The organism is Leptolyngbya sp. CALU 1928 (assembly GCF_056784215.1).
The window spans coordinates 1-57,671 of the sequence record NZ_JBXBCE010000003.1 but is presented as its reverse complement, the minus strand read 5'-3'; the positions used below and the strand labels follow the sequence as shown (position 1 = coordinate 57,671).

The window sequence follows — 57,671 nt, the reverse complement described above, 5'->3', positions numbered from 1 at the left end:
CACGTTATCGGTGAAACCCTTAAACGCACCACTCCAGACTGTAATTTGCAAGATTTTCAATTGATTCAGCAACTCATTGGTCGTATTACTGACCCAACTGGACAGTCTCCCAAAGATTACGCTGGGTTTATTGCCGATCCACTCTCGATTTGGATCGAGAGTACGTTTGGAGTAAAAGCTGAGTCTGGCAGTTCTCGATTAGTACGTGCTCAACCCCGTAGTTTAACGGGTAAAGGCGGTGCTGCATGGGAGTTGAGCCAGCTAACTGGGCTGGCGCTTGAGCCGTGTGTAGATGCCCTCCAAGAAGGACTGTTAGGGGGATATCAGTGTCCCAATCCAGAAACGGGCTATTCGCCTTTCGCTTTCCGCTTACACCAGTTCATTAGTAAAGGAGATACCATATACGGCTCCTTAGAGCCAGAAGCAGAGCGGCATCTTACTCTGCAAGCGCAGCAGTATGTTCCTGGAGATCGTGATCGAGTCCTGCTACCCCTTGTTTTTTGCCGAGAGTGTGGGCAGGAGTATTACTCTGTCCGAAAAACCCATGATTCTGACTCTGACCAATGGAAGCTAGAACCGCGAAGCTTGAACGATGTGCTGAATGACATGACGAGCGAGTCTGGCTTCTTCCACATCAGTACAAATCATCCCTGGTCTGATGAGATTCAGACCTTGATCGACAAACTACCTGATGACTGGCTAGAAGAACACCCGACCAAAGGTACACTCATTCGGAAAAATCGCCTACCAGATTTGCCTCAACCTATTCGTCTAAAGCACGACGGTTTTATTGGAAAAGAGGGATTGGCGGGGCACTACCTGAAAGCGCCCTTTCGATTTTGTCTGAATTGTGGAGTGTCTTACGGTGCTAGACAAGCATCGGATTTTGGTAAATTAACCTCGCTCGGTTCTGAAGGACGTAGCACTGCAACAACCATCCTCAGCTTGTCTACTATTCTGAGTTTGAAGCAAACTAGCCTTGAAGACACTGCCAAAAAGCTACTCAGTTTCACTGATAATCGGCAGGATGCTTCCCTACAAGCAGGACATTTCAACGATTTTATTGAGGTTGGATTACTACGATCAGCCCTTTATAAAGCCGTTGATGCAGCAGGTGCTGATGGACTGCGCCACGAAGAAATTACCCAAAAAGTTTTTGATGCTCTCAGTTTGCCGTTGCCCCTATACGCCAGTGATGCTTCCGTCCGCTTTCAAGCCTTAGCGGACACGCAACGGGCATTGCGAAATGTGTTGGGTTATCGTCTCTATTTAGACTTGAGACGAGGATGGCGTATCACCTCTCCTAATTTGGAGCAGTGTGGCTTGTTAGAAATCCAATACTTATCTCTTTGTGAGGTCTGCGAGGCAGAAGATGTATGGCAGAACTGTCATCCCACCCTGGCAATGGCTCGACCCGAAACACGAGTGAAAGTTGCAAAAGTTTTACTCGATTATATGCGGCGTGAGCTTGCGATTAAGGTTGACTACTTGAATGAGCTTTGTCAAGACCAGATTCAACAGCAAAGTTCACAAAAACTCATTGCTCCTTGGGCGATCGATGAGAACGAGCGAATGGAGCATGCCTCTATCTTGCTGCCCAGATCTAGGGGTAAAGATGACTATCGTGGCTATGTTTATCTTTCTGCTCGGGGTGGCTTTGGACAGTATCTTCGACGACGAGGCACCTTTGAAGCATTCCAGGAACGTATCAAACTAACAGATACCGAAGTCATCATCCAAGATTTATTGAAGGGTTTAAAAGAAGCAGGGCTTGTCGAGATTGTGCTGGAACCGCGTAACGAAAGCGATGTACCAGGTTATCAACTTCCTGCCTCTGCCTTACTTTGGTTAACCGGAGACGGCTCTAAAGTTTTCCATGACCCAATTCGCGTTCCCCAACAACCTGAAATTGGCAGTAAGCCAAATCCGTTTTTTCTCCATTTCTACCGCACGATTGCGGCAACAGCTCAAGGGCTAGAAGCACGGGAGCATACCGCTCAGGTACCAGCTGATGAGCGAGAAAGGCGGGAGGAAGACTTCCGGAAAGGAGCGTTACCTCTACTCTATTGCTCACCCACAATGGAGCTGGGGGTTGATATTGCGGATCTTAATGTGGTCAACCTCCGTAACATGCCGCCGACCCCTGCTAATTACGCTCAGCGTAGTGGTCGTGCTGGACGTGGCGGTCAGCCCGCGCTGGTTTTTTCCTACTGCTCTACCGGCAGCTCCCACGATCAATACTTCTTTAAGCGACCTGAGAAAATGGTTACAGGAGCAGTCACGCCGCCAAGACTGGACTTGGGCAACGAAGATTTGATCCGAGCACACATCCATGCTATTTGGTTAGCGGAAGCGAAGTTGAGCCTGGGAACCACGTTGAAGGATTTGCTGGACGTTATGGGTGAGAATCCAAGTCTGACGCTGGTAGATTCGGTTCAAGCTGTTCTTCAGGATAATCAGCCAAGACAGCGGACAAGGGCTCGCTCTAATCGTATTTTGGCTACCATTCAAACCGAGTTGCAAACGACCGATTGGTACAGCGATCGCTGGTTAGATGACGTACTCATTCATATTGCTCAGGAGTTTGATCGAGCGTGCGATCGTTGGCGAGATCTGTATAAAGCTGCCCTCGCTCAGTTCCAACTTCAGAACCAAGTGATCCAGGATGCTTCCCGTAGTGCGAATGACAAGGAACAGGCGAAACGGTTACGGCGAGAGGCAGAAGCCCAACTGCAACTGTTAACTGAAACCAATAACTTTGTTCAATCTGACTTCTACAGCTACCGTTATTTTGCTAGTGAAGGCTTTCTCCCTGGATACAATTTCCCTCGTCTTCCCCTATCTGCATTCATTCCAGCCCGCCGAGGACGAAAAGGACGGGAGGAATATTTGTCTCGTCCCCGGTTCCTAGCTATTTCAGAATTTGGACCACGCGCGATCGTCTACCACGAGGGCTCCAAATACCTGATCAATCGAGTGATTCTGCCAGTTTCCGATACGGACGAACCCATCACCACGGGGCAAGTAAAACAATGCCCAAGCTGTGGTTATCTCCATCCGGTTGCCGAACCGGACACCCTTAACAACTGCGAACGCTGCAACACTGAACTCAATGGCTCACTGCGATCGCTAATTCAGCTGCAAAATGTGACAGCTAAGCGACGCGATAAGATTAACAGTGATGAGGAAGAACGCGTTCGACTCGGTTACGAGATTCGGACAGGCGTTCGGTTCCCAGAGCGTGGTGGTCAACCATCTTACCGAGTTGCCACTGTAGAACAAGCTGGAGCAACTCTAGCAAAACTCACCTATGCACAGGGCGCAGACCTTTGGCGCATTAATTTGGGTTGGGCAAGGCGGAAAGACAAAAATCAATATGGCTTTGTTTTAGATACTGAGCGGGGGTATTGGGCAAAGAACGAACAAGCTGTAGACGATACCGACGCTGACTCCATGTCTGCTCGAACGACACGAGTTATTCCGTTCGTCAAAGATCATCGAAACTGCCTGCTACTAGAACCGGCTTCTCGCCTTTCGATCGAAGTCATGGCATCATTGCAAGCTGCACTCAAACAAGCTATTCAAGTGCAGTATCAGCTCGAAGATAATGAGCTTGCTGCCGAACCACTCCCTTCTCGTGATAGCCGTCGCCTCATTCTATTCTACGAATCAGCAGAGGGTGGTGCAGGCGTATTGAAACGGCTTTTAGACGATCCTCAAGGATTGGCTGAAGTCGCCAAAACGGCTTTGGAGCTTTGTCACTTTGACCCTCAGACCGGAGATGATCGTCACCGCGCACTACAGTCTCAAGAGGATTGTGAAGCTGCCTGTTACGACTGCCTCATGAACTACAGTAATCAACGGGACCATGGGTTGCTCGATCGCAAGGAGTTGCGGAATCTACTTCTACAACTAGCTCAAACTCAAGTCATTGCGGCTCCTGCTGCTAAACCCCGTTCCGAACACTTGAAACAACTGATGCAGCAAGCGGAATCAACTCTAGAGCAAGACTGGTTAGATTACCTGGAGATAAGGGGATTCCGTTTACCATCTAAGGCTCAAGCTTCTATTTCAGCATGTAAGACTCGCCCTGACTTCTTGTACGAAAGCGAGATGACAACTGTCTATATCGACGGTCCACACCATCTTTATCGCGATCGTGCTCAACGAGATCAAAACCAGACCGACTGCTTGGAGGATTTAGGGTATTCAGTCATTCGGTTTGGCTTGCAGTCGGATTGGGAAACAATTTTGCAGCAATACCCTCATGTCTTTGGCGTTGCTCAACCAACACTATTGGCTAATGTTGTTGATCAGGACACGCCCGGGGCACCGCTCGATTTAGATTTATTTGACCCTGTTTGGCATAGCTTCATCCAGGCTCTTGCTGAAGTTGAAGGGATTGAAATTGAAGCAGGGGGAGATGTCATGCAAGACGGGCAGGTTGTGGGTGATTTCATTGCAGAGGTGGCTCAAAATAGTGCCATTTTGAGGTTGGTAGATGCAAGCAGCCCAGGGGCATCTGTGGTTCAGCAGGCGCTCCAGGCTCAAGGGTATAAAGTACTATTACTTGATCAGAAGACAGCAAATCCAATCGCTATCCTCCAAGCTTTAGAGGAGGATAGCTAATGCCAATTGCTCTTAGCAATTCCCTTGCCAGTGCTGCCCGTAAGCTGAATGCCAATGAAGCACACCGAGTTTGGGCATTCCTCGATAAGTTCTGGGAAAACCCAGCCTACCCCAGCCTCAGCCTGGAACGGCTCACGAAGATTAAGAATGATAACTTATGGTCGGGCAGGATCAGTGATGACCTACGAGCCATCCTTCATAAAGAAGGCGATTTGTGGACTGTTTTGTATGTTGATCATCACGATGAAGCCTACAACTGGGCGAAGACCCGAACGATCGAGCGACACATCAAAACAGGAGCCTTGCAGATTGTAGTCGCTCCAGAAGTGGTAGCAACTATTGTGGGAGCCGACCCCACCCCTTCTAGTCAACCCTCACTCTTTGCCCAGTATCCAGATGATTACCTTCTCAGCCTCGGGGTACCGCCGACCTGGTTACCGACAATTCGGCAGATTCGCTCAAAAGATATTCTATTAAATGCCATCCTAGAGCTGCCAGAAGAGGTTGCAGAACGCTTGCTGGACTTAGCAGAAGGTGGATTTGTTACACCTCCCACGCCTTTAGCTGAGGATCAGCCCGCGATCGCCAGTCCTGATACGAAACGTCGATTTACGGTTCTTGACAGCAATCAGGATTTACTGAAACTACTGGATGCTCCCCTGGCAACCTGGATTGCTTTCCTGCACCCATCTCAGCAACAACTAGCGTCTGGCTCCTTCAAAGGTCCTGTGAAGGTGACTGGAGCTGCGGGAACAGGTAAAACCGTTGTGGGGTTGCATCGGGCAAGATACCTGGCTAGGCAAGGAAAGCGGGTTTTACTGACCAGCTTTGTCACGACCTTATGCCACAACCTGGAGCGTAATCTACAACTGCTCTGTACGCCAGAAGAGTTAGCTCATATTACTGTAACGACGGTGCATCGACAGGCAAGAGAGTTGCTTGGGCAAGCTGGCGAGGCTTGGGAAGTTGTTGATGACGATGCCATTAAAAAGCTGATTGAACGTTTTAATCAGCCAAGCTGTCCACTCAGTTCTACTTTCTTGGCTTTGGAATGGGAGAGCGTGATTCAGGCGCAGGGCATTACGAGTTGGGAGTCATATCGTACCGCCAGCCGTACTGGTAGAGGGCAACCATTAACAGTAAAGGATCGTAAGCAGGTTTGGTTGGTTTTCGAGCAGGTGCTTAAAGCTCTTTATGTGCAACGAGAGACGGATTGGTCGGGGATCTGCCATCGTGCTGTCGAACTACTCAACACTGGCAGAGTTCAAAGTCCTTTCGATACTGTGATCGTAGATGAGCTACAGGATTTAGGTCCCCAGGAGATTAAGCTTCTGGCGGCTCTTGCAGGGGAAGGAACTGATCGCCTGATGTTGCTGGGTGATGCAGGACAGCGGATTTTTGCAGGACGGACTAGCTTGAAAAGTCTAGGGATTGATGTGCGAGGGCGATCGCATATTCTCCGCATCAACTATCGCACCACTGAGCAAATCCGTAGTTTTGCTGACCAGCTTGTGGGCGATCAACGCGATGACCTGGATGGAGAACCAGAAGAGCGAAAGAGTACGATCAGCCTGCTACGAGGACCAGAGCCAACTCTTCATGGATTCAAAACTCAGCCTCAACAACTTCAATTCATCAATGATCAGATCCAGAAGCTTTTGCAGCAAGGATTAGCACTGGATGAAATTGCTATCTTTGCTCGTACGAATGATGCGCTCAAACCTGTTGAATCCACTCTGGAGGCGGCAAGACTAGCTTGTCAGCGGTTGAATCGTGACACAGAGCCACAAGCAAACGCCATTAATCTCGGCACCATGCACCGGGCAAAGGGGTTGGAGTTCAAAGCGGTGTTTGTCGTTAACCTGGTGGATGATCAGATGCCATTAATTCATTTGGTTAACCAGATGCCAGATCAGCTATCGCGGGAAGCAGCCCTTGAACGCGAAAAGCAATTGCTCTACGTTAGCGTGACACGGGCAAGGGATGAGGTTTTTGCAACCTGGGTGGGTCAACCGAGTCGCTTCTTGGAAGCGGTGCTGACGGCTCCTATGCAAGCCAAAGTATGAAGTAGGAGAAGAATCGATGACTTTTGCGGTTGGTTCATTGGTCAAGGCACGTGATCGCGAGTGGGTAGTTCTTCCTGAATCTACTGATGAGATGCTTATTCTGCGCCCTTTAGGGGGCACTGAAGATGAAGTTACAGGTATCTATATTCCCTTGGAGACTGTTGAACCAGCCCAGTTCGATCTACCTGATCCGACCCAACCTGGCGATAATCGGTCTTGTCGGTTACTGCGAGATGCGGTGAGGTTGGGTTTCCGTTCTAGCGCTGGTCCCTTTCGTTCCTTTGCCAAAATTGCAGTTGAACCCCGCCCCTATCAGCTTGTGCCTCTGTTGATGGCACTGAAGCTAGATCCAGTCAGGGTCTTGATTGCTGATGACGTGGGGATTGGAAAGACGGTTGAAGCCTGTCTGATCGCACGGGAATTGTTGGACAGGGGAGAGGTAGAACGCTTAGCCATTCTTTGCCCGCCCCATCTGGCAGAGCAGTGGCAACGAGAATTACTGGAGAAATTCCATCTTGAAGCCGAGTTAGTACTCTCCAGTACAGCGACTCGTTTGGAGCGCCATTGTCGTTTGGGGCAATCGCTATTTGACCTCTACCCCTATGTGATTGTCTCAACAGATTTCATTAAGTCTGAGCATCGACGGGAGGAGTTTCTACGAACATGCCCAGAACTGGTGATTGTGGACGAGGCTCATACTTGCGCTTATGCTGGAGAAGGACGAGGGGGACGACATCAAAGGCACCAATTGATTGCTGGTCTTGCGGCTGACCCCGATCGCCATCTACTTCTGGTGACCGCGACTCCACACAGTGGGAAGGAAGAAGCGTTCCGCTCGCTCTTGCGACTTGTGAATCCGGCTTTTAAAGATCTACCCGACGATCTGACTGGAAAGGAAAATGAGCAGTACCGCCGTCAAATTGCGGCTCATCTGGTTCAACGGCGACGTGGGGATATCCAAACCTACCTGGACGCAGATACCCCATTTCCCATGCGGGAAGATAAGGAGGCGACATATACCCTCTCGCCAGACTATAAAAAGCTGTTTGAAAAAGTTCTGAAGTATGCCCGTGAAATCGTTCAAGATCCGGCAGAGGGCAATCGCTATCGACAGCGAGTACGGTGGTGGTCTGCTCTGGCATTACTACGTTCTCTGGCTTCCAGCCCGGCAGCAGCCGTCGCAACCCTAAGAAATCGGGCAGACACCGCAGACACCGACACCCCAGAAGCCGCTGATGAGATCGGTCGCCGTACTGTGCTGGACCTAATGGACGACGAAGCAGCCGAAGGAGTAGATGTGCTGCCGGGGAGCGATATCGGAGAGGTGGCAACGGATGAGCAGAAGAACCGCGATCGCTTGCTGCGAATGGCGCGGGAAGCTGAAGGTTTGCAGGGAAAGAAGGATGCCAAGCTCCAAAAGACAATCGATTTGGTGAAGACTTTTCTCCAAGACGGCTTTCAGCCCATCGTTTTCTGTCGATTTATTCAAACGGCAGAATATGTAGCGGAGCATCTGAGAAACGCGCTTAAAGGGGTGGAAGTGGCAGCAGTAACCGGTAGCCTGCCCCCCAAAGAACGGGAGGCACGAGTGCTGCAACTGGCAACAGCCCCTAAGCGAGTGCTGGTCTGTACGGATTGTCTGAGTGAAGGCATTAACCTTCAAGAAGACTTTAATGCTGTGCTGCATTATGACTTGTCTTGGAACCCTACTCGTCATGAACAACGAGAAGGACGGGTCGATCGCTATGGGCAACCCAACGATAAAGTGCGAGTTTTGACCTATTACGGCACAGATAACCAGATAGACGGCATTGTGTTGGATGTTTTGATTAGGAAACACCGGACGATTCGCAGTTCCCTTGGCATTTCTGTCCCTGTTCCTGTTGATACCGATCAGTTGGTGGAAGCCATCTTTGAGGGTTTGTTGCTGCGGGAGCAATCGCATAGCGAGGCAGCACAGTTGACATTATTTGATGACAGCTTCTACAAGCCGCAAAAAGACCAACTCTTCCAGCAGTGGGAAGCTGCCCAAGATCGAGAAAAGCGATCGCGCACCATGTTTGCTCAAGAAACGATCAAAGTTGAGGAGGTCGCTCAGGAGCTACGAGCGGTTCGCTCGGCAATTGGCTCAGGAGTGGATGTCGAGGCTTTTACTCAAGAGGCATTGCAAATCTATGGTGGAACGGTTCAAAAGGAGCGCAAAGGCATAACGTTCAGTCTGACAGAGGTGCCCAAAGCCCTACGAGAAGTGATTGGTGGCTACGACCAGTTTCAGGCTCGCTTTGAGCTGCCTATTCAAGACCATCAACTGTACCTCAGCCGGACACACCCGATTGTAGAAGGGTTGGCAACTCATGTGATGGATACTGCTCTAGATCCACTTGGGGATGCAGTAGCCAGACGCTGTGGCGTGATTCGTACCTGTCAGGTGGAACGGCGCACCACATTATTGCTCACTCGGTTTCGTTACCATATCTTGATGAAGCGAGGTGAGACAGAACATCCATTACTCGCTGAGGATTGCCAACTACTCGCTTTCGCAGGCTCTCCTCAGAACGCTGAATGGTTGGACAGCTCAATCGCTGAGGAACTGCTGCAAGCTAGATCAGATACCAATATTGGCGCTGATCAGGCAAGGGACTTTCTACAAAAAGTGATTGCTAACTTCGATCAGCTCCGTCCTCATCTGGAGCAAGTAGCTGAGAGACGAGGGCAAGAACTCTTAGATGCTCATCGCCGAGTTCGGACTGCCGCTCGGATGAAAGGAGTCAGCTACCGAGTTGAACCGCAACTACCACCGGATGTTTTAGGGATTTTTATCTACCTGCCTTCACTCCTCTCCTAGTTTCTTCAGTAACAGGCGATTGTCATGCGCTTTCTTTTCATTGATCTACCGATAGTTCTACTTAAAGTTGGCTTCTACTTCCTTATTTTCTCCACGCCGATTTTGGGAGTATGGCTGGCATCATCCCTGGTTGCGTATATCAATGGTCCGGTCTGGCTCACCGTTTTTTCAGGAATTCTGCTATTTCCGCTGATTCCAATTGTTTGGGATTTGTGCGGATATAAAAAACGTAAGGCTTCTAGAACTTTGTCGTGGGGCGATCGCATCACCCTACGGACTCTCATCCTCAACTTTCTGTTTATTGCCTGCCTGCTGGCACTTCGCCCCCAAACTTCATTTCTAGCCCTCTCAACTCGTGGCGATTGGATGCTAGATGGTCGTCAGGGAACAGCCGTTGAAGTTACACGAAGGAGCTTATTCTATCTAGCTAATCAATTGGAATGGCTTTATTTATCGTTCCACCAAAACCCATTTGAGCAGTACGCAGATTCGACACTCGTTCCACCACAACCTTCTACAACTCAAACTTCAACACCAATTCCCAAGCCCTCACAACGAGCTAGCCAGTGGCCGTGGGAGGGCGTTGGCATACATCCTGCTGTTGCAAACATGCCAGCTAGTGTAGAAACGAGTATTGAATCTGTAGCCCAGTACATCGTCCAGCAAGAAAAAGACCCTGTACAAAGGATCAAGGCTCTACATGACTATGTTGCAGACCACATTGCCTATGATGCCCCTGCCTATTTTGCTGGGCAGTACCCTCCTCAAGATGCAGCAACCGTTTTTCAACGGCGAACAGCGGTTTGTGCTGGCTATGCCAAATTACTGGAGGCTTTAGGAAAAGCGGCAGGTGAGGAAATTATTTATGTTGTAGGTGATTCCCGCAGTCAAACCAGTGACTTGAATGGTCAAGGGCACGCCTGGAATGCAGCAAAAGTGAATGGGGATTGGTATTTGATTGATGCCACCTGGGATAGCGGGTATGTCGATCGCTCAGGTTTTACTAAGCAGTACAAGACAAGCTATCTGTTTCCACCACCTAATGTAATGGCAATCAGCCATTTCCCAGACGATTCAGCATGGCAGTTATTACAAATCCCTTTAACCCGTGGCGAATTTCTGAGACAGCCCATGCTTAGACCTCAGTTTTTTGCGGATGGGTTAAAGCTTGTCTTTCCAACTCGATCGCAAACGGACGTGCAGGGTGATGCATTGCTACAAATCGAGAACCCACGCCAGAAGTGGTTAATAGCAAGCTACAGCTCTAAAGGAGGCGGGCAATCTCAAAATTGCCTGGGGCAACCTATTCGAGGCAACCAAATTTCTTGTTCTTTACCAGGTTCAGGTACCTATGAGGTGAGTCTATTTAGTGGGGATGATCAGGCTGGACGTTATGGCTATGTTGGGCAAGTTGAGTTCAACAAAAGCTGATAGGTTGATTAGCTAGGAGTAGAGCATGAGACTAAGGGAAGCCTATATCTTCACTACAGTTCGCACGGAAGGAGCAATTCTTCCGGCAGATTTGCTGCAGCGGCTCGTGAGCAGAGACAAAGACCTGGATGGACTCAGCCCTGCATCTTATCATTTGCTAGAAGGAGAAAAGCTCAATGAGGCAATTAACCGTTCCTGGACGCGGCTGCGCGGAGCATGGGTTAGTTTCAAGGTGGCTCTCGAAAGTTTGCCTGCTAGCGACTTGGGAACCAGTGTCACGCGCGATCGCTTCCTTCTCCCATTATTTCAGGAACTTGGGTATGGGCGGCTTGCAGTGACAAGGGCGATCGCGGTCGAGGGCAAAAACTACCCAATTTCTCATAGCTACCAACACACTCCGATCCATTTAGTGAGTTGGCAAGTGGATTTGGACAAACGCACTGCCGGAGCAGCAGGCGCGTCACGGAGTAGCCCTCACAGCCTGGTACAAGAATTACTCAATCGTTCGGATGCTCACCTCTGGGCATTCGTTTCCAATGGTCGTAAACTGCGAATTCTCAGAGATAACGTTAGTTTGACCCGTCAGTCCTTCGTCGAGTTTGACCTCGAAGCGATGATGTCGGGGGAGGTCTACGCCGACTTTGTGTTGCTGTGGTTGCTCTGCCATCAATCGAGGGTTGAAGCAGAAACACCGAAGCAGTGCTGGTTGGAGCAATGGTCGCAGGCGGCGCAGGCTCAAGGCACTCGCGCTCTAGAGCAACTACAGGATGGGGTAGAAGCCGCGATTACGGCACTGGGGCAAGGGTTCCTGTCTCATCCGCAGAACCAGGAACTACGACAACGGTTGCAATCGGGAGTGCTGACTGCTCAGGATTACTATCACCAACTGCGGCGATTGGTCTACCGTCTGCTGTTTCTGTTTGTGGTCGAAGACCGGGAGGCACTCCTCGATCCGACCGCTGCCCTAGCAACGAAAGAGCGGTACATTCGGTACTACTCGACAACCAGGCTTCGGCTGCTGGCGGAGCGGCTGCGTGGGACGCGTCACAGCGACCTCTTTCATAGTTTGCGGGTGGTGATGAGAAGCCTGGGTGGGCAGGGATGCCCTGAGTTGGGGCTGTCTGCTCTGGGAAGCTTTCTTTGGTCGAATGAAGCAATGCCAGCACTAGAGCCGTGCCAGCTTGCGAATGCGGCGTTACTCGATGCAGTCCGATCGCTCGCGTTTATTAGCGGCCGACACGGACGACGACCCGTTGATTACAAAAATCTGCGATCGCGGGAGTTGGGCAGCATTTATGAATCGCTGTTGGAGCTGCATCCAGAAATTAACGTCAATGCTGGCACCTTTGCATTGAAGGCAGTCGCGGGTAATCGGCGCAAGACGACGGGTTGCTACTACACTCCAGAAAATTTAGTCCAGTGCTTGCTCGATTCAGCGCTTGATCCGGTTCTGGAGGAAGCCTGTCGCCAACCTGATCCTGAAGCCGCCATACTCAAGCTCAAAGTTTGTGATACCGCCTGTGGCAGCGGGCATTTTCTGACGGCTGCGGCTCATCGCATGGCAAAACGATTGGCTGCAATTCGGACGGGAGAGGAAGAGCCTGCACCAGAAGCAGTGCGGACTGCTCTACGCCAAGTGATTGGGTGCTGCCTCTATGGGGTTGATGTGAACCGCATGGCAGTTGAGCTTTGTAAGGTGGCTTTGTGGATGGAGGCAATGGAACCGGGTAAGCCCTTGCCATTCCTGGAGCATCACATTCAATGGGGCAACTCGTTGATAGGAACGACTCCAGCCTTAATGGCAAAAGGAATTCCGGATGCAGCCTTTAATCCAATTAAGGGAGACGAGAAGGCGATTTGCTCCCGGTATAAGAAGCAGAACAAGGAAGAGCGATCGCAGGGGCAATTAACCCTGGTTGATCCGTCTTCAAAGCCCTGGGGATGGTTAGAAGACATTGCGATTTACGCACCGGAGTATCAGCCCTGGCAGCAGTTGGAGGATATTGCGGCGGCGATGAAGGAGTTGGATCAGATTCCAGATGAATCGATCGCCCAGGTTCGCCTGAAGCAACAGAAGTATCAAGCTCTCATGGAGTCGTCGGAGTATCGGTTTAGCCGTTTTCGGGCAGATGCCTGGTGCGCGGCGTTTGTCTGGAAGAAAACGCAGGAGTTTGCATATCCCATTAGCGATGAAGTCTTCCGAAGAATTAAACAGAATCCCTACAATGCGCCGGGATGGATGGGGCAGGAAATAGAACGACTACGAGAGCAATATCATTTCTTCCACTGGCATATCGCGTTTGCCCATGTCTTTGAGGTGCCAAAGCATGAAGAGGCGGTAGAAAATAGCCAGGTGGGTTGGTCGGGTGGGTTTGATGTAGAACTGGGAAATACCCCCTGGGAGCGTATCAAGCTTCAGGAGCGGGAATGGTTTTCTGCCTACCGTCCTGACATTTCAAACACCGTCAGTTCGGCTGAGCGGAAACGCAAAATCCAAGCTCTTCAGACTGAAGATTCCTATTTGTACACTCAGTTTATGGAGTCCTGCCGCCAAGCAGAGGGCGAGAGCCATTTCGTCCATCAGTCGGAGCGCTTCCCGCTGTGTGGGCGGGGAGACATCAATACCTATGCCATCTTTTCTGAAACCAATCGGCTGTTGCTAAAGGCAACAGGTTTGATGGGTTGTATTGTCCCCTCCGGGCTGGCGACAACGGATACGACCAAGTTCTTCTTTCAGGCTTTGATGGACTCAGGCTCTTTAGTGAGCTTCTACGACTTTGAAAACCGGGAACGGACGCTGTTTCCCGATATCGATGCTCGAATGCGGTTTGCCCTTATGACTTTAGCGGGTAGCAACCGCCCCACGGCTACGGGTGACTTTGTCTTCTTTGCCCATCGCCTTGAAGACCTGGATTTAGAGGAACGTCATATCAGGCTCACGCCTGAAGCGATCGCCCTGCTCAATCCTCATACCAAGACTTGCCCGATTTTTAGGACGCAGCGGGAATTTGCGATCGCCAAACAAATCTATGCCCAGGTTCCTGTTCTCGGTCACTCCAATTCCATAGAGAACGATAGCTGGAACATCAGGATTGTCATGGGGTTGTTTGACCAGAGCCTTGATGGGGATTATCTGTACGCATCTGAGTCTCCAAACGGTAGCCGACTGCTAAGAACCTATGAAGCCCGTATGATTGGGTTATTCAATCATCGGGAGTGTTCTGCGGCGACGACCGATAAAAACACCTTTCGGACAGGAGTGAGCGTCGAGATTACGGATGCAGAACGCCAGAGTCCTGAGTTTTTAGCGCAACCCCGGTACTGGGCATCGCAGCAAGAGTCCGATCGCCGCCTGCCCGCAAACTATCCGTATCAGTGGTTTATTGGGTACAAAGATGTCACCAGTGCGACGAATACGCGCACGATGATTGCCTGCGTGATGCCCAAAGCAGCGGTGCTAGCCAGCATCCGCACAGTTCTGTTCTCGACTCATGCCCCGTCTACCCTGTTCTGTTTGCTGGCGAACTGGAATAGCTTCTGCTTCGATTTCATTTGCCGCCAGGGAACCCCCGGCAACCATTTATCAGATTACATTCTGCGTCAGTTGCCAACGCTTGTTCCTTCAACGTATGAGCAGGTGTGTGCATGGGATACGGCACTTGGCTATCAGGGTTGGATACTTCCCCGTGTGCTGGAACTGACCTATACAGCTTGGGATTTACAAGCCTTTGCTCAGGACTGTGGTTATGAGGGTGCGCCCTTTCGATGGAATGAAGAGCGACGCTTTCTGCTCCGGTGTGAATTGGATGCAGCCTATTTTCATCTCTACAACCTTCAGCGAGAGGATGTAGCGTTTGTCATGGAGACGTTTGCCATTATCAAGCGCAAGGATGAGCAAAAGTATGGCTATTACCGGACGAAAGACACGGTTCTGCAAATCTATGACGCGCTAGCTGAAGCTATCCGCATCGAACAGCCCTACAAAACGGTACTTGACCCACCACCTGCTGATAGGGGGGTAACTCATACGCCCCAAATGACGATCGCCCAGCCCTTCTCTCCCGCCGACCCAAGCCAGGTTCAGTAGTATGACGACTCGCAGCAAAAATATTTTCACCACGGTTCGTACCGAAGGAGCGATTCTTCCGGCGGATTTGTTGCAGCGAGTTGTGGATGGCGATAAAGCGCTAGCTGGGCTTTCACCGACTTCCTATCACTTATTGGAAGGGGAGAAGCTGAATGAGGCAATCAACCGTTCTTGGAGTCGGTTGCGGGGTGCTTGGGTTGGCTTCAAGACGGCTCTAGAGAAGTTGCCGCCGAATGATCCGGGGACAAGTGTCACGCGCGATCGCCTCCTCCTACCGTTGTTTCAAGAACTTGGCTACGGTCGGCTGACGGCTGCAAAAGCGATCGAGCTTGAGAGCCGGAGCTATCCGATTTCGCATGGTTGGCTGCATACGCCTATTCATCTGGTGGGTTGGCGAGTGGATCTGGATCGACGGACGGCAGGGGTGGCAGGTGCGGCGCGAAGTAGCCCCCATAGTTTGGTGCAGGAGTTGCTGAATCGATCGCAGGAGCATCTGTGGGCGATCGCCTCTAATGGACGGCAGGTGCGAATTTTGCGGGATAACGTCAGCTTGACGCGGCAGGCGTATGTGGAGTTTGACCTGGAAGCGATGATGGCAGGCGAGGTCTATGCCGACTTCGTGTTGTTGTGGTTGCTGTGTCACCAGTCCAGGGTAGAAACGGAGAAGCCAGAGCAGTGCTGGCTGGAGCAGTGGTCAAAGACAGCACAGGAGCAGGGAACCCGTGCGCTGGATCAGCTACGGCGAGGGGTGGAAGTGGCGATCGCCGCTCTTGGTCAGGGGTTTCTCTCCCATGCGGCAAACCGGGAACTGCGGCAAAAGCTTCAGTCGGGGCAACTCTCAACCCAGGACTACTATCGCCAACTGCTGCGGTTGGTCTATCGGTTACTGTTTCTGTTTGTGGTGGAAGACCGGGGCTTTTTGCTGGACCCGAAGGCAGATGTGGCAGCACGAGAACGCTATACGCTCTACTATTCAACCGCGCGACTCCGCACTCTGGCAGAGAAGCGACGGGGCACGCGCCATGCCGATCTGTTTTTTGGCTTGCGGCTGGTGATGCAGAAGTTAGGTAGCAGTGAGGGCTGTCGGTCGTTGGGGTTGCCTGCGTTGGGCAGTCTGTTATGGTCAGAGGCATTCGTGGCGGATACGGTGTCCTGCCAGATTGCCAATGCTGCTTTGCTGGAGGCAATCCGGGCACTGGCGTTTATCACCGATAAGCATGGTCGCCGTCCGGTGGATTACAAGAATTTGCGATCGGAGGAGTTGGGCAGTGTCTATGAGGCGTTGCTGGAACTACACCCGGAACTGAATGTCAGTGCGGGAACGTTTGCGCTGACGACGGCAGCAGGCAATGAGCGTAAGACGACGGGCAGCTATTACACCCCAGAGAGCCTGGTACAGTGTTTGTTGGATTCGGCGTTAGATCCAGTGGTGGATGAGGCAATTCAGCAGGCTGACCCAGAAGAAGCAATTCTCAACCTCAAGGTCTGTGACCCGGCGTGCGGTAGTGGGCACTTTTTGATTGCAGCGGCGCACCGGATGGCGAAACGGTTGGCTGCGATTCGTACAGGGGATGAGGAACCATCACCGGAGGCAACCCAGAAGGCATTGCGGGATGTCATTGGGCGGTGCATCTATGGGGTGGATGTAAACCCAATGGCGGTGGAATTGTGCAAGGTGGCGTTGTGGATGGAATCGCTGGAACCGGGCAAACCTCTGTCGTTTTTGGAGCATCACATCCAATGTGGCAATAGCCTGCTGGGGGCAACGCCTGCTCTGCTGCGAAAGGGGATTCCAGATGAGGCGTTTACGCCAATTGAAGGCGATGACAAGGCGTATTGCAGCAAGTACAAGAAGCTGAATAAGCAGGAGCGAACGCAGGGGCAATTGACGCTGCTGGATGAGCGCAATGAACCCTGGGAGCGGTTGGGCGACCTGGCAACGAGTTTGGTGAGCCTGAACCAGATTGCGGATGATGATATTGCTGGGGTAGAGCAGAAACAGACACAGTACGAGAAGTTTGTAAAGTCTACGCCCTATCTGTTTAGCCGCTTTTGGGCAGATGCCTGGTGTGCAGCATTTGTGTGGAAGAAACGGCAGTCAGAGGAGTTGCTGTATCCCATTACCGATGAAGTGTTTCGTCAAATTGAGCGGAATCCGTTTAATGCACCGGATTGGATGAAGCGGGAAGTCGAGCGATTGCGCGATCAGTACAAGTTTTTTCACTGGCATTTGGCATTTCCTGATGTCTTTAAGGTATCAAATGCTGCCCAGAATGAACAAACAGGTTGGAATGGAGGATTTAGCATAGTCCTAGGGAATCCACCTTGGGAAAGAATTAAACTTCAAGAAAAGGAGTGGTTTGCAACCCGTCGTCCAGATATTTCTAACGCCCCCAATGCTGCGGCTCGTCGGAAAATGATCGCAGCATTAGAGGTAGAAGATCCAGCTTTACTCAATGCATGGTTAGAGGATAGCCGTCAAGCTGAGGCTGAAAGCCATTTTGTTAAAAGTTCAAGGCGCTATCCGTTATGCGGACGTGGAGACATTAATACGTATACGCTATTCACAGAAACGATGTGGCTAGTTCTAAACCAGTTGGGATATCTTGGGACTGTCATTCCTTCAGGAATAGTTACTGATGAGTCAACCAAGATCTTCACTCAAGCATTGATCTATACTCAGTCACTTGTTAGCTTTTTTGATTTCACTAATAGAGGTTACTTATTTATTGGGACAGAAAGTACATTCTCTTTCTCATTGCTAACTCTATCAAGAAAAAATAGTCCTTCCTTCGTACTAGCTGCTCAACTTTGGAGTACTGAGGATTTACGCGAATCCGGACGTATTTATACTCTAACTAGAGACGAGATTTCCTGCATTAATCCTAATACACTAAATCTTCCTATTTTCAAATCCCAAAAAGATTCCATTCTTATCAAAGAAATTTATTCGAGAGTACCTATTCTTGTCCAAGATACGGTTTTAGAGGGAAATTCTTGGAATTTACTGCTTTCTTCAATGTTTCATATGGCAAATGACTCTCATTTATTCCAGACACAAAGTAAACTAAAATCCGAAAATTGGGCATCAACCAAGAACTCATTCATTAAATCTGATAAAACATATATTCCTTTATATGAATCAAAATTTGCTCAAATGTATAACCATCGAGCAGCTACTTTCGCTGGGATTCCTGAAAAAGAGATTTATGGCACGAGGGCTGGAACTGCGAAACCTACGTTAGAAGATTTGAATAATCCAGATTGGTTTTTCACACCCAGATATTGGATTTCTGAAGAAGAAGTTAATGCTAAAATTTCTGATTTTTGGAAGTATCAATGGCTGATAGGATTTCGCAATGCTATTAGTGCTGTAGCAGATGCGAGGAGTGTTACTTTCACAATTATCCCTAAACTCGGAGTAGGGCACTCTTTATCGCTGCTGTTTCCAAAATGTACAGCTAAGGAAGTTTGTTTACTTGTTGGAAACTTTAATGCCTTTATTCTGGATTATGTTGCGAAACAGAAGGCGAGTGGCGGAAATTTAAGCTTCTATGTCGTTAAGCAATTACCAATCTTGTCTCCAGATATATACGAGGGTATATCAGATTTTATATCTGATCACGTTCTCGAACTCACCTACACCGCCTGGGATCTCCAACCCTTCGCCCAAGACTGCGGCTACGATGGTGCCCCCTTCCGTTGGGATGAAAAACGCCGCTTCCTCCTGCGCTGTGAACTTGATGCCGCCTACTTCCACCTCTACAGCATCCAGCGCCACGACGTAGACTACATCATGGAAACCTTCCCCATTGTCAAACGCAAAGATGAAAAAGTCCACGGGCACTATCGCACCAAAGACAAAATTCTAGAAATCTACGATGCAATGGCTGAGGCAATGAAAGAGGGGCAATCCTATCAAACCCTACTTGATCCACCTCCCGCCGATCCGAGCGTTGCCCATCCCCTACGCTAGGATCAAGCTATTTCAAAACCTAGAGGACAAAACCATGCAAATTATCACTCAACTGGATGACGATGTCGCCGATAAACTAACTTACATTCAGCAACAAACAGGACAAGACACAGAAGCCGTCCTCAAAGTTGCGATCGAGCACTATTATCAGCAACTTCAGCCCCGGCAAAAGACTGCCCTAGATATCTTTCAAGACCTTGGACTGGTTGGATGTATCGACGCAGACCCCGACCTCTCCACAACCTATAAATCAGTGATCAGTCAATCGCTTAAACAAAAGTATGAACAAGGGCAACAATGATCATTGTCGATACAGGAGCATTCCTCGCACTCTTCAGCAAACGCGACACCTACCATGCGATCGCCCAACAAGCATTTCGGGATCTCTCAGAGCCTCTGATCACAACCTATCCAGTGATTACAGAAACATCCTATCTACTTGCCCAACTTGTAAATCACACCGTTCAGCGCAACTTTCTAAAAGCAATTTGTCAGAACGCATTTGAAGTCTTCCAGATCGAGCAGAATTATCTAGAACGGATGGTTGAATTGATGGAACGCTACGCAGATCTGCCAATGGATCTTGCAGATGCGTCCTTGGTGGTTCTTGCAGAGCATTTGGGACATGGGCGGCTCTTGACGGTCGATCGCAGAGACTTTAGCACTTACCGATGGGCAAACACCAATCCCCTCCAAAATCTGCTATTTGATCCATAGCCCACAAGAGAGGGGAATTAAACCTGCTGCCTTACTTGCAATCACAGGGATTCAAGAACAAGTCTCCTGGGAATACTAATTCCAGTACTTGATCTATGACATCCGCCTCTCTATTAGTAATTTATGGAACACTTCTTAAACAGACTTACCGAAGATTCATGGGTGGTTTTAGCTCCCCTACTTTCTGGGAGACTTCCAGGGCGTGTCGATCGGGTTGCGACAACTGGCAATCTTTACATTAAATCTTTGATACCTCTTTCCTGTAGAGATGGCTCCTCAGCACATATCTTCTTTGCTTTTCAGGAGAACGTGAAAGGCATACAGGGTCTTCTTCGTCCAGGAGACATTGTGACATTCCTGTGGAGTGAACCTGGACAAAGAAGACATATACGGGCTAGAAACGAGTATGGCGAACCTCAGGCTGTCGAAGTAGAAGCATCCAAAGACTCGGAAGTAAATCAGCTTGTCAAAGATTTTCAGGAACGTCTTAGTACTGAGTTGAGGCAGGAGCTAGAGAGATGGAAAATACAACTTCAGACGCAGCAGGACAAGCTTGATCAACTAATCGCAGAGCGAATCAAAGAGAAAATTGAGGAAATCAATAAACAGAAAATAGAACTACAAGAACAAACAGCAAGAGTTCAGCAACAAGAAGCTAGGCTGAAAGCTGAGTTTGAAGAACAAGAGGCGCAACTGTTAGCAGAATTAGAGCATAAACAACAATCTATTACTTTATGGGAGCAATCTGTTAAATCCTTTGCAGACTCGATAGAAGGGGCTAAGACCGAAATCAACCATCTTCGGCAGGCTATTGAACCCTATCGCCTCGCAGTACCCTTGAACGTTGAAGACCAACATCCTCAACTGTCTGAAGTTTCACCTTTGCCCCAAAACCTAGCCGAAAATTGGGATGCGATGCTGGAATCGGCAGGGCTTCTGCTTCCTCAAAACATTGCAACCAGCTATTTACTATCTCTGGTGAGTGCTTGTTATTCAGGCAGCATTGTTCTGCTCAATGGCCCTGTCGGAGTTGGCAAAACCAGCATCATCAAAAACTCAACCAAAATATTAGGCGGAATCAGTAAAGTCATTCCTGTCCGTCCTGCATGGCTTGACCCGTCTGACTTGCTTGGCTTCTTTGATCCGTTGAGCGAAACATTTCGCCCTTCTCCCTTCCTAACCGCACTCAAAGACGCTAAAACTCAGGTTGATCGCCTTTGCCTAGTCTGTCTTGATGAACTCAACCTTGCCAGAATTGAAAACTATGGTGCCGATCTACTCTCCTTTTTAGAATATTCTCGGTCAAGACAGAAGGAGCAATCTTTTAGCAGCGATGATGATCGACAAGGGTTGCTGCTCTACTCCCCCAGCATTGAAACCCAGCTATGGGAGGAAGCTAGATTTCTACACGAACTGAAGGATCGCACCCACGAGCAGACCCAAAGACTAAAGCATATACAAACGCTGCTCAACGATTATCCTTCAACATTCACCCTCTCCCCCAATCTGGTTTTACTGGGCACATTGAATTCTGATGAAACAACCTATGACCTGAGTCCTAAAGTTATCGATCGCTCCTACGTCATTACTTATCCGCCCGCTAATCTAACCAAGACAAGTGCAGCAGCCATCGGTTCAGCTACAACCGCAATTCTGTCGATAACAGCACTACAACAGGCGATCGCAGCAGCAGAGGAATTTAATCAAAAGTCCAACGAGTGGCAATTGATTTTGAGGTGGAATCAGCAGTATCTTTCTGTATTGGGGATTCCTCTAGGACATCGAGCTAGTAGAGAATACCAAGTGTTTCACACCGTTGCTACTATTTTGGGGCTATCCAGTCAAGATTGCTTGGGACATTTCGTTTTCACCAAATTACTTCCCAGAATCTCGTTCTTCAAAAACGATATAACAAGCGAACTTTTTAACCGATGGCTTCAGGAACTCGAACAAACCTACAAGCCCTATGATCCTGGAGATGTTCTACCCCAATTGTCCAAGCAAATGCAGGATAAGAGACGAGCAAATGTTCGCTACTGGACAAAAGCATGAGCTACCCAAGCATTCGCTTTGTTGACGTTAATGGTACGCCATTCCATCCAGATGAAGACGGCATTACGCACGTTCGGCAGTTCGGAGGTGCCTGGTATGTAGAACTCGATCGTGCTTGGCAAGGAGAGGTGGCACTCGATGGCACACCACCCGTATTACTCATTCAAATTCCTAATACGAATCGTTGGGAACTGCCGCCCGGAAGGGAAAGAATTGAAGTTATTCGGCGATCAGGCGAGGTTACTGCCGTTTTAATAGATGAAACTGGCAAGATTGCGCGAGATACGGCAGCAACCCTGCATATTTTCCCTGCCAATATTAGTGAGTGGCAAATCGAACGCATGATATCTGATATTGGAGTTCTGGCACTCTCTACCGCCTGCTGTGTGCGACGATCAGTTCCCGTACCAATGGGCGAAGGTTTTGGTACAGAAGGATTAGGACAACAGTGGCTTGCAGGGAATGGCATGATGGCAACTGCTACCGCACTGCTTGAATTAGCAGCCGTTGTACAAGACAACTGGTCAGCTATCCAGAAAAGACCGCTGAAGAGTTTCATCACTGAGATAGGTTCAGTAGAAATCGGGAAAGCCAACCTTTCACCACAGCTTCTAATCCAATCCAAGATGGAGCCTGGCAAACGAAGAGTCTTAGGAATGACTCGGATAGAATCAACCCAGTGTATGGAAAACGAATTTCTTTGCTACATTCTTGATGTTTACTTACGAGATTTAGCAACCGGACTTGCTTCTAGCCTTGAAGCGCTCAGCTTAATCAATATTGAGGATGATCTGATTCCTGCAAAGCCTCGTAGAAAGGATGAGGCGTTTCAAGAGTTCATCGAAGCATCTAAACAAAGAATTCAAACGTTTCGGCTGCAACAAGAGAAATTACGAAAGCAGATTAATGACAAGGTTTCACAACTCCAATCCTGTGTTCAATGGGCTGCACAAACGAGAAGCTCTGATTTTCTAGCAGACGTAAAGACTCCGGATGAGGCAGTTTTTACTTCACTTCGTCTAATAGCATCTCCAAGCTACGGTTCAATCTTTGAAAAGTATGCAAACTCTAAAGGAGGTATGCTTGAACCGATCCAAAAGGTTCTTTATCTTCTTGAGCATATTTATCGAGGGGAAATTCGATCCACTTGGGAGATTTATGAAATCTGGTGTGTCGTAAAACTGTATAGTGCCTTCATCCTATACGCGAATATGCAACCATTAGATGGAGAAACAACTTTATTTGAAAGCATCGAAATTGAACCTAATGGAACATTGAGGCTACCTAGAAATCAGGGCTATTTCATTCTAAATAGGTCTTTGAGCGTGTTCAGACTAAAACCAGCCAAACGTTGAGCTTGAGCCATGTTCAAGAATCCATTGTTGCGATACAAATTGAGTGCAAAATTACGTGCCAAAGCCCAACTTTGCACCAGTGGTGAGGTCCGAATGCGTGAAGCATCCTCCCCTTGCGTCACATCACGGACATAATGCACCTTGTTTTCCACTCCCCAGTAACCCCGAACGCGGTCGGCAAAGGCTTGTGCAGTATCGATAAAGGAAGCAACGTAGTAGCGGATTTCGGTGGAGACTTCGATGATGTTGGCACGATACCGTTGGCGTTGTGATTCGACTCGAATCAGGGTTTGCAAGCCTGGAAAAGCAAGAATGCCATCCAATTGATGCGTGATACAAACAGTGCGTTTTTCGATCCGACCGTGCCCTTTGTTAATCTGTTGGATACTCTGCTGGGGTTGGAAATGGGTTTCGACGGACTCCAGCAAACCGGATTGGTTGCCCTTGAGTGCCCCTAAGTAATCATTGCCACTGTCGATGATGGTCTGCGCCGTTTTTTTGGGTGCTGATGGCATCAAAGGCAAAGACAACTCCTTTGAGCGCCAGTTGTGCAATAAAGGCAGGCAATGCCGTGATTTCGTTGGTTTTCGAGTCCACCTCGTAGGGTTCAAGAATTAATCCCCGCTCAACGATGTAGGCACTGACCAACATGATGGCTGGGTGAGAGTCTACGCTGGGGGCATCACTGATGGCTTCATAGGAACCGCGCAGCACTTTACCATCAATGGCAATCGTTTCTCCAGGCAACGGTTGGATGCCGAAGAATCGCGCTAAACAAGCCGAATACTCTCGGTAATCGAGCCGCAAAAGTGCTCGTCGAATTGTGCTGTAAGAGGGTAGGCGGTCTTTAGGGGGGTGAAACAAGGCGACCAATTCATCGTGATACGCTCTCAGCCAATCCCCCATTGCCAGAAACCCTCGATTACCCGCAGCAACCGCAAGAGTGAACAAGGCAAGACAAAGGGCTTGCTGGTGACGTTGTCCTGCTGTGCGACGAGTATCACAAAGATCTGCAAAGGCTTCGACAATCGCAAGTTGAGACATCTGGTGTTAGGGGTTGAGAGATGACCTCACTACCATATCAACCACTCTCCTAGAATGAAATAACCCTGACCTAGAAATACTTCCTTCGTATTAAGAGGAAAGCTAAGCAATGAACAGTTTTACACAATTCACTTAATATACGAAGCTCAATTAACCACAGCAAATGGTCAATTAAGGACTCCAGACATCATTATTAAGTTCTCAATTAATGGAGGAACTAATAACTACTGTTTTGATGCTAAATATCGCAATTACGATCAACAAGGAGACGATCGCTTAATTGCGGATGTAATAGATATAGCAAGAGACAGATATTTAGAGGAGCTTTCTCTCGACTGTGCTTTCATTCTTCACACAGATTCTAAAAGAGATTATTGGGGAGAGGTTCCCTTTCACCGATTTGTACTGGAAGAATTTGATGTAGAGATGGATGAATTAGAGTATCCCGGTCACGAGTATGGAGCAATTGCTTTAGTGCCGGGGAACGATAACGATCTCCAAGTTAGACGAATCCTGAGGCTTTTGCTCCAATATCATGACAGCGAACTTTGCACAGCATGCCTACCTTGTGGACAACAGCTTGGATGGGGAAATGATGTTCACTCAAGCTGGAAACCCGATCGCATCTCGGAAGAAGAGTTAATTGAAAGAGTCGTCTACCGTGAAGGACGAGCTGGTAAGGGCACAGGACTATACTGTTCTTGCCCCGAATGTGGAAGTTTTTGGGTTATTCAAAGTTGCTATGGGGAACACCACCACCTCCTCAAATTCAAAGACTGCTTCCACCGTAATTCAGACCATCCAGAATTCAAAGATAAGTGGATGTACATTTGCCCTGATTGTGGCAGCGATCCATCTTTGGCTGACTTAAGAGAGACAGCCCAACAAGCAGCAACCAATCTTGATCTTTGAATTTTACGGCGTTTCTGGTGGCATTGGAGCAGCTATCTATGGAAAAACTTTAAAGGAAATGTCAAACCAAGCTGCGATCTCGTATTCAAAGTGAGTTAGAGGTTGTTTGAAAAGTCGGTTGGGTCGTAAAAAAGTTCACCCAGTGTACGCTGCGAATATACAACACACAACTCTGAGAGAGTGATATGAGTAAAGCGTACCCTAGCAACCTGACTCAAGACCAATTTGAATTGCTTAGTGATTTGATTCTAGAGACGAAAACCGATGGTCATCCATGAGCAGTGGAGATGTGGGAAATTCTCAACGCCATTTTCTATGTCTTGGTAGAGGGCGTTCGCTGACGTTCGTTACTAGGCGATTTTCCAACTTGACAAACAGTGTATACCTATTTTCGGCAATGGCGCAAAGGATATTGAGTTTGAGGTATCTGAGTTTCCTACTCGCTAAGGAAACCAATTGAATGGAAACTTATTAATCGATTTTTGTAAATGTTGAATTGATTTGTCAGTAATATCTACTCCCTACTCGCTAGGGAAACCAATTGAATGGAAATATGTGCCTAATTTAAGATCGCTACCTCCTGCATCAATTGCTTTGTTGGCAGCCAGCCATGTTGAATGTGCAGAGTATGATGAATTTCACCGATCATGGTTGCAGCAATAACCAATCCCCTCCTTTTTACACAGTCAAACCATTGGTTAAAGCCAGCAGGCGTTATCGAAGGTTCAGAAATTGTGAGATTCCAACCGTTGATCACCGCACTATACAAGTAACCAACTGGGTTCTTGATCTGTCGTCGTTGCTGCTGATTTTGAAGATAGGAGATCGCTGGCTGCACCCGTTCCGGAAACTGAGCGATCGCCTTTTTCAAGGCAGCAGGGAGTGACTGACCGATTGCTTGAGCCACGGCGTTAACGAGTTCTGGGAACTCTGGGGGTTGAACTGCAAAAATCTTCCCAGAACTAGCGTGGAAAAAGCGGTCTGCTTCAGAACTGCTGACTTCTACTGTAGAAGTTTGATCGCAAGTTGGTACTTTTAGACCCCTAGTGTCTTCAAGACTTTCATTGATGTCTGAAACAACCCCTGTTTGTTGTTCTGAAAAAGAAGTCTTTGAAGAAGTTTTTGTATTTGTCCTGTGATCAGGCGGCACATCAACTTGATCACTATTCACACATCGATCTGTGATCAGATCGCATCCGTCTGCAGCGAAGGTTGCCAACTGCTGGTAGTCAATCCGATAGAACATGACTCGCTTGTAGGAAGTAATCCAATGTTGAGCCGTTTGGATCAACCCCAGCTTTTTCAAATTGGCGATCGCTTTTCTCAATCCATATTCACTCATCCAGGGAAATTGTTCCTGCCAAGACTTGAGTGAGTTGTAGATCCACTTCACGCCAGCGATTGTCCAGCCAGTAGTTTGAGGGTTGAGTGCCCAGTAGTGCAGTTGTTGCAGGAATGCTGCCTCATCAAATCCGGTGCCTGCTCTGCCAAAAGTTTGTTTGAGTAGCCCTGCCAGTTGCGGCGGAATGGGAATTGAGTTGGTTTCGAGTGTTTTATCGTTCATCGGAGGCACCCCCTGTGTGAATTGTTGGATGGATTGGTCATTAAGGTCTGGTAACTCATGCGCTCAAGTCGTCTGCCTGTTCTCCGAATCAGTTGCTTGAGCTTGACTATTTCCGTTTCAATCTGCTGACGTTGCTGCTCTAATGCCTCAATTTGATTTCCCCGCGCGATCGCAGCTCGAACTTCACTCACGGCTCGGTGGGAAAGGTGTTTAGTTTTCACTTTGGGTTGACCCGATTTTTTGCGTTCTCCTGTGAGCCAGCGCAGTTGGTAGTAGGTGTATTGTTTTTCGTGCTTCGTTTTGATGTAGGGTTCAATCCAGCAGTTGCGTTGAATATCACCTTCTTTGGCAATAGCTTGGATGGAAAGACTCACGCGATCGCACTCACTCTGTAAGACCGTGAGGGAAGCAAAATATGCAATTAGCCAATCTAGTTCTGGGAACTCTTCAAGATCTAAAACGAGTGAGGTTCCCAGAACTGGAGGGGTGGCGACTGTAACGGCAAGGCACGGTTTGACCGTCTTATGGGTAAAAACTTGCATGAGAAATTGACCCACGACAGCGATGGGTTCTATGTGGAGGAGAGGCGCGATCGCATAAAACCGCCTGCCCTATGCGATCCGCGCTTATTGGGGATTGTTTAGAGGGTGATCAGAAGGGCAAAGCCGTATCGTGCAAGTCTTTAGAAACCAGCACGATCCACAAGCTATGGCGATAACTGAGGGCAACGGTGCCAAAGCCAAAGTGTTCTCGGTCTTGCTCCCAGTGTTGAATGGATTGCAGAGCAGAGTCGAGGCTAGGCATTTGACAGAAGGCGATCAGCGTGGAGCTATCTGGAGTAGAACAACAGCCTTCGGCGTAGCCTTTAAGGTAGTGAAGGTTACGATGGTTTATCCCATCTCGAAATCCAGCACTGAAAATTTGATCCGGTGCAAGGGGTGTACCTTGCCGGGTATGTCTTGGTATCATAGGTGGTAAGTCTTGTAAAAGACTCTATAAAGAACATTTAGAGGGCGATCTCTGTGTCCTGAGAAAACTGAGCGATCGCTCTCTTATTACTCCCTCTGCATTTTTCCAACCAGACTTGGGACTGGCTAAGGTTGCATTAATTCTTTTAGTTTTTGGGAATTAACAACAAAAGATTTTGCTGTTAATTCCTCTAGCAGTTTTGCTTTACTCATCACTAGAAAAACTGCCAAACATAGTATTTTGAGGCTTCTGTTTTGTCGGTTTGTACGAATGGATGGCATTCCAAGGCATAGCCATGACGGTTGGCACATTGGAAAACCTTACGCCCTTGAAGAGTTATCAAATTTTTCCTTCTTGTTCGGCTTGCTCAACAATCTGCTTAATTAGGCGCTCAAGAAAGTTACTAACGCTACGATCTTCCAGAGCAGCAAGCTTTTCCAGCTTCTGCTTTAGTTCTTCCTCTATATAAGTAGCTACTCTGGATTTATCTGTAGGCACGTCAAAAATCATCATACTTTTTCTCCATTGTCTACTGAAGACAGACTTTTGATTTAAGTAGATTACCTTTATCTACTTTATGCTACCATGCTTCGTAAGAACTGAGGTAAGAACCAACTCACTTCGCATTAAGTTCTTTCAGGAGATTACGAATATGACTGAATACCTTGATTTATCGGCAGTTGAGCCGATCTCAAACCCGATCGCCTTTTCGCTGGAACTCGATCTGCCACCCACTCAGGAAGCCTTGAGCGAAGTGGCGGAGACTTCCCCTGCCACTTCTCACGAAGGTAGTACGAATGCTCACCCTATCCTTTGGCGACCAGCCGAGCCGCAGTTCACGAAAGCGATCGCCCAGTATTACGGGGTGTCTCGCAAATCAGTTCAGCAATGGTTTCAAAAGGTCAAAGATGCCTGCCCGTGGTTTACTGAAACCGATTTGAAATTGCCTGACGAGCGGTATACCCCACTCTGCATCGAACTGATGGGTGGGTATCGAACCTCTGGGTTACCCTTTGAAGCCTGGAAAGCCCAGCTTTGGGAGCAAAACCCTGAGCTGGTCGCCGCCTGCCAAGCCTCTGCGTCTCAAAGTCAAGCTGCCGACCCTCCGGCAACCGCCGCAATTACCCTGCGAGAGTCTGACGTACCGCTCCCTGTGCAGGAGATTCAACCCCTGAATCTGACGGTGGTTGATTCCACCCAACGTCTTGCTGAAGCTATTACCCGCTTGAATAGCACTCTCCAGCAGTTTGTCAGCAACGATCAGACCCTGGAAGATGCCCTCAAACAGAATGCCACTCAAAAAGGCTCTCGGTTGGGAACCGAACTGGCGATCGCGGAAATGGGCAGCATGATGCAGGCAACCGACTCGGCACGGGTGGAGTTGGCAAAAAAGCTGGGCTTACTGTCTATCCCCGCCGATCCCCCCCAACAGCAAACTGCCTAATACCGGTCGCGATTGCTGCGTTGCTGCTGCTTACTTGCGCCCTTGCTTGGCGCGTTGTTTATTTGCCGCAAACCTCAAACGCCCCAAAACTGCCCACCTCAACGCTTTTTCCCTAGCAGAGTCATCAATTCGTCTCTAACCCTTCACTGAAATTACAACGGATGCATCTCATGACCACATCCACTCTTGAAGCTCCAATCGCTCTTGAAATCAACCTTTCAGAACCCTTATTCCGACGATTGCAACAAGTGCTTGATGCTGAACCAACCCAAAGTTTTGATGACCTAACCAATCAGGCTCTCACGGCTTATTTGCTGCAGCTTAACGCTTTAGATGGCAAGTAACGCTCATCCAACTGTCTACCTCCTGCTTTTAGCAATGGTGGTGTTCTCTCACTTTCTGGAGACAAATCATGACGTTCAATTCCCAATACGACCCCCAAGCCTGGATTAAGCATGTCATGCTTGATCCTCAGCATGGAGCCTTGTTCCCTTATCGAATGCTTGCTGGAGCATTTGGCATTGGTGTGGAGCAAGAACCCACTCTCAACCAGGCTTTAGGACGACTCACCCATGAGCAGCATTACATTGAGCAACTCGGTCGCACCTTCATCACCCTGGCAGGATTGTACGCGATCGCAGACTTGCTCGGAACTCCCCAAGGGCAGCTATTTAAGCAAGCCTTGATGTCCTGGAGCCAGGTGAATCAACCGTTTGGTGGATTTCTAGCTTCTCACGTTGCACTGATCCAAACTCCTCCAACCTCTTCCCCGGTAGAGGTTGTGCCGCACAGTTCCTTGGCTCATGCCATGCCTACCGGGCTGAGCGAATATTCTAGTCAACCTGGAATGCTACAGCCTCGTTTTCCCCAGACGAGCTTTCATGATGCTCATCAGGCAGATCGTCAGTCGTATCTGCCTTCTGGCGAGGCTTTGCCTAGATCACAAATGGCTCAAGAGCTGGCAAACGTTCTGCGCCCCGAAATTGAGCGTGCGGTTTATGCTGCCACTGCTACAACAAGGGTTCTTGAACCGACCAGTCCAAATGGTCAGCAGATTCTAGACGCATTGAAGTGGCAAAGAGAGTCTGATTTGCAACTGATTGAAGGAGTCACTAATGCTCAAAAGGTGGTTGCTGATACTTCTCAAAGCTCTGTCCAAGCGACGGGCAACGCGATCGCTCAAGTTCAAGTGGCAAATGCCGTAGTCAACGAAAGCCAGGGATGGCGGCAGAGCGCTGAACTCTGGCTTGATGGGGTAGACTTACCCACGCTGATTTTTGCGATGTGCTTGGGGATGCCCCTCGTTGCCTTCGCTGCTTGGATTATTGCCTCAACTGCGCTTACTATCTTTCGTCCCTCCTCCTCCCTGCCTCCAAGCAGGGCTAGTTCATCAGTGGTAGAAAAATGATAATGGGTGATGCTCTTTCACCCCTAGCTAGCCATGAGCCTGATTGATGCTCTCAAACAAGTACGAGACTATCGAACCCAACCCCAGTATCCATTGTGGGTGATTTTGTTGCTGGTACTGATGGCAACGATGAGCGGGTGTGTGGGGTATCGAGCGATCGCGTGCTTTGTGGAGCGCCATCAAACCCAATTGTTAGGGGTACTCGAAGTGCCCTATGAGCGGTTACCCTGCTACTCGACGATTCGCCGCGCTTTGGTGCGAGTGGACTTTGAGGCGTTAACCGAGGTTTTCAATCAATGGGCACAGGAAACGGTTGAGCTGGAAGAGCAAGCCGCTTGTGCCGTTGACGGCAAGAGCATCCGAGTCAGTCTGAGAGATTACGACCAGGCGTATCAAGATTTTGTCAGTGTGGTGTCGGTGGTCAGCACTCGACTGGGACTGGTCGTTGGGGTGCAATCCATGCACAACAAAACGAGTAGTGAAATTGTAACGGTACAAACCTTGTTGGAGCACCTTCAGTTGCAAGGGGTGTGTTTTAGTTTTGATGCCCTGCACGCCAAAAAAAAAACAGTTCAGCAAATTATAGCCAGTCAGAACCACTACTTAATTGCCATCAAAGGGAATCAACCCAAATTATTAGCCCAAATCCAGCAGCAGTTTGAACACTCGTCTCCCCTCAGTTGTCACGTGGACTCAGAGCGGACGCGCAATCGCTCAACCCAACGCCGTGTGTGTGTATTGGAGCCAAGTGCCACCATTGACCCAAGTTGGGTCGCTCTTAAACGAGTGATTCGGGTCGAACGCACCGGACTAAGAGCAGGCATACCCGTTTCACAGACGGTGTTTTATATCAGTTCGCTGGCAACCGATGCCGCCGAGTTTGCCCGTCGTATCCGGCAGCATTGGCACATTGAGAATCGCCTCCACTGGTGTAAAGATGTGGTCTTTCAAGAAGATACGACTCCACTGTGTGAGGGTCACGCTTTGATTAATATGGCAATTGTGCGAACCTTTGCCCTTAATCTCTTCCGGCAGCATGGGTTTGACTCTTTGACTCAGGCGATTCGACAGGTTGCTCATGATATCCCTCGCCTATTTTCCTTCTGCCAATGAATCAGCCCTGCTGCCTCCAAGGGGTCCGGTGGCTGCTTTAATTCACCCAACTTTTGATGTTACTCAAAGCGAGAATTTAATGCGATGAAAGAACCGAACTACTCTCAAAGACCCAGTAGCCATCGCCCCTCCATTACGCCATACCAAAAGCGACCTCAAATTCGGCACCTGACCGAGGTTGAGTTTCAAGTTGCTTTAGAGAAGGTCAAACGCGAACATCGAGGAGTGATGCTGGCGATCGCTCAAGGTGAACTGTCTCGTGACTACCATGTGCTCGACCAACGTCTAATTGAGGTTGGCATTGCTGAAGTGGGCGTTGAAATGACAAAACAAGACTTTTCAATGGTCGTCAACAAGCTTATCCAAAAGCGGTTTCAAGCGGCAATGGCATTTGACGATGCAGCAGCGGCTCCCTTTGAATGGGATCTCCATCGTCAAGGAATTGCTGCCAAGCTTGCAGCCATGCAGATGAAGGTGGATTCGACGGATCAAAAGAATCTGGACGACCAGGAAATCTTGAAACTGCGCGGGTTGATTTCGCAGTTTGCCAACTACTCCACTGGAGGGATTGGAGCAAAAGCCACCAAAGTTGAACGGGGCTTCGAGGGCAATGTCCGGCAGTTGTTTCAATAAGGGCTGCCGTTGTTCCCCATCTTGCCATTGCCTCGATGGATCTTCTCAACCTCTGCCTGGAAGCAGCTTTTTACGATTTGGAGTGCTAATGAACCGCTTAGCGATCGCCGTTGCCACCTTCTTCTTGCTAAACCGCAGCACGACGCTGGTGCAGTGGATTTTGGAATCACAACTCCCACTGCCCAACCTGGCAATTTTCCTGGTTACTGTGCTGGGTGGGCTGATGCTTTTCTATTCCACGGTGCTTCAGGGAAGCCGATTTTGGAGAGACTATCAAACCTCCCTCAACCTCTATGCTCCAGCAGGTTTAGCAGGGTTTGCCCTCAGCCTCTGGCAATTCATGCTTCCTGGCTAACCTGTCTTTCTTTTCAACGCAAGCCAACGCGAGGTTCATATGGTTGATCAGATTTATGGTGGCGCTACCCCCGAATTCTCGATGACTACTGAGAACACCCGGTATGAAGGTGCGTCTGCTGTGATCGCTCCGTCAGAACCCGATGCCGGCTACCTCAAACGAACCGCGCATGGGTTAACGGCACTGGCGATCGCTGCTGTTTTTACCTTTGTGATTCCATCTAACCCAAACACCCGTTGGTTCTGGAATCTGTTGCAATGGGGCGGCTTAACGTCCGCGTTTGCCGCCGTTGCTCTATACGGCAAAATTGAAGCAGAAGAAGAAAAATGGCAAAACAGCCTAGAGATGCAGGTTCAAGAGGCTATTACTACTACAGCAACTCGCTTAAAGCAGCAATACGAAAGTCACCTTTATCAGCTGCAACTTCAGCATCAAGATGATCGGCAAACAATTCATCAGCAGTATCTTGCCGCCGCTCAAGCACAAGTAGATCAGTTGACCTATCGTCACCAGCAACAGCTTGGGCAATTCCGTACCCAGATGGAGCACTCGCAAGGGGATGCAACCCTGTGGCAACATCAAGTAGAGGCTCTAAACCTGGAGTTGACCCAGGTACAATCCGCCGCATTGGAGCAACTGAACCAGGAGCGAGACACCATTGCCCTCAAAGAAATGCAGTTCCAGCGCCAGCAGGAGCAATTAGAACTTGAGCGACAGCAACTTCAAGCAGAGCACCAGCAACTGGACCATTGGCTAGCGGAACAAAGACAGTCCTTAACCCAGCAAAAAGAGGCTCTAGAGTCACGAGAAGTGACTTTAGAAACCAGTCTTGCCCAGCAATATCAAGAGCATCTCCAGGAGCTTCAAACGCGGGAACAGGCATTACGCGATCGCGAACTGGCTTTTGATGCCCAACTAGAGCAGCGGGTGCTGGCAGAAGAGACAAGGCTCAAAGAGCTTGAAGCCCAGACGATGGAAAACTTTGAGCGATTGTGGTCAGAGCGCGAACAGCTTTACTCCGCCCTGGCAAACAAGGCAATGACCGAGGCGTACAGGCTCAAGCAGCCTGATAAAACGCCCGGTGCCACCCACGAAGAATTGCTGGCAGATAAAGTGATTGATCTGCTCTACAGGCATGGCATTATTGCCAAGCGCCCCGTGGTAGAACCAAAACCCCACAATCAGTTTGAACTGACCTTCACCATCCTCCCCCTTGATCCGGTGCTTAACCAGAACCGGGGTGACGATGAACCGGAATACATCACCAATCTAGTCGATGCCTTTAAGCTGATTCAAACCAAGCTGCTCGATGGCATCAAGAATGTCGTCAACGGCTGTGCCTCCAAGCCTCAAGCAGAAATGGTCTATGGCGGCATTCAGCTTGCGATCGATATTTCTGGAATTGATTGGGAAGCTCAAGCCCAAGAGCGTAAACGGGCGAAAGAACCGCAAGTCCTTGAAGCGGAACCCGATTGGCTGCTGGTGGTCGCAGAAATAGGCAATCACTTTCGGATTACTGGACCGACTGACTCTGGTAAATCTGCCCTGGCAGATAACCTGGTTGGGTCGCTGCAAGCTGTGTTTGGCACGTTAAGCGTGACGCTAGCTGACCCGAAATATCCCTTTACCGAATGGACGACCTTTCAACCGAACTTCAAGGGAGCCGAGGAGTGCTTAGTCGGGGTAGGCAAGTTGGAGCGATTAGTAGATTCCCGCTTTATTCAAGCGCGGTTAGATAAAGACGCAGGGAGAGCCATTCGCGAGTTTCCAGCAGAACTCTTTGCCCTTGATGAAGCCGAAATCTTGATGGATGAAGCTCGATTGCGAGATGACAGTGATCCCCCTGGACGCGGGCAACTCTCGATGCAACGAAACCTGGCGCGGATGTTGCGGAAAGGCTTGAAACTGGGGCGTGGGCTGACCAAGAAGAAAGGCAAGGGATTGAAGGTGTTATACGTTGCACAATCCCCATTGTGTAGCCGTTTAGGACTCAACCGAGATGATTTTGATCAATCCGTCAACATCTTCATCGGCGAGAACATTCCTCGCGCTTTGGATGAGGAATTGAAAGGCAAAGTTAGCTCCACTGATAAAGAGTTTTGGTTGGCTCAATATCACCTGCGGGTTGCACGCGGCGATTCATACTTTTGTTTGGTTAAAATGCCTGGAAAACGTCCCTTTATTGCTTCCATGCCTACTCCTGGCACCTATGCCGTCAATGGCGTTACTACCTCCCATTTATCAAAACCAGAACCTGTAAATGGAACTATCAGAGATGAAGACTTAGATACGATTAATCTGGATGACCAGACTCATGTTGAGACAACCTTTGATTCGTCTCATCCCTCTGCTGACTCTGAGGTTGATCAGGTTGAGGACTCCCCCAAGGGTGAGTTTGATTTAAAGCTCCCTTACCTGAACAACCTTCCTCCTGAACAAGTGGCACAGTTACTTCAAGGATTGGGCTTTAACCAGGGTGAAGATAGCTCTCAAGATGACCTAAAAGCTTCCTCAGAGAACAGTTTGGGGCAGGTTGATCAAGGTTTTAGTGAGGATCAAGACTGGCAACCTGATGAGGTTGACAGATCTTCCTCGGATATCCCCCCACCAGAAGCAGGTTTTGACCAGGTTGACCAGGTTGGGGAGGTTGAGAGGCTTGGGGAGGATGGTCAGGTTTTGCCGCCATTTAACCCTCAAAATGCAGATCTCACTGCCGCTGCAAACCTTGATCAATCCTCTCCTTCTTTCCCTCCAACTTCTACGAGTGATGTCGCACGTGAGACCGATAGTTTGTATGTTTTGCCCTGGTCTTCTACGGCAAAACCAGCCAGGTTATTCGAGAGCGCTCAAGAGCGAATCACTCAACTCATTGGGCAAGGGTACACAAAGCCGTTTGAGATTTGCACGGCAATTTGGGGAAACGCTATTAACCCACACTCCAAGCCTTACAACGGCAAAGGAGGAGTCAAGAATTTAGTCGAGAAACTGATTAAAGACATGAATCAGTAAGTTTTAGCTAAAGCGTTTTGAACAACTTTAGTATTCATTTCTCAGTGGACATTCTTTCTCCTAACAAGGAGGTCAATGATGACGAACAGCACTTCATCAGCACGAGGAAAGCAGTTATTCAACTCGCTACTGACCCTGGCAGGTCTTGTGGTAGTAGGTGTGGCTGGAGTTGCGTTTTATGCCAATACAAAAGAGTCCAGAGGTGCTTATGGGTCTGGTCATCTACCTTTGACTAATCATCCAACACAAGGAGAAATAAGTCCGCAGATAACCATCCCTAATTCTGAACTGACTCCTTATGTGCCCAAAGCCAATCCATCCCTAAGTGCATCTGGTAACCCCAGTAGTCGATGGAAAGATTCTTATCGAACCTATCCGATTCCTGCCTATTGTAATGGATCACCTAGCAGCGGGGCGAACTTCAGGCAGTATCCGACGCTAGATTCCAGTGCAATTTTGGGTGCTGTTGAGTCTGGACAAACGATTTGGCTGACCGGGCAAAGAATCAAAAGTGATGGGGTCGTGTGGTATGAATCGATTAACCCGATGCCGCTGGCTCCAACAACCGATTCAACGGCTCAAAACAAGTTGGATGCTTATCAAGTTGGCTGGATTGCAGATTGCTTCCTTTAACAAGTTGTTAATCGCCAACCCCTGTAGCTCTTAAAATCTGCCGAAATTAAGAAGTTGCACCAAAATAGAGAAGGGTTTGTAGTGGTTTAGTCAATAATCTGTCGCTGTGTCTGCCAAAGATGCTTTTCACGGGATTGTTATTACTGCCCTCCAGAAAGATGGGTGGCTCATCACTCATGACCCCTATCCTCTTCAAGCAGGTAGCTTTGACTTAGCGATCGACCTGGGTGCCGAGAAAGTCGTTGCCGCTCAGCGAGGAGAGCGAAAAATTGCAGTTGAAATCAAAAGCTTTTTAGGACCATCAAAGATTTCACAATTCTATGGTGCGCTTGGACAGTTCATCGCCTATCGTGCGGCTCTACAAATTCAGGAACCAGAACGAATGTTATATTTGGCAGTACCCAGTAGCATTTACGAACTATTTTTCGCAACGTCTTTCATCCAAGACCTTGTTGGGCAAAATCAGCTTAATCTTTTAAGCTACGATCTTGAGCGGGAGGTCATTGAACGTTGGCAACCGGAACTATGCTAGACACTTACCGCCAGTCCATTCGGCAATTGCTGACTCAACATGCCGAGTCAGTTTGGGATGAGCGCATTCACGCCGAAACTCTGTTTGATACTGAACGAGATCGTTACCAATTGGTCTATGTGGGTTGGCGCGGATCAAAGCGGGTCTATGGTGTGGTTCTGCACCTTGATGTTATTGATGGCAAGATTTGGATTCAACAGGATGGTACAGAAGTTGGCATTGCGAACAAGTTAGTTGAGTTAGGCGTGCCAAAGCACGATATTGTTTTGGGCTTTGATCCACCGATGATGCGTCACTACACCGAGTTTTCTGTTGGATGACTCTTTTTCCATCAAGCAGCGCCATCTGAGATCGCGCCGTACCCAAAGCACAGTGTTCCTTCATGATGGTACTCAATGCACCACCCTGCTTGGGGTGACCCAATCCAGGTATCCCAGTCGTGGTTGAACAGAGCAAGAGCATTCTGCTGCACCGTCGATAGCTGCATTTGCAAAATGGGATTGCGGGCGTTGAACCAGATCACGGTCACCATTGGATTGCCTAATTGAAACTGCTGGTAAAGTTGCTCGAACGCTGCTACAAGCTGCGGCTCTTTTTGACACGGATAGCAAATACTGCCGGGAACGGTTGCCCAATCAATTTGCGACCACTGCCAAGGGAACGATCGCTTCAACCACTCCCCACAGTCGCTCGCCTGCGGATCATCTGGCAGTAGCCAGGTTACGCGATCGCCTGAAATCCCTAATTGCTCAATCATCTGCTTGGCAAATTGGGTGTCATGCTGCTGCTTCAGTTGACGCAGCTTTTGTCGCAGTTTTGCTTGGCGAGTGTTGCTGTCCATTAATGGGATCTCGCTTTAGTTTAAGGAAGCCAGGGAGTGGGTAGAAACTGGCTGAGCGTATCTCTGATGGCACGATTGGCATTACGGGCAAGGTCGATATGAGGCTCATCCGGTTCAACCGCAATAATTTGGGCAGGTGTCCCTATGCTAAAGCGCTCAATCACCTGGTTTGCAGCCTCAAGCCCAGTCACATAGGCTTTTTCCTGCGACCAGGAACCATGACGAGTAATAATCCAATCCCCACTCATGAATACATTGGTGAAACTCGTCCTTCCAGGCAACATGTACTGATAGCTTCCAGGAGAAAAGTGCGTTACCGCTTTAGGCAATCGGATAACACTGCTATCAATCATCCTGGCATCGTGAAACTGGGGAACACAGGTCGTTAGATCATGGTGTACTTTAGCAATGATGTCTTCGTCATTCATTGGTAACAGTTGATTGGCATGGTAAAAGTCAGCTTCAATGACACTGCCCGGTGCAGCTTTCCATTCGTCGTGCAAGGCGTTGAGATCAAAAAATGTCCATCCGGTAGTGGCATCAAACCCAAAGCAGGCATTCGATGGCAAAGGCACCGAGACTTTGCGATCAAACCAAAGCCTGGTTGCCAGAACATCGATCGCACTCAAATTCATTAGGTTACAGAACTCAGGGAACTGACGCAGCGTCGAACTGCTACTGACAATCTTCTGCATTCCGGTAATCCCAACCGCAAAAATTACCGCATCTGCCTCAAACACTTCTTCCCCGCACACTACGCCCGTCACCTGCGGTTTGGCATTTCCCCTTTCCTCTTGAGTGTGGATGACGACATCGGTCACTCGCCGTTGGGTAAGTACCCGTCCACCCGCGTGCTCAAGTTGCTCTACCCAGGGGCGAAAAATCATTTCTCCCACCGTGCCACGACACCACACCACATCGAAATCGGGTTGATGTGCCAGGATGAAGTAGTACAGCATTCCCAAGGCTGCCGCCGCTGAACAGTGTTCTCCCGGTGCAAACAAGCCCACCAGCAACATTGGCTCAAACGACTCCTTGTAAAGCCGTGCAGACACGCCAAATTGTTTGAAGAGTTCACGAGCCGTGATCGGGTCATACCGTCGCCATGCGGCATCGGAGTTATTAAAATCAACCATCGCATAAAGCAAAGGTAGGGCAGAGAGGCGATCGCTCAAGGGTAGTCGCTTAAATTGGGTATACAAAAAGGTACCTAATGGCATGGGTAGCCGGGGTTCCTGTTGAAAAATCGGCGACTCCACTTCCAAGCCTGCGGGTGAGTATTGAGCGGAGCGCGTCCAAGCGGTAAAGGGGCTTAAGCCCAGTTGCTTTACCAGAGCAAAAATATTGCGGTAGGGATACCAGAAGCCATGAATGCCCGCTTCAACCGAGCGACCCTGTGCCGTTTTCCACCCTGCCACCAACCCACCCGGATAGCCCCCTGCTTCTAGGAGGGTGACATTGTATCCCTGTTGAGCGAGATGGTAGGCGGCTCCTAAGCCAGCCCATCCGGCTCCAACGATAACGACTTTGGGATGCGCTTGAGTTTGATTCATGGGTTACGAGATCTGTTTCACCTGCTCACAGCATAAGGTTTTTGTCCATATCCATGACCTCTAAACATCAATTGCTGCTTTTTAACAGTTCAGCATAGAATCAGAATACTCATCGTTTCAAGACTCCAGTTGTGGAAATTTCAACGTCTTCTTATCTCCAAACCTTGCCTCAAGCTGATGCAGTCGCATTTATTTCATCTCTTCAGAAAGTGAAAGACCACTTGAGTGAAGAACTAAAGTGGATAAATCAACAGGTGGAGCAAAAGACGCTTCAACTGCAAGGGGTCGAGGCTCTACTCTCCGAATTGGTTGCCTTGGGGTTAACTACCTCCCAAGCGCAGAGCGCAATGACTGCGGGTACTGGAAAATCCCCATCTCTAACAGTAGAAACTACAATACTTCCAACCAGCAATGCCGTAAACCTCTCGAATGACCTTGCGAGTCCTGCTGCATCCAATGAAACTGCTTCGTCTGAGTTTAATCCCCCTACTGAAAGTCCGATTGCTACGACTCCTACTCCAACCCAATTGGAACCCAAACCCAAAGGCTCAAAAATTACCTCCTCAAAATCGCAGCCTAAAGCTCAATCAGTCACTGCTGGTAAAACCAGGACCTCGACAGCAAAAAAAGCGAACCTTCCCAATCAATCAACCCTGAAAAAAGACAAATCGAGTAAAACTAAGGAGTTTCGGGAACTCCTGCTACCCAAGTTTGAGGGAAGAACTCTCACCGATGCAGTGAATCAAATTTTAGAAAGCACGACAAAGCCACTGCACCTAAATGAACTGCTCAGTCAAATGTACGGCAGCCTCTCTGCTTCAGACTTTAAGCGAGCGAAAGTGTCATTAGCCAGCGTTCTCTCTATTGGTAAGAAGGAGGGTAAATGGCAGAGCCTGGGGGGAGGTTTATATGCTGCCAACAAAGTTGTCACCGCATGAAAAGTTGATGTTTAGTTACCATCTAACCCAACAGGCACGCTCATCCCCCGCCAAAGCAGTTTGTTCTTCCATTTCAGTTATCTCCTCTGTTGCTCCCCAATTTAACCAGCGGGCACGTTCATCACTGCCGACCGCCCCACCCCAAGAGATCGCCTGCTCAATCATTATCCGAATTTCTTCAACCTTGCCCAGGCAACCTTCTAAAGTTTGCAACATCCCAAATTGCTGAGTGATCTGATCTAGGTTTCCCAGTACCTGACGGGCTTCAAGCTTCATTCCAATAGGCAAAGGGACAGTACTTAAGTACTGCTCAACTGCATCTAAGTAGGGTGAGCTTTCGTAGCCACGCCGAATCGCTCCATTGAGACTGGCTTTGATTTTTTGCAGCGCCATCGTCGCCTGAGTCAAGGTTTGGCGAGAGACAGTGCCCATCTGCGTCACAAACACGCCGCGATCTCGATCAAACCGTATCGCCGTATGGTTAATTACAGGTTCTGCCATTGATGCCAGTTGGTCAATTTTTTCTCGAACTGTCTCAGCATAGTCACTGCCTAACTGATTGAAGTCAAGGAAGATCTGAGGTTGGTCTTCCACCTGCACTGGGCGATACCCTTTGTTGCGCTTCTCAGCGAGGAGCTGGTTTAATTTGTTGTCCGCCAGCGCCACCGAACGACAGGAATAGACATGAGGTTTTTGAGCGTAGTTGACCCGCCCGTACTCTACATACAAAGTGCCATCTGATAGTACCCAGGCTGCCCACTGCTTATTACTATTGGTGGTGGCATTGACACAAATGAGTTTGACGGTGCGGATTGCCTTACTTAAATCGGGACGAGTCCTTGTTGTCATAGCTGAAACTCCAAAACCCAAAATCTAAACTTGTATTAGAATCGAGCGCGGCGATCGGAACTGTATTCTGCTGTTTCTATCGTTTCATCGGCTTCCAGGGAGGCAGGAATGGCAGACTGCCGCGCCCAATCCTCTAGTTGACGTAACTTTTCTTGTTCATCTGGGTTACGGCTCTGCACCGGGGCAACCATTGCTGCCTCAATCAACTCGTCCAGGCTCACCTGTCCGGGACGATCAGCGATAAAGGCGGCTTCAGCACAGGTAATCACCAACTGCTCTAGTTCCGCCCCATTAAACCCATCGGTTGCTACGGCAATTCGAGCGATCGCGTCTGCTGATAATTCAATTCTGCGGCGCTTCAAGTGGACGTTTAGAATCTCGGCTCTGGCTTTCTGGCGCGGTAAGCCCACATAAAACTTGGCATCCCAGCGACCATCGCGCAGGAACTCGGAAGGCAGATGATCCACCCGGTTCGCAGTGGCGGCAACAAAAATCGGGATGCGTTTTTCTCGTTTATCGTTGAGCCATTGCAGGAACGTGCCAAACATTCGCTGACTGGTGCCACCATCCCCGCCCAAGGCATTGACGGCGATCGCGGCAAACTGCTTGTCTAATTCATCAATAAACAGAATACCTGTCTGAGATTCAATCTCCTTCAAAAACCGATCCATATTCTCCTCACTACCGCCCACATGTCGATCCATCATGCGTCCAATGTTCATAACGAAAACTGGCATTTCCCAAGTAGCTGCCATATTCTTCACTGTCAACGTCTTTCCCGTTCCCGGTGGTCCCACAATCAAACAGCCGTTGGGCAGATCCAGCCCATACTCCTGTGCCTTGGGGCTAAACATCTTCGCCTTGCGCTCCAGCCATCGGTCTAAGTTCCCCAGCCCAACCGCTTTGACTGGAGGGGGTTCGAGAATATCAACTCCTCGCTTTCGCAACTTAGCGCTGCGGCGAAGTTTGATAAATTCTCCAGTGCCATCGGTGATCGCCTTATCAGTGATCGCGGCTTCTAGTAACAAATCATCAGCTTCTTCTTTGGTAATCCCGCCCATCGCTCGGATCAGATTTTGCCGTCCCTGGCTCGATAGATTGAATTTCACCTTGCCTTTGGACTGGGCTTTAATATCAGCGAGTCGAAATTCCAGGTTGCTTTCCCGCTCCGCCTCAGTCGGTAGGGGATTATCAATTTCAAAAATCGCACCATCAAAGTGATGACTCAACCGCAGGCGATCGCCCAATAGAATAATGCGCTTATCTGATCGCTTAATCTCCCGGCAGAGGTCAATCAAATCTTGCAGAACAAAGACGTTCGGTTGCATTCCTCCGGGCAGAAACTCCTGCACATTGGCAATCAAAAATAGGGCATGATCTTTAGAGTCGCGAATGAACTGAAATAGCCCAGTCACTGGGTTATCGGTGGTGTAGTCTGGGACTGGAGTTTTCTTGATGCCCGTAATCTTGCCGCTTTTATCACGGGTGAGGCTGACTTCCCGCAATGATTTGCTCAAGTTCCAGTAGTAGGGTTTGTACTCTAGTGGTTGGGCAACTTCTAGCAGTAGTTTAGTGACCAGTTCATCCTCAACGGCGTTTGGACTGTTAATTGCAAGCACGCCCGAAGCGGCATCCAAGCGGTTTCTAATCAGGGAAATATCCAAGGGCATTGAGCAACTCTCCTACAGACTTTGAGTCAGCGTATTAGTCTGAACAATGGGCTGGTCATAAAACTCTGGCTTGGGGGTGAATTTCTCCACTGTGCCCAGTTCTGCCAATGGTTTGGTCAGTGCTTTACAGCCTTCTCCCTGAACTCCTTTGACTTCTGTTTTGATGGACTGACCCAGTTCTAGAGTGATGATAATTGTGGGAGTTTGCATGGTTGTTCTAAGGGATAAATGAATTGGTAGAATGACCCTTAAATGGCGCTGCCAATGGTTTGAAGTTGTTGTTTTGGCTTGATTGTCAACGTAATTTTGTTCTCAATTCGTTGTTCAGTGATGGTGTACTGATTCGCTGGGAACTTCAGCAGTACGGCAGCGCGATCGTGCTCCATCTGAAGTTGCTGATTGAGCAAAATCTTAATTGCGGCATCTTGTAGTTGGGTATAGTCAAACTCTCGCCCAAACTGACTATGACGAATTTCATATGGGTCACACTGAAGGGTGTAGAGATTGGCAACGGCATCCCAAAGAAAGCCGATCGCAGTGCGGTTGTTCATCAACTGCCGATGACGCGCAATCACATGGGCACGGCGAGAATCCCTATAGCTGTTTTGATAGGCGATCGCAGCCGCTTGGATATCTTTAATGCTCATTTCAGGGGTCAGTGTCACCGCTTGCACATCAAATCCCATTGCCTGTAAACCTTTGACAAGAGCTTGTGGGTGATTGAGTTGAGTCCGAATATCGGAGAAGTGAGACATGGCATGGCTCCTCGAAGAAATGGGTGGGTTTGTGATGTGGCAACGAGGACTGAATTGGATGCAGTCTGGCTTAAACAAGCTGTGAGTATAGGTGGGGCGAAAAGATTGCAGGGATGGGATAAATGCGATCGCCGTTAAATGTGAAGAAAAGCAGGTTAGAGGGAGGTATCAAGCCTTTCTTAAGAATACCAGGGTATCCAAGAAATATCAATACAATAGTACTACTTATGGATAGATTTTCTTGTCAGAATGTCAAGCGTTTGTAAAATGCTTTAGGGTGAAGTTAACAGAGCAAATGTATTAGAGCCGCCATGTTGATCGCACACTATCGCGGAAAAGGGAGTAATCCCAACTCCCATCGCAATCTTGAAGGCAATCGCCGCGTTCCTCTTCCCCGGTGGGGTAGCGTCAAGAAAGAGCATGTCTTCGGTTTGACCGATGAAGCATGGGAAGTTTTGCGCCAGTTGTCCGATCAACACGATGTGTCCGTCAGTGATTGGGTTGAGGCGACGGCGCGATTACTGGAGCAGGATAAACAGTTGGGTGAACAGGTGCTTGATTTGCTCCGGGGCAGGTTAGAAAAGTCTGGGCATCCAAAATCCTGACTTCAGGGCATGGGACGAAATATCCTTTAAAGAAGCGGTATTGAGACGTTTGGGGTGGCTGTTGACACTCCCCGGTCTAAAGACGCGGGAATTCTTGAAGAGTCCATAAGCGAACTTTCAAAGGCGCTGTCAAAACGCCCCTACTAACTCCGTTAAGGTCAAGCCCTAACATCGTCGCTACTTTTCTGATGATATTGGCAGCACCATTGCAGTCTGCATTGATATACCAATTTTGTAGACCCGTTCGGTACAAGCCACGTTTAACTCGTCTACCAGATTCTTTCCACTCATCGGGTTTTGCACCGATTGTAGGCAGGAAGTCACGGTCAATAAATGAAGCCTTAGACGTGTAGCTTTCTTCGGTTTCAACGAACTGAAGCCCGTACTGCTCACACAGTTGCTCAATCCGTTTTTTCAGTCTAGCCGTGGGAATCTGCACAAACTTCTGATTGGTCTTTCTTCCCATGCTGGCTGAGTCTTTCTGCCTTTTGTTCCAGCCAAAAACGACGGTGCCAATTCTGTTCTCTAGGCAATGGGTAACGACCAATCGAGCCGCTTTATTGACCGCATCCCGCATCTGTCGATTCCGCTTTTCGGTTATTCGCGCCAACTGATGCGACCAAAACCCGTTAGACTTGCCATCCATCAGGGTTGAAACTCGCTTGTTGTACCACTGGTTGAGCGCTTTCAAATGTCTGCCATCCACGATGAAGCTGCTTCCAACATTGCTTACACAAGTCAGCCAGTTATCTATCCCGTGGTCAATCCCTAAAACTTTTTTAGGGTCAACATCTGAATACACAGCTTCGGTTTTGTAGACAAACTCAGCATAAAACTGACCATTGCGAGGCAAGATTCTAACTTCTCGAACAACTGCGTAGTCTAGGTTCGATGGCATCTGAATTGTGAAATTCTTCACTCCGAACCAAGTTTGAACTTTTTGCCCTAGTGGAATTGAGATTTGACCATCAATCAACTTTTTGCCTAGAGCCTGTTTAGGGTAGGCAATCAAATGAAGCCCGTCCTTTGTGCGGTAGTTGGGAAACTTGGGTCTGTATTCTAGACCGCCCTCTCGGAACAGCTTGATTAAACCCTTGAAAGATTTCACTGACTCACCGACCGCCCCACAAGTTTGTTGAGCCGCTTGAGCGCACAACGCTCCGTAGTGAGGATTTCGCTTCAGTTCGTTGATTAGATCAAACGGACGAACGTAAACCCTAGCCTTGAAGTACATCTGACGAGCGTAGTAAACCGCGCAATTGTGCAGCTTGTTAGACTCTCCACAAATAAACTCCAGAACGGCTTTCAGTTCTTTGTCAGGCTTAATTAAAACCTGCTGGCATCCAAACACTTAACGCCTTTTCTATCTATACGCTATGTTGATTATACAGAACACATCAACAAACTGGTTGCGTTATGGCAAGTTTATCGAAGGAAGATTTAGAGTATCGGCACGAAGGTAACGCCGTCTCTCTAATCAATCTGCACTTTGTGTTTATCCCTAAGCGTCGTAAGGCGGTATTGGTTGGCAAGATTGTGGAACGGCTGCAAGAAATCATTTTTGAATTGGTTGTAGAGCATCGATGGAAGCTTATTGCTCTTGAGGTGATGCCTGATCATGTTCATTTGCTGCTCAACATCAAGCCGACTGATTCAGCTAGCGGAGTGATGAATAAGGTCAAAGGAAGAGCATCACATCACTTGAGATTGGAGTTCCCAGAACTCAAGAAACTTCCTACTCTGTGGACTCCCAGCTACTTTGTGGGAAGTGTAGGCAATGTCTCAACTGAAACGGTCAGAAAATATATTGAAGGGCAAAAGGGGAAATAACTCGCCACCTCAAGGTTGCTGCTGCGTTTCATCCCCGGCTTGAAAGACCGGGGTTCTCACGCGAGGCTTTATAGAAAAAGACTGGAGCGATGCGATGTCTCCGCTTGTGCCCCAGTCCTGATGTATTGAGAACCTGAGAGTCAAGTTTCTCAATGCTGATTTGATACTCAAATTCTTTCAGGATGCTCATTTCTTCATCCCATACACTATCCCAGTTGGGTGGATCGGCGACTGGAACATAGCCAGTCTCAGTGGCAATTTTGTAGAGGATCAGTTCAGAAATGTGATGATCCACATACTCAGGAATCATCAACCTCTTCTCAATCCATTGAGGAAGGATGAATAAATGCCCAGAAGCATCGTAGAGATGTAAAGACACATTTCGAGGAATCTGGGTATTGCCGTAGAGATCGCCGTTGACCGTGAATTGCGTCGAGACAATTTCAACCATGATCCCATACTCGAATCCCCGCCAGGTCTTTGGTTTGCGGTGTGCCCATTCCTCCGGTCGATACGGATCTTTGAGCTTGACGATATCGCCACTTGAAAGAGGGTAATTCATGGGCATTGAACGTTCTCCAAGAAATTGATGGGTCTCATTGGTACGAAGTAGAAGCAGCAGATTTGGCACGTTTTGCCTTGTTGTGGATAATGTGAGGGCTAGAAAGGGATGTCTCTGGGTCTCGTTTGCGGCTCGCCTTCCAATCCCCCCTGGAGAAGTTGAAACCTGGGCTTTTGAGTCGTTGAGTCCGATATTCTCTGGCTTTTTGCTGCAAGCAAATGAAGGACAAGGGTTTCTGCTGATTGTAGGTGGGCGATCGCTTCCTCCCAGTCTTGCTGATGAATGGAGGAATGATTTGCCTCAATCTGCATGGAAACTTCTAACTCGCATATCGTTGCGGCAATATTCATTAAATTTGCCAGATCAGGCATCGTAGTTTGCTCCTGATTTCGCTTGCATGGGCGGTTTTGAAGACGATAGCCTCCGCAAAACTTCTACCGACTTGATCAGCTTTTCCATTGCCTCAGTAATGTTCCTGTCAACCGTCTCTAGGTCCTGAAGCCGTTGCTGAACACGCTCTTGCAATGCAGTTTGAGGTGGAGAGGCTAAAAAAGCTTTGCCGTCTTCAGTTAAACTAAGGCTGGTTAACAATCCTTCTAGCGTAGTTGCTGCCTTTCTCAACGTGTCTTGGGGTGGGTGAAGGTATCCAGAGGATTGCTTGTAAGGAATACCTGGTAGAGTTGGTATATGTGCGGTCATGAAATCTTCCTCACTGCAAAAATGGTTCATCAATGTTGTTGATTGCGGTGGCGATGTGCGACACCACTTCTAAGAGGTTGCTAAACCGGAAGGAGATTGACCGAAACGCTTCGCCTTTGATCCAGTAGTTCAGGCAGGAGGCGACACTGAGCAGCACTTCTTTATCGTCAAAGGCTGTCGTTGTGGCACTACTGCTGACCAGCGCCTCGATGTTGGCATCGTGTAATGTTGCCCAATCAGCATTAACTCGTTGAAGCTGATACGCGATCGTGCCTAACAGCCAGGATAATCGCCATATTTGTTTGTTCATCGACTGGAATAAATCAGCCTTGCTCTCTACTTTCGCAAAGGCGATGTATCGGACGGCAGCAAGCACGAATGGAAAGTCTTCGTTTTCCTCGCAATTGGGTTCAGGCGATGGAAGGATTCCCTGTTCGTATAAATGCTTGACCAGAGCCGCAATTACTTCGGATCTTTGTACAGATTCCTCAGCCCATTGAGGATTAAGAGGTTGTTGCGTCATGATTATCTTCTCCGGCTGAAATCGGACTGTTGCTGCGTTGATTGATTTATGTGCGGTGTCGAGTATATTGAGAGGCAATCGTGAATCATCATCGTCGATCTGATAGCACCAGTTAAGAACCTGTTGAAATGCGTCCAGGGCTTGGTGGATGATTTGGCGATCGACCGGGTTAAGTTCTTGCATCGTAATGAGTTTTAAGTGAAGGGTGATGGAGTAACATCTTTTGAATCGGGATGTTGCTGCAATGTGGATCAGTCGAAAATTGTGTCTTTCTCGTAGCGATAGCACTTTCTATCAATCGTAATCAGTGCTTTCTCTCCATCGGCGTACAGAATTTCTGGAGCCTCATCAAGTGTGTTTAATGTCTTTTGATTCAGGAATTCAAAATGCTCTGGATGTGCGTGGAAGTGATCTAATATGGCTAATTGAATTCCTGCTTGCTCGTAGCTCAACTGGGGGTTGTTTGGAATCAACGCGATCGCTTGCAGTAGTTTCTGCTTTCCCAACTCCTCCAACAACTCATACATATCTTCTTGGGGAGTTATTTGGGTGGAAATTTCCTGTTGAGGCTTGTAGTGCTGTCGTAAGACGGCTAGCTGGAATAATGTCAATTTGATTTTGGGTAGGGTTGTAGTCACTGTATTTCCTCTAAATGACTGTATTTCCTCTAAATCGACGTTCCTGGTAGGCGGACTCTCTACCAGGAACGTCGATTTGTAATGAACAGCATTCAGGCTTGTTGTTCACGGGCAGATTGTTCTTGCCCAGCGCGAATCATGGTTGAAACTCTGGGATGATTAAACGGCACCATGAGCAATCTCAGCGCTCCGAACAACTCACCGTAAGCCCCACTCAACTCATCTGCAATCACCTGGTATTGCAGACAATTTTGGTTGATGCTGGTGTTGCTTGCCTCCTGGAATGCAGCAAATGATGTTTCAACCGCGTTCAGCAATTGTTGGTAGTGGCTGAATGCTTGTGCCATTTCCCGTTGGGCATCCGACATTTTTTTCAGTGCGTGTTGATTCAAATTCGGTTCCATCGATTTACTCCTTCTTCGTTTAGGTCTAGACAGTACGCGAGTTCGCAATGGGTCTCGGTCAGGAACTTCGCTGTGATGAGGGTGAATGTGCAGGCTTGACTTACCTGCGGCAACTTTCATGCCGACGATCGCGATCGTCAGCCAAACAAAAAATTTCATGTAGACAAACCCAGTCAGTGATAGAGGAAGAGCTAAAAAACGGCTCTCTGGTTGATGCGGTGCAACTATCGAACTTTGAAGCGAATGTCATCCAGGCACTCTTGAATTCTCGCTTCAAGGTCTGGATGTTTAAGCAACCAATCCAGTAGTTGATCGGTGACGATCGGGATTTCTTCTGTTGTGATTGGTGTTCCCGTAGAGTCTTTAGCCTTTTCTAGAACCCTAACCAATTGTTGGATAGAAGTATCCGTTGCCAGAGGCTTACTGGTTGTTGTGCTTATTGTTAACATGGCTACTCTTGTGATTTGAGAGCATTTTCTGGCGTAATTGCTGCTGTGGGTTCTTGCCGCAGCACTTGCAGATAGACTGTGGTTGCGATCGCTCGGTGATCTCGATGCTCGGCGAGATCGTTAATTTTGCCTTTTACAGTTTCCAAACAAAACCGAAATAAGTCAGCATGATCACATACAGCAGCCGATAGCTGACGTTTCTGGTCATCTGTCCAAAGCGGTGGTGCATCGGGTCGCTGTGGAATAGCGGGCGGTGTAGTTGAAGCACTCGCAGTGGGTGGAGAAGTGTTTTGAGTGTCCAGCAGCACAATGTTATGTTTGACATTGCCGTTCTTATCACTCCCTGCTGGAATCAGTTGCACTATTACTCCCTTGCGTAGGGGTTTTGTCTCTTCATCGCTCAAAGACTTCCATATCTTGGCTGCTTCTGATCCTTCGGGTTGAGACTGATCTAGAAATAGCACGGAGCGGTACGGTCCATAATCCCCGTCCTTCAACTTTCCGACCACTTCAACCTTTGCGCTGATTGGGCTGACGACTTTTGCCATTGCTAAAAGCTCCTGATTCAGGTGAACTAGAAGGGGCAATAGCGCCCCTCCTTGGTTTGCTGCTCTAAAACTCAAAAAACGGAACGTTTGCAAAAATTGCACTGTTCAAGTCGCTTGTTGCATTCGCTCTGTACGTTCCTTCTGGGTAAACTGCAATCTCTCCCTCAAAGCGAACACCTTCGCGCAGGGCGCTCATCCAGCCATCCATGTAAACTTGATTATTCGGTTGTGTCGGCATCTTCCCGAAAGCAAAATCTGCTTTGCCTTCGTAGAAGTCGGGTTCGATGGCTTCCAAAACTTGCTGATCTCGTTGATCCCGATCAGCAAAGCAACAGTCAGTGATAAATGACATACTCAGAACATCCTTTTCTAATTCTAAGGTCGGGCATTTCTGGTGAAGTGCTCTCTTTTTTGTGTTTAAGGGCACTGGCAACAAAGCGCTTGTATTCTGCTGTTCCGCCAAGCGGTTTCTTCAGTCCGTCCGCCGGGGTGTCGCTCCCCTTTTTCACGGGTCATACTCTCTGGGAAGAGTGGCGGGCGCTCTTGAAGCAGTTGCGCTCTCTGCTGCTCTGTTGTCTTATCTATATTATACACACTATGTTGATAAAACAACGCTCTTTTTCAGAAAAGTGTGTAAAAATTGGATGATTTTAGCTAGAAAATTATCGACCGTAGATGTAGGCATTGTGCAGATGCCATTTGCGCCAGATCCGAGAAGCTGGATAATGAGGAGAACTCGTATGGTTTTAGTGATGGCTGGGAAAAAGTCGGGTTCTGGTAAAGCTGGCACTGGCGACGGCAGGGGAAAGCACCGCAACCCAAAGTCTTTGGCGAATTTGAACCGTGAAGGCAGGCAGCTTGCGTATGAAGGGGAGGAAAAGAAGCGGCATAATGTTTCTGTGACCGGCAAAGGGTGGGAGGGATTTAGCCAGATCGCCGATCGCATCGGTCGCTCTAACTCAGATTTGATCGAGGCTCAGGGGCGGGGAGAACTCGACTTGATGATGACGATCGAGCAGCTATGCGGCACCGAGACATTAAAAAAGCTGGATCTGACTCCAGCTCAACTGATGCAACTGCCAATTATTGAGGTTCTCCATCGTCTTTCTCGCGTCCAGTAGAACTGATACCAATTTAAATGGTGCTAATGACAGATAGTGCATCTAGGATAAAGGGATAACCTGTGAGAGAAGCAACCACTTGAGGGGTTAGCTGAGACAAGAGGTGATCAACCTTTGTTTGCAGTTGCTCCAGCGTTTTGAACGAAGCCCACTTGAGATCTGCCTTGAGATGTTCCCACAAGCGCTCTATTGGATTTAGCTCAGGACAGTAGGGCGGTTGAAACACCAAGATAATGTTCTCTGGCACAATCAGGTCTTTGCCTTTGTGAAAGCGTCCGTTATCCACTTGCAGCAGGTTGAGGCTGTCAGGATAAGCTTTGGAGAACTCATCCAAGAACCATTGGTAGCAGTCGGTATCAACATGAGAGAACTGCAAGAAAAAGGATGCTCCAGTGGCAGGTTCCACCGCGCCATACAGCCAGAATGCTTTGAATATCGACTGCCATGCCCCAATCGGTTTCACCCCAAACGCTGTAATCAATCGTCCGATGAGGGTATGCAGTCCAAAGCGGCTCTCATCTTGGGCAAAGTAGCGAATCGGTCGCTCATCTTGGCGCACTTGCCGATAGTACTGGCTCAACAAATCGAGGTCGCCCTTGAGGTTTGCTTAAAAGCTTCTCGCTGCTCTCGGTTCTGCTTAATGTGTTGAGGACGGGCGACCTTAAGTTTCGCTTTGAGGCGGTAGCGCGTCATCTGGTAGACCGCATGATACTCGGCTTCTACCCCTAAACTCTCCAACAGCCATTGCTGCACTGCCCCATAACTGTCAAACCCATTGCTCGGTTCTTGCAATCGTTTGGCTAATGCCACTTCTGCCCACATCGGAATCACTCGGTTGCCTCCTCCGGGAATGGGTTTAACGACTAGCAAGGCTTCGAGTCCTTGCGCTCGGTACACCGCTAACCACTTTTGTACGGTGCCCCGATGTCTGCCAATCGCAATCGCTATCTGGCTGATACTCGGTGCTTGTGCTTGTTTGAGCCAGTACAACACTTGCAACCGTTCTTTGTGGATCGGTTGTTCAACTTCTCGTAACCGTTTGCCTAACTCCTCAAGGCTTTCTTTGATTGCAATCGCGCTGACTCCAGCCATCATTAGACCTCATCTCTACACCCCTTAGTTTATCTGATCTGTAGCTACCTTGATTTAATTTGGTATGAATTAGGGAGTAAAGTAGAAACGCACACTTCCGCAAAGCTCGAATGGCTGTAAATCGTGACAAACCAGATCTTTGGAAAGCAGACATAGCCCAGTCTGTGGATATGTATAATTCTTGGTTCATGGATTTCGCGCCGCAAGCATTTCGTGATACCCGTATTAAAGTTACTGAAGTTGTAGCCTCGACTTTGAAGACGACCAATAATCTCAAAGCATTGCAACCAGAGATTCTTCGGCAGAATCCAGGTATACTACCGACTCTCAGAATGTGTACCTGTCCACCGATTGCTAGAGATCGGCTCATTGGGTTAGCGAACGTAGCTAAAGGCGTTGTAGATCGTATGGAAGTCGCAGGAAAATTACCTGTTCGGCTAACAGAGGATCGTCTTGATGAAGAACTAAGAAAAATTACTGATATTCTTACAAGGCTTGCTGACCGAGATATCTTCCCTTGGCTAGACACAAATCAAACACCTTTGGAAAGCGAAATCTATCGTGCAGCTACGATTGTTGCAGATCGTTTATGTGGTTCATCGGCAGATCCGATTGTTCGCAATGCTCAAGAGGCAAGACAATTAAGGGAAATTGCAGCATGGCTTGATGGACGGGAGTATCGTTTATTGCCCACCAACCAACGAGTAAAGTTTGATGAAATGCTGCCAGGAACCTACAGTTTTCGGCTAAACATCCCTGTCTACTTGGCGGAGGAAGGTGGGAAGACGGTAAATATCCCAGTTGATGTAGTTATTATGCGTAAAACTGCTCAACCCGGCGATCGCCCTTTATTGGTAGAGGCAAAGTCGGCGGGAGACTTTACAAATGTCAATAAACGCCGAAAGGAAGAAGCTCGAAAAGTTCAGCAGTTAAATGCCACCTATGGTAATACAATTGAATTTGTTTTATTCCTATGTGGCTACTTTGACAGTGGCTACTTAGGTTATGAAGCTGCCGAGGGTATAGATTGGGTCTGGGAACATCGTATCAATGATTTTGCAGAATTTGGATTGTAAGCAGTCTTTTAGTGTTGACTTAACGGAAGCTGAGAGGGTGATTGAGCAAGGCCAACTTGATGCTTCTAAAAATTCTGTGGAGCGTAATCGATTGGGGCAATTTGCTACACCCAACTCGCTTGCAATTGAGATTCTTAAGTACTCTAAGTCTTTACTTCCGGCTAGTGAAGAAATTCATTTTTTAGATCCGGCGATCGGTACTGGTTCATTCTATTCAGCATTGCTGCAATCATTTCTACCCGAACAAATCAAAAGTGCCGTTGGCTATGAAATTGATCAAAACTATGCTGACGTAGCACTCAAATTATGGGCTAAAACCCCTCTTAAGCTTCATGTTGCAGATTTCACAGAAAGTGTTCCACCCCAAGATAAAGTTCTTAGACCTAATCTGTTGATTTGCAACCCGCCGTATGTACGTCACCACCATTTATCAAGTGAGAAGAAGCTTTCTCTTAAAGAACTAGGAATAAAAACTACAGGCATCGAACTGAGCGGTCTAGCAGGTCTCTACTGTTACTTCTTACTAGCAGCACATGGATGGATGGCACGGGATGGTCTAGCCTGCTGGATAATTCCTTCTGAATTTATGGATGTGAATTATGGGAAACAGATCAAGAACTATCTACTCGATCAAGTGACTCTACTGCGAGTGCATCGATTTGCTCCTGATGACTTGCAGTTTGATGATGTTCTAGTTTCTACAGCAGTGGTTTGGTTTAGAAACATAAAACCGAGTCATGACTATTGGGTGGATTTTACTTATGGAGGAACTATCAACCGCCCAATTTGTTCAAAACACATCTCATCGAAGACGCTAAAAGAGTTATCAAAATGGAATTACACCTCAATTTCGTTACCTCAAAGAGATAGTACTCAAGCAGAAACTAAGCTGTCTGATTTATTTGAGATTAAACGAGGAGTTGCTACTGGAGCGAATGACTTCTTTATTCTCACACCTGAGCAGATTAATGATATTCGCATTCCATCTGAGCTTTTAACCCCCATTCTTCCAAGCCCTCGATATTTATTAGATGATGAAATATTTTCAGATGAGCAAGGCAATCCGAAGCTTGAACATAAACTTTTCTTGCTAACTTGTAAGCAACCAATGGAATGGATGCAAGTTAAGTATCCTTCGGTTTGGAACTACCTCCGGCAAGGCGAAAACATTGGCTTATCACATCGTTATTTATGTAAACATCGCTCGCTGTGGTATTTGCAAGAAACTAGAAATCCTGCAATGTTTTTATGTCCATACATGGGGCGGCATAAGTCTAGGAGCAGCAAACCTTTTCGATTTATCCTTAATCACTCTAAAGCGATTGCACCTAATGTTTATCTTATGATGTACCCAAAAGTACAATTGAAAACACTATTGTCGAATAATTCTGAACTGATAAAGTCTGTTTGGAACGCCTTAAATTCAATTCCTATACAAAGCTTGATTCACGAAGGACGAGTTTACGGGGATGGGTTGCATAAGTTGGAACCTAGAGAGTTAGCGAACGTGCCAGCAGATCTTCTACTCCAAGCTTTAGAAAAACTGTAGCCGTCGCGCTCAACGTTCCGATTGAAGCAGATTATAAATGTCGGTATGTAGTACAGGTACTAGCAGATGCTTAACCGAAACGTTAAGGGTTCATAATAGTTGCAATCGCGATCGCCACATCAGGAAAGCATGGAAATCTTTCTACTGATGGAGGTCTGTTGAGAAGTCTGTTCACCATTTTGTGGGTCACGAAACATTACCACCGAACCCATTGAGCGCGTTCTTCGCCGGAAAATCGAGTCTCGTCGATTTCTGTTGCTGGATTAGAACTGGAGTCACCAGAGTCTCCCCACCGGAGCCATCGGGCACGTTCATCACTGCCAACCTCACTGCCGTTGGAGATCGCCGTTTCAATTAGCGTCCGAACCTCCTGGAGAGACAAGACCCACTCTAGCTCGTCAGCAGGTCAGACAGTATGTGTATGCGTATGCGGCAGTGGCTCCCAGTTTAGGACTGATGTGTTGCTTAATCTTGCCCGATGCCAACACTGCGATGATGAGTCTATTTTTGGCGCAGTTGTCCATCGAGTTTGCTGCTTACTTCATCATTTTGCAGGTGGATAGAGCGGCTTGGCATCGAGCGAAACATCTGGATATTCCAGAGAACATCCGCTTGCTCGCTCAACCTGCTTACAGTCCTGAAGTGATGCCCGTGGAACATCTGTGGGAAGAGATGCGCGAAAAGCATTTTAACAATCGCATCTTCAACAGTTTAGATGCCGTTGAAAACGCCTTATGCAAGGCGTTTAACGACCTGATTGCAGCCCCAGAGCAAGTCCGCTCAACGACCTTCTTTCCACATCTGAGAACTACTTTTTAAAATGCAACTTGGTATCAAGTATGGAATTCCAGGGCAGACTCATGGGGATATTGTGCGTCAGGCAATCCTGCTGGCTGCACGAACCAAGGACTGGCGCTTACGGCTGGAGCCAGAATTTCGCTTTCTAGTCTTGCGGCGAAAGAATTACCGTTACCCGGATCTGGAATCGGATATTTTCACGGTGTCCATTGATGGCGAAGAGAAACGGCTCATTTTTCTGTTCGATTGCAAAGACCCGATCGTGTAAGAAGATGACGTGAAGGAGTGCGTCTATGATCGCAAGTACCTGAGCCTTGCACGGCGAAAGTATGGGGTTGATTATGCGTTCTTGATCCTCTTTGCCCCCTTTGGAGCCAGTCCCTATGCCCAGCAGTACATCCAGGAGTCGCTTGCACCAGAAGATAGTAGGGCAATTCGGATTATTACAGTCAAACAATTTTTTCAGTTTCTCAATGACAGGGTGGCTGAAAATATGGAGAATTCAACCAAAAAGGCATCCATTACGAAGGAGATTAATCGGTTCTTGAATTACGAATTTCCCAAACCACCGCAGCAGCTACCCAACAACTAGCGTTAAAACTATCAGCAACAGTTTGTTATCGATACAAAGTGGAGAAGTTAGAGAAAGTCATCTCATTAAATTGAAATGATATCGGTGATTGGTTGCTTTCCTCTGTGCCTGAGATTGTGTCGTTCTGCTTCAATTTGGTGATATTGATGGTGGTGGTCAATTTCATCCCTCCTTGCTTGCAGAATTTGTTCAATTTTTCGTTGGCTTTTGACAAATGATTTCAGCACATTGATCGTAATTGCCCACTTCTGGTCATGCGGTAGTTCTGGGATGCTATTGTGCTTAACAATTTCATCAATTGCCCGATTGATAATTCCATCGGTTTCCGTTGACCGCATCCTGCGCTTCTGATGTGGCTCATCTTCTGATGTTTGCTCATCCACCTGTTGAGGTTTCATCTCCTTAAAACCAGGCAGTTTAGGGGCTGTAAACCGGGGTGCGATTGGTTGAGCTTGGGCAGATTGAGGTTGCATTTGAACTTGAATGAACTGAGTCATGACATCCACCAGCTTGTCGATCTTCATCTCCAACCCACCAACTACCGTTGCCTGTTCTAACGATCGCTTCTCTGGTTCGACATTTGGCTCTTGTTCAACGGTACGTGCAGCTTCGCAGATACCGCGAGGGTCGCTTTCTTGGTCTTCTTCTGCTTCCGCTGTGTGGTCGCTCTCCTGCCCCTGTTCCTCTATTTCTTCCGTTTCAATCGAGATCCCTGACTCTTCTCGCTCCGCTTCCAACCGATCCTTCACCCACCCCAGTAGAAGTCCCACTTTTTCCGGCTGGGGTAACTCCCCATCCAATCCCAACCGTTCAAAGATGTCATGGAGCAACGATTTATCGTCCTGCCACACGCGGACGGATGATGCCTGCTTTCTGCTTTTCTTCGGTGGCAAGTCTTCCAATAGTTCGACTACTTCATCGACCCTAAACGCCTCAATCATCTCGATGCCTCCAACCCCTAGTTTGATGCCCTTGCGCTTGCCCCCATAGTTCGCGATCACCTTATCTGCAATTTCGTAATCCGAGTAATGTCTGCTTGCTGCGAGGGATCGCCTCAATTCCGGATTGTTTTCATCGAGCACCGCAAAGTGCCCTTGAATGTGCGCTTTAAATTCCGTTTCATTGACACGAGGGGGACAGTACCAGAAGGTCGAGATCGTGGCGTAGATACTTCTGAAGAGATGGGTATAGAGATTATCCTTTCCCTCCCTGACTGGCACCCAATCAGCAAAGTGGCGATCGCACGCTCTAGCAACTGCCTGTCCATATTTACTATTAACAGCCTGCGGCGATAACCCTTTCACCTCCGGCAATTCGTGTCTGACCTTTTCCAACGCCTTACAAACCTTTTTTGCGGTTGTCAACGTTGGGATTTCAAAACTGAGGATTTGTGTTTCCCCCCGTCGTTTGAGTGCCCCTGTAAAGGTGACACTCCACTGAGTCTTGGGCACAAACTCTGCGGTTGAGAGGATTTCAGAACTGCGTCTACCCGTCAACACCGATAAACCCGCTGCCACCTCCGCCCACTCTGGGGAGTCCAGTAGTCTGACCGCCTGAGCAACGATCGCATCCGGATTGTCCAAGAATTGCACCTGTTCATTGCGATCGCTCACCACCCCTTGCTTCTCATGATTAATTTGGACATATTCCTCAGTCGAAAACCGCATGGACTCCAATGCGAAATGGTCTTCTCCTAACTGGTCTTTAATTACCCTGCGCGTTCTATCCATCAGGGACTGCTGCTGTTTGAGCGTCCGCAGCCCATGCTGTGCCCACTGTTGTTTCATCCAATCCGCCCATTTTTT

54 protein-coding genes and 1 pseudogene (1 of these 55 running past the window's edge) are annotated in these 57,671 nt (G+C 48.3%); 30 read left to right on the top strand and 25 right to left on the bottom strand.

Features of this window, described 5'->3' with window-relative positions:
- The 10 genes from AC1S5B_RS18430 to AC1S5B_RS18385 all read left to right on the top strand — a co-directional run.
- Positions 1-4,629, top strand: the 3' portion of a protein-coding gene (locus AC1S5B_RS18430) for a DEAD/DEAH box helicase (RefSeq protein ID WP_482037163.1). The gene continues 894 nt to the left of window position 1, outside the view; 4,629 of the gene's 5,523 nt are visible here — the last part of the coding sequence; its start codon lies beyond the left edge, outside the window; the stop codon is at positions 4,627-4,629.
- Positions 4,629-6,695, top strand: a complete 2,067-nt coding sequence (locus AC1S5B_RS18425; protein ID WP_482037162.1) for a 3'-5' exonuclease — start codon at positions 4,629-4,631, stop codon at positions 6,693-6,695. The genes AC1S5B_RS18430 and AC1S5B_RS18425 overlap by 1 nt, the downstream gene beginning before the upstream one ends.
- A 16-nt stretch (positions 6,696-6,711) precedes the next feature.
- Positions 6,712-9,540 (top strand): helicase-related protein, encoded by a 2,829-nt coding sequence (locus AC1S5B_RS18420; RefSeq protein ID WP_482037161.1) that lies wholly within the window; start codon positions 6,712-6,714, stop codon positions 9,538-9,540.
- Between the two features lie 24 nt (positions 9,541-9,564).
- Entirely contained in the window at positions 9,565-10,971 is a 1,407-nt protein-coding gene (locus AC1S5B_RS18415) for a transglutaminase domain-containing protein (RefSeq protein WP_482037160.1), read from the top strand.
- Positions 10,972-10,996: 25 nt separating this feature from the next.
- A complete protein-coding gene (locus AC1S5B_RS18410; RefSeq protein WP_482037159.1) occupies positions 10,997-15,058 on the top strand; it encodes an Eco57I restriction-modification methylase domain-containing protein in 4,062 nt (1,353 codons plus the stop codon).
- Position 15,059: 1 nt separating this feature from the next.
- Positions 15,060-19,034, top strand: a complete 3,975-nt coding sequence (locus tag AC1S5B_RS18405) for an Eco57I restriction-modification methylase domain-containing protein (protein WP_482037158.1) — start codon at positions 15,060-15,062, stop codon at positions 19,032-19,034.
- A 34-nt stretch (positions 19,035-19,068) separates the two neighbouring features.
- Positions 19,069-19,335: a hypothetical protein gene (locus tag AC1S5B_RS18400; protein ID WP_482037157.1), complete on the top strand. Its 267-nt coding sequence runs from the start codon at positions 19,069-19,071 to the stop codon at positions 19,333-19,335.
- Positions 19,332-19,751, top strand: coding sequence for a type II toxin-antitoxin system VapC family toxin (locus AC1S5B_RS18395; protein ID WP_482037156.1), 420 nt, complete (start codon positions 19,332-19,334; stop codon positions 19,749-19,751). The genes AC1S5B_RS18400 and AC1S5B_RS18395 overlap by 4 nt, the downstream gene beginning before the upstream one ends.
- 348 nt (positions 19,752-20,099) lie before the next feature.
- Positions 20,100-21,803, top strand: a complete 1,704-nt coding sequence (locus tag AC1S5B_RS18390) for an AAA family ATPase (RefSeq protein ID WP_482037155.1) — start codon at positions 20,100-20,102, stop codon at positions 21,801-21,803.
- Positions 21,800-23,158, top strand: a complete 1,359-nt coding sequence (locus AC1S5B_RS18385; RefSeq protein ID WP_482037154.1) for a hypothetical protein — start codon at positions 21,800-21,802, stop codon at positions 23,156-23,158. The genes AC1S5B_RS18390 and AC1S5B_RS18385 overlap by 4 nt, the downstream gene beginning before the upstream one ends.
- Here the strand turns inward: AC1S5B_RS18385 and AC1S5B_RS18380 are convergent.
- A pseudogene (locus AC1S5B_RS18380) lies at positions 23,101-24,202 on the bottom strand (ISAs1 family transposase). The gene AC1S5B_RS18385 and the pseudogene AC1S5B_RS18380 overlap by 58 nt on opposite strands.
- Positions 24,203-24,628: 426 nt before the next feature.
- Between AC1S5B_RS18380 and AC1S5B_RS18375 the strand changes: the two are divergent.
- Positions 24,629-25,114: a hypothetical protein gene (locus tag AC1S5B_RS18375; RefSeq protein ID WP_482037153.1), complete on the top strand. Its 486-nt coding sequence runs from the start codon at positions 24,629-24,631 to the stop codon at positions 25,112-25,114.
- Positions 25,115-25,673: 559 nt separating this feature from the next.
- Here the strand turns inward: AC1S5B_RS18375 and AC1S5B_RS18370 are convergent.
- The 4 genes from AC1S5B_RS18370 to AC1S5B_RS18355 all read right to left on the bottom strand — a co-directional run bounded on the left by AC1S5B_RS18370 (position 25,674) and on the right by AC1S5B_RS18355 (position 28,160).
- Positions 25,674-26,678: a hypothetical protein gene (locus tag AC1S5B_RS18370; RefSeq protein ID WP_482037152.1), complete on the bottom strand. Its 1,005-nt coding sequence runs from the start codon at positions 26,676-26,678 to the stop codon at positions 25,674-25,676.
- Positions 26,675-27,235, bottom strand: a complete 561-nt coding sequence (locus tag AC1S5B_RS18365) for a hypothetical protein (protein WP_482037151.1) — start codon at positions 27,233-27,235, stop codon at positions 26,675-26,677. Before AC1S5B_RS18365 ends, AC1S5B_RS18370 begins: the two co-directional genes overlap by 4 nt.
- Positions 27,236-27,329: 94 nt before the next feature.
- Entirely contained in the window at positions 27,330-27,647 is a 318-nt protein-coding gene (locus tag AC1S5B_RS18360; protein ID WP_482037150.1) for a hypothetical protein, read from the bottom strand.
- A gap of 339 nt (positions 27,648-27,986) precedes the next feature.
- Positions 27,987-28,160, bottom strand: coding sequence for a ribbon-helix-helix protein, CopG family (locus AC1S5B_RS18355; RefSeq protein WP_482037149.1), 174 nt, complete (start codon positions 28,158-28,160; stop codon positions 27,987-27,989).
- Positions 28,161-28,299: 139 nt separating this feature from the next.
- Between AC1S5B_RS18355 and AC1S5B_RS18350 the strand changes: the two genes are divergently transcribed.
- The 10 genes from AC1S5B_RS18350 to AC1S5B_RS18305 all read left to right on the top strand — a co-directional run bounded on the left by AC1S5B_RS18350 (position 28,300) and on the right by AC1S5B_RS18305 (position 37,094).
- Complete coding sequence (locus tag AC1S5B_RS18350; protein WP_482037148.1) at positions 28,300-29,091, top strand: hypothetical protein; 792 nt, start codon at positions 28,300-28,302, stop codon at positions 29,089-29,091.
- 170 nt (positions 29,092-29,261) lie between these two features.
- Positions 29,262-29,435, top strand: coding sequence for a hypothetical protein (locus AC1S5B_RS18345; protein WP_482037147.1), 174 nt, complete (start codon positions 29,262-29,264; stop codon positions 29,433-29,435).
- A 68-nt stretch (positions 29,436-29,503) separates the two neighbouring features.
- Positions 29,504-30,499, top strand: coding sequence for a hypothetical protein (locus AC1S5B_RS18340; RefSeq protein WP_482037146.1), 996 nt, complete (start codon positions 29,504-29,506; stop codon positions 30,497-30,499).
- 33 nt (positions 30,500-30,532) lie between these two features.
- Positions 30,533-31,612 (top strand): ISAs1 family transposase, encoded by a 1,080-nt coding sequence (locus tag AC1S5B_RS18335; RefSeq protein WP_482033858.1) that lies wholly within the window; start codon positions 30,533-30,535, stop codon positions 31,610-31,612.
- 84 nt (positions 31,613-31,696) lie between these two features.
- Positions 31,697-32,245 (top strand): DUF2252 family protein, encoded by a 549-nt coding sequence (locus tag AC1S5B_RS18330; protein ID WP_482037145.1) that lies wholly within the window; start codon positions 31,697-31,699, stop codon positions 32,243-32,245.
- An 88-nt stretch (positions 32,246-32,333) separates the two neighbouring features.
- Positions 32,334-32,600 (top strand): hypothetical protein, encoded by a 267-nt coding sequence (locus AC1S5B_RS18325; RefSeq protein ID WP_482037144.1) that lies wholly within the window; start codon positions 32,334-32,336, stop codon positions 32,598-32,600.
- 39 nt (positions 32,601-32,639) lie between these two features.
- Positions 32,640-35,609, top strand: coding sequence for a hypothetical protein (locus tag AC1S5B_RS18320; protein ID WP_482037143.1), 2,970 nt, complete (start codon positions 32,640-32,642; stop codon positions 35,607-35,609).
- A gap of 75 nt (positions 35,610-35,684) precedes the next feature.
- Positions 35,685-36,242 carry a hypothetical protein gene (locus AC1S5B_RS18315; RefSeq protein WP_482037142.1) on the top strand — a complete coding sequence of 186 codons (558 nt, stop codon included), beginning with the start codon at positions 35,685-35,687 and terminating at the stop codon, positions 36,240-36,242.
- Between the two features lie 106 nt (positions 36,243-36,348).
- Positions 36,349-36,774, top strand: a complete 426-nt coding sequence (locus tag AC1S5B_RS18310) for an element excision factor XisH family protein (RefSeq protein WP_482037141.1) — start codon at positions 36,349-36,351, stop codon at positions 36,772-36,774.
- Complete coding sequence (locus tag AC1S5B_RS18305; RefSeq protein ID WP_482037140.1) at positions 36,768-37,094, top strand: element excision factor XisI family protein; 327 nt, start codon at positions 36,768-36,770, stop codon at positions 37,092-37,094. The genes AC1S5B_RS18310 and AC1S5B_RS18305 overlap by 7 nt, the downstream gene beginning before the upstream one ends.
- Positions 37,095-37,105: 11 nt before the next feature.
- Here the strand turns inward: AC1S5B_RS18305 and AC1S5B_RS18300 are convergent, their stop codons facing one another.
- Both AC1S5B_RS18300 and AC1S5B_RS18295 read right to left on the bottom strand, forming a co-directional pair.
- Positions 37,106-37,615 carry a hypothetical protein gene (locus AC1S5B_RS18300; protein ID WP_482037139.1) on the bottom strand — a complete coding sequence of 170 codons (510 nt, stop codon included), beginning with the start codon at positions 37,613-37,615 and terminating at the stop codon, positions 37,106-37,108.
- 20 nt (positions 37,616-37,635) lie between these two features.
- Positions 37,636-39,168: a hydroxysqualene dehydroxylase gene (locus AC1S5B_RS18295; RefSeq protein ID WP_482037138.1), complete on the bottom strand. Its 1,533-nt coding sequence runs from the start codon at positions 39,166-39,168 to the stop codon at positions 37,636-37,638.
- 131 nt (positions 39,169-39,299) lie between these two features.
- Between AC1S5B_RS18295 and AC1S5B_RS18290 the strand changes: the two genes are divergently transcribed.
- Positions 39,300-40,106, top strand: coding sequence for a hypothetical protein (locus AC1S5B_RS18290; RefSeq protein ID WP_482037137.1), 807 nt, complete (start codon positions 39,300-39,302; stop codon positions 40,104-40,106).
- Between the two features lie 15 nt (positions 40,107-40,121).
- Here the strand turns inward: AC1S5B_RS18290 and AC1S5B_RS18285 are convergent, their stop codons facing one another.
- The 4 genes from AC1S5B_RS18285 to AC1S5B_RS18270 are packed head-to-tail and all read right to left on the bottom strand — an operon-like array spanning position 40,122 to position 43,380.
- Positions 40,122-40,955 (bottom strand): WGR domain-containing protein, encoded by an 834-nt coding sequence (locus tag AC1S5B_RS18285; RefSeq protein WP_482037136.1) that lies wholly within the window; start codon positions 40,953-40,955, stop codon positions 40,122-40,124.
- 35 nt (positions 40,956-40,990) lie between these two features.
- Complete coding sequence (locus tag AC1S5B_RS18280; RefSeq protein WP_482037135.1) at positions 40,991-42,625, bottom strand: AAA family ATPase; 1,635 nt, start codon at positions 42,623-42,625, stop codon at positions 40,991-40,993.
- A gap of 12 nt (positions 42,626-42,637) precedes the next feature.
- Complete coding sequence (locus AC1S5B_RS18275; protein WP_171576491.1) at positions 42,638-42,835, bottom strand: DUF2997 domain-containing protein; 198 nt, start codon at positions 42,833-42,835, stop codon at positions 42,638-42,640.
- Between the two features lie 38 nt (positions 42,836-42,873).
- Entirely contained in the window at positions 42,874-43,380 is a 507-nt protein-coding gene (locus AC1S5B_RS18270) for a hypothetical protein (protein ID WP_482037134.1), read from the bottom strand.
- A gap of 311 nt (positions 43,381-43,691) precedes the next feature.
- Here AC1S5B_RS18270 and AC1S5B_RS18265 point away from each other — a divergent pair, with 311 nt between their 5' ends.
- On the top strand, positions 43,692-43,985 hold the full coding sequence (locus AC1S5B_RS18265) for a hypothetical protein (RefSeq protein ID WP_482037133.1): 294 nt from the start codon (positions 43,692-43,694) through the stop codon (positions 43,983-43,985).
- Between the two features lie 76 nt (positions 43,986-44,061).
- On the opposite strand, the gene AC1S5B_RS18260 is transcribed toward AC1S5B_RS18265, so the two are convergent.
- The gene (locus tag AC1S5B_RS18260; protein WP_482037132.1) at positions 44,062-45,336 is read right to left on the bottom strand and encodes an RNA-guided endonuclease InsQ/TnpB family protein; all 1,275 of its coding nucleotides are present in this window, start codon (positions 45,334-45,336) and stop codon (positions 44,062-44,064) included.
- A 65-nt stretch (positions 45,337-45,401) separates the two neighbouring features.
- Here AC1S5B_RS18260 and tnpA point away from each other — a divergent pair, with 65 nt between their 5' ends.
- Positions 45,402-45,815, top strand: coding sequence for an IS200/IS605 family transposase (tnpA, locus tag AC1S5B_RS18255; RefSeq protein WP_482037131.1), 414 nt, complete (start codon positions 45,402-45,404; stop codon positions 45,813-45,815).
- 28 nt (positions 45,816-45,843) lie between these two features.
- On the opposite strand, the gene AC1S5B_RS18250 is transcribed toward tnpA, so the two are convergent.
- The 9 genes from AC1S5B_RS18250 to AC1S5B_RS18210 form a co-directional block, all read right to left on the bottom strand.
- The gene (locus AC1S5B_RS18250; protein WP_482037130.1) at positions 45,844-46,383 is read right to left on the bottom strand and encodes a hypothetical protein; all 540 of its coding nucleotides are present in this window, start codon (positions 46,381-46,383) and stop codon (positions 45,844-45,846) included.
- Positions 46,384-46,475: 92 nt separating this feature from the next.
- Positions 46,476-46,748: a hypothetical protein gene (locus tag AC1S5B_RS18245; protein ID WP_482037129.1), complete on the bottom strand. Its 273-nt coding sequence runs from the start codon at positions 46,746-46,748 to the stop codon at positions 46,476-46,478.
- Complete coding sequence (locus AC1S5B_RS18240) at positions 46,741-47,076, bottom strand: hypothetical protein (protein ID WP_482037128.1); 336 nt, start codon at positions 47,074-47,076, stop codon at positions 46,741-46,743. Before AC1S5B_RS18240 ends, AC1S5B_RS18245 begins: the two co-directional genes overlap by 8 nt.
- 10 nt (positions 47,077-47,086) lie before the next feature.
- Positions 47,087-47,782: a hypothetical protein gene (locus tag AC1S5B_RS18235; protein WP_482037127.1), complete on the bottom strand. Its 696-nt coding sequence runs from the start codon at positions 47,780-47,782 to the stop codon at positions 47,087-47,089.
- A 68-nt stretch (positions 47,783-47,850) separates the two neighbouring features.
- Positions 47,851-48,237: a hypothetical protein gene (locus AC1S5B_RS18230; RefSeq protein WP_482037126.1), complete on the bottom strand. Its 387-nt coding sequence runs from the start codon at positions 48,235-48,237 to the stop codon at positions 47,851-47,853.
- Between the two features lie 92 nt (positions 48,238-48,329).
- The gene (locus AC1S5B_RS18225) at positions 48,330-48,800 is read right to left on the bottom strand and encodes a hypothetical protein (protein WP_482037125.1); all 471 of its coding nucleotides are present in this window, start codon (positions 48,798-48,800) and stop codon (positions 48,330-48,332) included.
- A 65-nt stretch (positions 48,801-48,865) separates the two neighbouring features.
- Complete coding sequence (locus AC1S5B_RS18220) at positions 48,866-49,090, bottom strand: hypothetical protein (protein ID WP_482037124.1); 225 nt, start codon at positions 49,088-49,090, stop codon at positions 48,866-48,868.
- Positions 49,091-49,092: 2 nt separating this feature from the next.
- Entirely contained in the window at positions 49,093-49,638 is a 546-nt protein-coding gene (locus AC1S5B_RS18215; protein WP_482037123.1) for a hypothetical protein, read from the bottom strand.
- 64 nt (positions 49,639-49,702) lie between these two features.
- Positions 49,703-50,101 (bottom strand): hypothetical protein, encoded by a 399-nt coding sequence (locus AC1S5B_RS18210; protein WP_482037122.1) that lies wholly within the window; start codon positions 50,099-50,101, stop codon positions 49,703-49,705.
- Between the two features lie 277 nt (positions 50,102-50,378).
- On the opposite strand from AC1S5B_RS18210, the gene AC1S5B_RS18205 reads away from it, so the two are divergent.
- A complete protein-coding gene (locus AC1S5B_RS18205) occupies positions 50,379-50,759 on the top strand; it encodes a hypothetical protein (protein WP_482037121.1) in 381 nt (126 codons plus the stop codon).
- 13 nt (positions 50,760-50,772) lie between these two features.
- Here the strand turns inward: AC1S5B_RS18205 and AC1S5B_RS18200 are convergent, their stop codons facing one another.
- Positions 50,773-51,339: an IS630 family transposase gene (locus AC1S5B_RS18200; RefSeq protein ID WP_482037120.1), complete on the bottom strand. Its 567-nt coding sequence runs from the start codon at positions 51,337-51,339 to the stop codon at positions 50,773-50,775.
- On the bottom strand, positions 51,336-51,854 hold the full coding sequence (locus AC1S5B_RS18195) for a helix-turn-helix domain-containing protein (RefSeq protein WP_482037119.1): 519 nt from the start codon (positions 51,852-51,854) through the stop codon (positions 51,336-51,338). Before AC1S5B_RS18195 ends, AC1S5B_RS18200 begins: the two co-directional genes overlap by 4 nt.
- A 107-nt stretch (positions 51,855-51,961) precedes the next feature.
- Here AC1S5B_RS18195 and AC1S5B_RS18190 point away from each other — a divergent pair, with 107 nt between their 5' ends.
- Positions 51,962-52,927, top strand: coding sequence for a XamI family restriction endonuclease (locus AC1S5B_RS18190; RefSeq protein ID WP_482037118.1), 966 nt, complete (start codon positions 51,962-51,964; stop codon positions 52,925-52,927).
- Positions 52,902-54,476: an Eco57I restriction-modification methylase domain-containing protein gene (locus tag AC1S5B_RS18185; protein ID WP_482037117.1), complete on the top strand. Its 1,575-nt coding sequence runs from the start codon at positions 52,902-52,904 to the stop codon at positions 54,474-54,476. The genes AC1S5B_RS18190 and AC1S5B_RS18185 overlap by 26 nt, the downstream gene beginning before the upstream one ends.
- A 196-nt stretch (positions 54,477-54,672) precedes the next feature.
- On the opposite strand, the gene AC1S5B_RS18180 is transcribed toward AC1S5B_RS18185, so the two are convergent.
- On the bottom strand, positions 54,673-54,858 hold the full coding sequence (locus tag AC1S5B_RS18180) for a hypothetical protein (protein ID WP_482037116.1): 186 nt from the start codon (positions 54,856-54,858) through the stop codon (positions 54,673-54,675).
- A gap of 35 nt (positions 54,859-54,893) precedes the next feature.
- Between AC1S5B_RS18180 and AC1S5B_RS18175 the strand changes: the two genes are divergently transcribed.
- Genes AC1S5B_RS18175 through AC1S5B_RS18165 form a run of 3 tightly spaced genes read left to right on the top strand, consistent with a single transcriptional unit; the run spans position 54,894 to position 55,866 of the window.
- Positions 54,894-55,295, top strand: a complete 402-nt coding sequence (locus tag AC1S5B_RS18175) for a transposase (protein ID WP_482037115.1) — start codon at positions 54,894-54,896, stop codon at positions 55,293-55,295.
- A 1-nt stretch (position 55,296) separates the two neighbouring features.
- Complete coding sequence (locus AC1S5B_RS18170) at positions 55,297-55,542, top strand: hypothetical protein (protein ID WP_482037114.1); 246 nt, start codon at positions 55,297-55,299, stop codon at positions 55,540-55,542.
- 9 nt (positions 55,543-55,551) lie between these two features.
- Positions 55,552-55,866 (top strand): hypothetical protein, encoded by a 315-nt coding sequence (locus AC1S5B_RS18165; protein WP_482037113.1) that lies wholly within the window; start codon positions 55,552-55,554, stop codon positions 55,864-55,866.
- Positions 55,867-55,931: 65 nt separating this feature from the next.
- Here AC1S5B_RS18165 and AC1S5B_RS18160 read toward each other — a convergent pair.
- Positions 55,932-57,671 (bottom strand): protelomerase family protein (locus tag AC1S5B_RS18160; protein ID WP_482037112.1); only part of this gene is annotated, 1,740 nt, incomplete at its 5' end.

Coding starts and splice junctions, on each gene's coding strand:
- AC1S5B_RS18425 (WP_482037162.1), top strand. CDS start 4,629: ATGCCAATTGCTCTTAGCAATTCCCTTGCCAGTGCTGCCCGTAAGCTG.
- AC1S5B_RS18420 (WP_482037161.1), top strand. CDS start 6,712: ATGACTTTTGCGGTTGGTTCATTGGTCAAGGCACGTGATCGCGAGTGG.
- AC1S5B_RS18415 (WP_482037160.1), top strand. CDS start 9,565: ATGCGCTTTCTTTTCATTGATCTACCGATAGTTCTACTTAAAGTTGGC.
- AC1S5B_RS18410 (WP_482037159.1), top strand. CDS start 10,997: ATGAGACTAAGGGAAGCCTATATCTTCACTACAGTTCGCACGGAAGGA.
- AC1S5B_RS18405 (WP_482037158.1), top strand. CDS start 15,060: ATGACGACTCGCAGCAAAAATATTTTCACCACGGTTCGTACCGAAGGA.
- AC1S5B_RS18400 (WP_482037157.1), top strand. CDS start 19,069: ATGCAAATTATCACTCAACTGGATGACGATGTCGCCGATAAACTAACT.
- AC1S5B_RS18395 (WP_482037156.1), top strand. CDS start 19,332: ATGATCATTGTCGATACAGGAGCATTCCTCGCACTCTTCAGCAAACGC.
- AC1S5B_RS18385 (WP_482037154.1), top strand. CDS start 21,800: ATGAGCTACCCAAGCATTCGCTTTGTTGACGTTAATGGTACGCCATTC.
- AC1S5B_RS18375 (WP_482037153.1), top strand. CDS start 24,629: ATGGATGAATTAGAGTATCCCGGTCACGAGTATGGAGCAATTGCTTTA.
- AC1S5B_RS18370 (WP_482037152.1), bottom strand. CDS start 26,678: ATGAACGATAAAACACTCGAAACCAACTCAATTCCCATTCCGCCGCAA.
- AC1S5B_RS18360 (WP_482037150.1), bottom strand. CDS start 27,647: ATGATACCAAGACATACCCGGCAAGGTACACCCCTTGCACCGGATCAA.
- AC1S5B_RS18355 (WP_482037149.1), bottom strand. CDS start 28,160: ATGATGATTTTTGACGTGCCTACAGATAAATCCAGAGTAGCTACTTAT.
- AC1S5B_RS18350 (WP_482037148.1), top strand. CDS start 28,300: ATGACTGAATACCTTGATTTATCGGCAGTTGAGCCGATCTCAAACCCG.
- AC1S5B_RS18345 (WP_482037147.1), top strand. CDS start 29,262: ATGACCACATCCACTCTTGAAGCTCCAATCGCTCTTGAAATCAACCTT.
- AC1S5B_RS18340 (WP_482037146.1), top strand. CDS start 29,504: ATGACGTTCAATTCCCAATACGACCCCCAAGCCTGGATTAAGCATGTC.
- AC1S5B_RS18335 (WP_482033858.1), top strand. CDS start 30,533: ATGAGCCTGATTGATGCTCTCAAACAAGTACGAGACTATCGAACCCAA.
- AC1S5B_RS18330 (WP_482037145.1), top strand. CDS start 31,697: ATGAAAGAACCGAACTACTCTCAAAGACCCAGTAGCCATCGCCCCTCC.
- AC1S5B_RS18325 (WP_482037144.1), top strand. CDS start 32,334: ATGAACCGCTTAGCGATCGCCGTTGCCACCTTCTTCTTGCTAAACCGC.
- AC1S5B_RS18320 (WP_482037143.1), top strand. CDS start 32,640: ATGGTTGATCAGATTTATGGTGGCGCTACCCCCGAATTCTCGATGACT.
- AC1S5B_RS18315 (WP_482037142.1), top strand. CDS start 35,685: ATGATGACGAACAGCACTTCATCAGCACGAGGAAAGCAGTTATTCAAC.
- AC1S5B_RS18305 (WP_482037140.1), top strand. CDS start 36,768: ATGCTAGACACTTACCGCCAGTCCATTCGGCAATTGCTGACTCAACAT.
- AC1S5B_RS18300 (WP_482037139.1), bottom strand. CDS start 37,615: ATGGACAGCAACACTCGCCAAGCAAAACTGCGACAAAAGCTGCGTCAA.
- AC1S5B_RS18295 (WP_482037138.1), bottom strand. CDS start 39,168: ATGAATCAAACTCAAGCGCATCCCAAAGTCGTTATCGTTGGAGCCGGA.
- AC1S5B_RS18285 (WP_482037136.1), bottom strand. CDS start 40,955: ATGACAACAAGGACTCGTCCCGATTTAAGTAAGGCAATCCGCACCGTC.
- AC1S5B_RS18280 (WP_482037135.1), bottom strand. CDS start 42,625: ATGCCCTTGGATATTTCCCTGATTAGAAACCGCTTGGATGCCGCTTCG.
- AC1S5B_RS18275 (WP_171576491.1), bottom strand. CDS start 42,835: ATGCAAACTCCCACAATTATCATCACTCTAGAACTGGGTCAGTCCATC.
- AC1S5B_RS18270 (WP_482037134.1), bottom strand. CDS start 43,380: ATGTCTCACTTCTCCGATATTCGGACTCAACTCAATCACCCACAAGCT.
- AC1S5B_RS18265 (WP_482037133.1), top strand. CDS start 43,692: ATGTTGATCGCACACTATCGCGGAAAAGGGAGTAATCCCAACTCCCAT.
- tnpA (WP_482037131.1), top strand. CDS start 45,402: ATGGCAAGTTTATCGAAGGAAGATTTAGAGTATCGGCACGAAGGTAAC.
- AC1S5B_RS18250 (WP_482037130.1), bottom strand. CDS start 46,383: ATGCCCATGAATTACCCTCTTTCAAGTGGCGATATCGTCAAGCTCAAA.
- AC1S5B_RS18245 (WP_482037129.1), bottom strand. CDS start 46,748: ATGCCTGATCTGGCAAATTTAATGAATATTGCCGCAACGATATGCGAG.
- AC1S5B_RS18240 (WP_482037128.1), bottom strand. CDS start 47,076: ATGACCGCACATATACCAACTCTACCAGGTATTCCTTACAAGCAATCC.
- AC1S5B_RS18235 (WP_482037127.1), bottom strand. CDS start 47,782: ATGCAAGAACTTAACCCGGTCGATCGCCAAATCATCCACCAAGCCCTG.
- AC1S5B_RS18225 (WP_482037125.1), bottom strand. CDS start 48,800: ATGAAATTTTTTGTTTGGCTGACGATCGCGATCGTCGGCATGAAAGTT.
- AC1S5B_RS18220 (WP_482037124.1), bottom strand. CDS start 49,090: ATGTTAACAATAAGCACAACAACCAGTAAGCCTCTGGCAACGGATACT.
- AC1S5B_RS18215 (WP_482037123.1), bottom strand. CDS start 49,638: ATGGCAAAAGTCGTCAGCCCAATCAGCGCAAAGGTTGAAGTGGTCGGA.
- AC1S5B_RS18205 (WP_482037121.1), top strand. CDS start 50,379: ATGGTTTTAGTGATGGCTGGGAAAAAGTCGGGTTCTGGTAAAGCTGGC.
- AC1S5B_RS18195 (WP_482037119.1), bottom strand. CDS start 51,854: ATGATGGCTGGAGTCAGCGCGATTGCAATCAAAGAAAGCCTTGAGGAG.
- AC1S5B_RS18190 (WP_482037118.1), top strand. CDS start 51,962: ATGGCTGTAAATCGTGACAAACCAGATCTTTGGAAAGCAGACATAGCC.
- AC1S5B_RS18185 (WP_482037117.1), top strand. CDS start 52,902: ATGATTTTGCAGAATTTGGATTGTAAGCAGTCTTTTAGTGTTGACTTA.
- AC1S5B_RS18170 (WP_482037114.1), top strand. CDS start 55,297: ATGCAACTTGGTATCAAGTATGGAATTCCAGGGCAGACTCATGGGGAT.